Source organism: Frigoribacterium salinisoli (assembly GCF_054781095.1).
This window is the reverse complement of sequence record NZ_BAAGVB010000001.1, coordinates 168,532-224,548: the sequence shown is the minus strand read 5'-3', so window position 1 is coordinate 224,548 and position 56,017 is coordinate 168,532. Positions and strand designations below refer to the sequence as shown.

Genomic DNA, 56,017 nt, shown 5'->3' with positions numbered 1-56,017 from the left:
GGTGCGGCCGTCGTCTCACCGCCCCTCGGTCTCTTCTTCATCGTCTGGGGCATCGGCCGGGGTGCACGCTCCGCCGTGCACCACCTGCGGCACCGTGCCGAGCCGGCGCCCTCGCCCGCCCCGGAACGCGCCTCCTGAGCCCCCCTGACGCCCAGCCCGCCTGTGCCACGCTCGATCCATGGACGACGAGGCACCCCGCGACGGCATCGACCCCGCGAGCATCAGCGCCGAGCGGTTCGACGAGCTCGTCACCGACGAGCTCGACCGTCTGCCCGACGACATGGTCGACGGCCTCGACAACGTCGTCTTCGTCACCGAGGACCGCCCAGAGGACGGCTCCCTCGACCTGCTGGGCCTCTACGACGGCGTCGCGCTCACCGAGCGCGGCCAGTACGGCTTCGGCGAGCTGCCCGACCGGATCATCCTCTACCGCGAGCCGCACCTGGCCGCGGTCGACGACCTCGACGCCCTGCGCGACGAGATCCACGTGACGCTCGTGCACGAGATCGCGCACTTCTACGGCATCGACGACGACCAGCTGCACGAGCTCGGCTGGGCCTGACCACGGCTGCGCCCGAGCACGGCGACAGCGACAGCGACAGCCGCAGCGACAGCCGCGATCGCGATCGCGTCCAGGCCTACGCCCCGCCGACGACCTCGGCGACCACGTCGGCCAGCGCGACCGGGTCCTCGCGGTCCAGGTGCCGCGCCTCCTGCTCGGCCCAGACGTCCCACCAGGGCTCGTAGCCCTCGCCGTCGCGGGCGAGCGCCCGGCGCCGTCGCTCGCCGGCCTCGAGCTCGAGCCACACCGAGACGGTCGCGAGGGGCGCGGCGGAGCGGGTCAGGGCTCCTGCGCCCTCGACGACGAGCGGTGCGGTGGGGTCGAGGGTGCGCCGCTCCCCCGGTCGCGACGCCGCCCAGTCCCAGGTGGTCCAGCCCGGGTCGCGGGCGACGAGCAGCTGCCGTTCGACCGTGCGCGAGGCCGCCTCGAGGCCGTGCCAGCCCGGGTAGACGTCGTCGAGGTGCACGAGCTGCGCTCCCCCGGGCCAGGCCGCGACGAGGGCCCGACCGAACGTGGTCTTGCCCGACCCGGACCTCCCGTCGACGAGCACGACGGGCCGCCGCACCCCGGGGGCGGTCGCCCGGCGCACGACGAGCGCGACGAGGGCGTCGAGCCGCGCGCGGGTCACGGGGCGCACCTCAGGCAAGGACGAACTCCCAGGTGCCGGCGAGCACCGCGACCGTGATCGAGACGGCGGCCACGGCGGCGCCGATGAGGACCAGCACGGTGTCGCGTGCGGCCCAGACCGACGGCCGCGCCCAGGTGCGGGGCGTGTCGGAGCCGAAGCCCTTGGCCTCCATCGCGGTGGCGAGCTTGCTGCCGCGGCGCACCGAGAGCACGAGCAGGGCGAACCCCTGCCCGCCGAACCGTCTCACGGCCCCCCAGGGGCCACCGGCGTCGGCGACGCCACGGGCTCGACGGGCGAGCGCGAGCTGCCTCCAGTCGTCGATGAAGAGGCCGACGAGCCGGAGGCCCGCGAGGCCGCCGAGGACGAACCGGGCCGGCAGGTGCAGCACCTGGGCGAGCCCGTCGGCGAGGTCGGTCGGGTCGGTCGTCGCGAAGAGGACGATGCCCGGGATCCCCACCGCGAGGATGCGCAGTCCGATCGCCCCGGCGAGCGACATCGACCCCTCGGTCACCGTGACGAACCAGAACTGCGCGAGCAGCGCCCCGTCGTCGCGACCGTAGAGGGCCGTGGCGACGACGGCGGACGGCGCCGCGATCCACAGCGGCAGCGTCCGCAGCGCGAGCTGCCGCAACGACAGACCTGCGAAGGGCAGCAGCACGAGCTCGAGCGCGAGGGCGACCCCCGCCGAGACCCAGTCGATGGAGAGCAGCAGGGCGATCGAGAGCACGATGGCGGCGCCGAGCTTCGCGACGGGGTTCACCCGCCCGATGACCCCCGGTGCGTGCACCGGGGCGAGCACGGCGCTCACGCCGTCGCTCCGCGTCGTTCGGCCACGCTCGTCGCGTGCGCCGACAGGTCGAGCACGTCGTCGGCGATCGCGGCGACGAAGTCGGGGTCGTGGCTGACGGCGACGACGCTGGCGCCCTCGTCGAGCAGCTCGCCCAGCAGGGCGACGAGCTCGCGCCAGGTGCGGGCGTCCTGCCCGAAGGTCGGTTCATCGAGCACGAGCACGCGCGGTCGGGTCGCGAGCACCGTGGCGACGCTGAGGCGTCGCTGCTCGCCGCCCGAGAGCGTGAACGGGTTCGCCTCGGCGAGGTGCGCCAGCCGGAGGCGCGCCAAGAGCGCGTCGACCCGGGTCGCGACCTCCTCGGCGGGCAGGCCCAGCGCCTCGGGCCCCACGGCGAGCTCACGCCGCACGGTCGGGGCGAGGAACTGGTGCTCGGGCTCCTGGAAGACCGTGCCGATGCGGGTGAGCAGCTGCCTCGAGCGCCACCGTGCCGGGGCCGGCCCCGCGCCGGACGCGAGCGCGTCGTCGGCGGTGAGCGCCCCTCCTGCCGGGGCGAGCAGGCCTGCGAGCGTCAGCGCGAGCGTCGACTTGCCCGCGCCGTTGTCGCCCGTGACCACGAGCGCCCTGCCCGAGCGCACGGTCACGTCGACGCCGGTCGCGACCGCGGGCCCCTTCGGTCCCCGCCGGCCGACGTCGAGCCCCTCGGCCCGCAACAGGCCGGCAGGAGGCGCGACCCGCTCCCGACGCGCGGGCAGCGCGGGCGCCGCCCCGGGCACCCACACGCCCGCCTCGACGAGCAGGTCGCGCTGGTCGCGGAGCACCTCGTCGGGCGGTCCGTCGGCGAGGACGCCGCCGCCCGCCGCGAGCACGACCACGCGGTCGACGACGGGCAGCCAGGTGGAGACGCGGTGCTCCACGACGACGAGGGTCGTGCCCGTCGCCGCGGTCGTGCGGGCGACCGCGTCGCGCACCTCGACGACGCCGGCCGGGTCGAGGTTGGCGGTGGGCTCGTCGAGCAGCAGCAGTCCGGGGCGCAGGGCGAGCGCGCCGGCGAGCGCGAGCCGCTGCTTCTGACCGCCGCTGAGCTGCGTGGTCGGGTGGTCGCGGGGCAGGTCGAGGCCGACGGCGTCGAGGGACTCGTCCACCCGCCGCCAGGTCTCCTCGCGGGGCACGCCGAGGTTCTCGCAGCCGAACGCGACGTCGTCGCCGACGCGGGCGAGCACGACCTGCGAGTCGGGGTCCTGCAGGACGAGGCCGACGCGGCCCCGCTGGCGCGCGGGCTCGGTGCCGTCGACGAGCAGCTCGCCCTCGGCGTCGCCCTCCTCGTCGCCGCCGAGCACGCCGGCCAGCCCCGCGAGGAGGGTCGACTTGCCGGCCCCCGAGGCGCCCAGCAGGAGCACGCGCTCCCCCGGCTCGAGCACGAGGTCGAGCCCGGAGACCGCGTGCGCCCGTCGGGCGGCGTGCCGCCAGCCCCAGCCGCGCGCGGTGACGCGGGCGCCCAGGGCGGTCGGCACGACGGGACGACCCGGCTCAGACGCGAGCCGTGCCGCGCCCGGCCGCGAAGCGGTCGAGGGCACCGGCACGGGCCAGGCCGCGCATCGCGAGCCAGGGCAGGAGGCCTGCGAGCACGACGCCCGACACGACCGCCGACACGATGTAGACGAGCTTGTACTCGAGCGCGAAGGCGGCGATGCTCGAGAACGAGGTGTCCATCAGGCCGACCGCGATGCCAGCACCGGCACCGGCGAGCAGCGCCACGCCGAGGCGCCACGACTTGTAGAGGAAGAGCGCGAAGACGATCTCGGCCCCGAGCCCCTCGACGATGCCCCAGAGCAGCGTGGAGAAGCCCCACTGCGTGCCGATGAGCATCGAGACGACGGCTGCGACGACCTCGGTGTAGACGGCGGCGCCGGGCTTGCGCACGACGAGGCCGCCGAGGACGGCGGCGAACAGCCACCCGCCGCTGAGCAGCCCCTCGAGGCCGGGCGTGAAGCCGAGCAGGCCCGAGAGCGGGGTCCAGGCGAGGCCCCAGGCCCAGAAGACGACGCCGGAGGCGACGCCGATGACGCTCGCGACGACGATGTCGACGACCCGCCAGCGGCGGCTCGGACGACCCGTGGCGGGCACCCCCTTCGTGGTGGACGCAGACGTGTGGACGGCCATGTTCTCTCCTCCCTGCGCCGGCATGATCCGGATCAGGTTCGACGGTCGAAGCGTGGATCGCTTCCTCTCAGCCCGGCTCACCGGACTCCCGTGTGTGATGCCGCGAGCATAGCGCAGCGGCGGGGCCTACCCGACGACGAGCGTGCCCTCGGCGCGGAGGGCGTCGAGGCCCTCGACGACGGCGTCGAGCGTCGACCAGCGGGGCGCGTAGCCGAGCAGCCGGCGGGCCTTCTCGATGCTCATCGAGTGGCTGCGCGAGGCGTGCTGCCACGAGGCGTCGGCGTGCTCCTCGCTCGTCGAGGCGCGGAACTCGTCCCACGGCACGAAGCGCAGCTCGGCCTCGAGGCCGTGCCGGCGGGCCACGCCCTCGGCGAGGCCGCGGAGCGTCACGGCCCGCTCGGAGACGACGAAGAACGACTCCCCGACGACCTGGTCCTGCCGCTCGACGGCGAGCTGGAACGCCTGGGCGACGTCGTCGGCGTGCACGTGGTGCAGGGTCTCGAGGCCCAGTCCCGGCAGCGTCACGGGCCGCCCCGCGAGCAGGTCGCGCCAGACGGCGAGGTCGAGGTTGCCCTGCGGCCCGATCATGGGCCAGCCGGGGCCGGTGATGTGGCCCGGGTGCAGCACCACGGTGCGCAGCCCGCCGGGCCGGCGCGACTCCTCCTGCAGCAGCCGCTCGATCGCGGCCTTCTGCGTGCCGTACTCGCCGAACGGGCGACGAGGGTCGGCCTCGGTCAGCGGCACGACCTCGCTGGGACCGTGCACCCACACGGTGCCGCAGTGCACGAGCAGCGTGCCCGTGCCGCGCAGGCCGTCGACGAGCCCCTGGGCGGACTCGACGGTGAAGCAGATGAGGTCGACGACGACGTCGGGCAGGAGGCCCGCGACGGTGGACGCGAAGGTCCCGTCCGCCTCGGCCGCCTCCCGGTCCAGGACGACCCGCTCGACGGAGCCCCACGCGGGGTGCTCGCGGTAGGGGGCGCTCTGCCCGCGCGAGACGGCGACCACCTCGTGACCGGCCTCGACGAGGCGGGGGACGAGGTAGCCACCGATGTGGCCGGTGGCACCCAGGACGACGATCTTCGACATGACCGGACCCTACGCGCCCCGGGCTCCGCCGGGCGGTCGGCCAGGCGGTCGGACGGCCTTCCCGACGGCCGCGACCCGGTGGGGTACGACGATCGTGGGCCGAAGTGACCACTGGGCGGACGCCCGCCGTTCACCTAGCGTCCACCGTGAGCCCGGGCACCCGACCCGGCCCGTGGAGGAGCACCCATGACCGACCGGAGGGCCCCTCGCGGCCTCGCCACCTGCCTCGCCGCCGCCGTCGCCCTCGGCGGCCTCGTCGCGGCCCCGTCGACGGCGTTCGCCGCCCCGCCCGCGCCAGCGCCCGCGGCGGCGGCCGACGGCGTCCTCATGAACTACGCCGTCAACGTGACCAAGGCCAACCTCGGCCAGACCAAGAAGGTCGAGCGGGCGATCACCGCGGCCTCCGGCCGCGTGCTGGCCTCGTACCCCGAGATCGGCGTCGTCGTCGCCCAGTCGGCCTCGTCGTCGTTCGCGGCGACGCTGCGCCGCGAGAAGGCCGTCGAGTCGGTCGGCGCGACGCGCACCGCCCCCGTCGCCGCGACCGACCCCACCTACGGCACCCCGTCCTCGCGCGCGCTGCCCCCGGGCCGGGCGAAGGAGCAGGCCGCGCAGCAGCGCCGTGACGCCCAGGGCACCGCCAAGGACCAGGGCGTCGAGTCGACGACGGTCGCGGCCGCCGACCCGCTCGAGGCGCGCCAGTGGGACAACGTCGCGATCGGCGCCGACCGGGCCCACCAGGTGACCGACGGCTCGCGCGACGTGCTCGTCGCCGTGATCGACTCGGGCATCGAGGGCGACCACCCCGACCTCGCGGCCAACGTCGACCGGGCGGCCAGCGCCTCCTGCCTCAGCGGCACCCCCGACCGGCGCTACGAGGCGTGGCAGCCCACCACGAGCGACCACGGCACCCACGTCGCCGGCACCATCGCGGCGGCCCGCAACGGCGTCGGCATCGTCGGCGTCGCCCCCGGCGTGCGCCTCTCGGCCGTCAAGGTCGTCAACGACGACGGGTTCATCTACCCCGAGGCGGCGATCTGCGGCTTCATGTTCGCCGCGTCGACCGGCGCCGACGTCACGAACAACAGCTACTACATCGACCCCTGGGAGTTCTGGTGCGGGACCGACCCCGACCAGGCCGCCGTCAAGGAGGCCGTCGACCGCGCGGTGCAGTCGACCCAGCGCCGGGGCGTCGTGAACGTCGCCGCGGCCGGCAACTCGGGCAAGGACCTCGCGAACAAGACGACGGACACCGGCAGCCCCAACGACACGACCCCGGTGACCCGCCAGCTCGACGCCAGCTGCCAGGACATCCCCGCCGAGCTCGACGGCGTCGTGACGGTCTCGTCGACCACCTCCACCGGCACGAAGTCGGGCTTCTCGAACTACGGCCAGGGCGTCATCGACGTCGCGGCCCCCGGCTCGGCGATCCTCTCGACCGTCACCGGCGGCGGCTACGGCACCAAGTCGGGCACCTCGATGGCCTCGCCGCACGCGGCGGGCGTCCTGGCGCTGCTCGCCAGCACCTACCCCGAGCGCTCCGGCAGCCAGCTGACCGACCTGCTGTACGCGCAGGCCACGGACGTCCCCTGCCCCGCGACGGCGACGACCTGCGTCGGCGCCCCCGAGCGCAACGGCTGGTTCGGCGAGGGCCTCGTCGACGCCGCGGCCGCCGTGCAGCGGTAGCGACCGGCACCAGCGCGGAGGGCGCACCACCGGACGGTGGTGCGCCCTCCGCGCACGTCGGGGGCGTAGCGGACGCGGACCCGGATCTTCCCTAGTCTGGATCGAGTCCAATCGGAGGTCCACTTGCACACCTGGCCCGGCAACCCCTACCCCCTCGGCGCGACCTACGACGGCAGCGGCACCAACTTCGCGATCTTCAGCGAAGCCGCCGCCCGCATCGAGCTCTGCCTCTTCGACGAGGCGGGCACCGAGACGCGCGTCGACCTGAAGGAGGTCGACGCCCACGTCTGGCACGCGTACCTGCCGAGCGTCCAGCCCGGGCAGCGCTACGGGTACCGCGTGCACGGCGAGTACGACCCCGCGACGGGCCAGCGCGCGAACCCCGCGAAGCTGCTGCTCGACCCCTACGCGAAGGCCACCTGCGGCACCATCGACTGGGACGAGTCCCTGTTCGCGTACCACTTCGGCGACCCCGACTCGCGGAACGACGACGACAGCGGCCCGCACATGATGCTCGGCGTCGTCATCAACCCGTTCTTCGACTGGCAGGGCGACCGGCCGCCAGGGGTCGGCTACGACGAGACCGTCATCTACGAGGCGCACGTCAAGGGCCTCACCCAGACGCACCCCGAGGTGCCCGAGGAGGAGCGCGGCACCTACGCGGGCGTCGCCCACCCGGCGATCATCGCCCACCTGCAGAAGCTCGGCATCACGACCCTCGAGCTCATGCCCGTGCACCAGTTCGTGCAGGACAACACCCTGCTCGAGAAGGGGCTCAGCAACTACTGGGGCTACAACACCATCGGCTTCTTCGCGCCGCACTCCGCCTACTCGGCCACCGGCGACATCGGCCAGCAGGTGCAGGAGTTCAAGACCATGGTGCGGGTGCTGCACCAGGCCGGCATCGAGGTCATCATCGACGTCGTCTACAACCACACGGCCGAGGGCAACCACCTCGGGCCGACGCTGTCGTTCAAGGGCATCGACAACGCGGCCTACTACCGCCTCGTCGAGGACGACGAGCAGTACTACATGGACTACACCGGCACGGGCAACAGCCTCAACGTGCGCCACCCGCACTCGCTGCAGCTCATCATGGACAGCCTGCGCTACTGGGTCACCGAGATGCACGTCGACGGCTTCCGCTTCGACCTGGCCTCCTCGCTCGCCCGCGAGTTCTACGAGGTGGACCGCCTCTCGACCTTCTTCGAGCTCGTGCAGCAGGACCCGATCGTCTCGCAGGTGAAGCTCATCGCCGAGCCCTGGGACGTCGGCCCCGGCGGCTACCAGGTGGGCAACTTCCCGCCGCAGTGGACCGAGTGGAACGGCCAGTACCGCGACACCGTGCGCGACTTCTGGCGCGGGGAGCCCTCGACGCTCGGCGAGTTCGCCAGTCGCATCACGGGATCGGCGGACCTCTACGAGCGCGACGGTCGACGCCCGGTCGCGAGCATCAACTTCGTCACGGCGCACGACGGCTTCACCATGCGCGACCTGGTCTCGTACGACGAGAAGCACAACGACGCCAACGGCGAGGGCGGGGCCGACGGCGAGAGCCACAACCGGTCCTGGAACTCGGGCGTCGAGGGCGAGACCGACGACATCACGATCATCGCGCTGCGCGAGCAGCGGCAGCGCAGCTTCCTCGCGACGCTGCTGCTCAGCCAGGGCGTGCCGATGCTGCTGCACGGCGACGAGCTCGGCCGCACGCAGCAGGGCAACAACAACGTCTACGCGCAGGACGGCCCCCTCAGCTGGATCGACTGGGAGCACGCCGACCGCGAGCTCGTCGAGTTCGTGGCCGAGGTCATCAAGCTGCGGCACGACCACCCGACGTTCCGCCGCCAGCGCCACTTCAACGGGCGTCCCGTGACGCGCGGGGAGGGCGAGCCGCTGCCCGACATCGTGTGGCTCACGCCCGAGGGCGACCCCATGCACGAGGAGGAGTGGAACACCTCTTACGCGCGCGCCGTGGGCATGTTCCTCAACGGCCAGGGCATCCGCGGCCGCGACCACCGTGGCGGCCGCATCGTCGACGTCAACTTCGTGCTCTACTTCAACGCCAGCAGCGAGACCGTGCCCTTCGTGCTGCCGCCCGACGAGTACGCCGAGGGCTGGGAGGTCGTCGTCGACACGACCGTCACGCCCCCGGCACCGCACCCCACCGCTCCGCCGCGCTCGGTCGCCGCGACCCGCGCCGCCACCACCCCCCAACCCCCCTCGGCCCCCGAGACGCCGGTCGCCCTCCGCGCCGGCGACAGCCTGCCGGTGCCGGCACGCTCGCTCGTGGTGCTGAGGGCCACCGCAGAGGACCCGTCGTGACCCGTCAGAAGCACCCCCGCTCCACCTACCGCCTGCAGGTCCGTGAGTCGTTCGACCTGCACGACGCCGCGCGGCTGGTGCCGTACCTGCGCGACCTCGGCGCCGACTGGGTCTACCTGTCGCCGCTGCTCGAGGCCGAGCCCGGCAGCGACCACGGCTACGACGTCGTCGACCACTCGCGCGTCGACCCCGCCCGGGGCGGCGCCGAGGGCCTGGACGAGCTCAGCCGCGCAGCGCACGACGCCGACCTCGGCGTGCTCGTCGACATCGTCCCCAACCACGTCGGCGTCGCCACGCCCAAGGAGACCCCGTGGTGGTGGGACCTCCTCACGCACGGCCAGGACTCGCGCTACGCCGAGGCCTTCGACGTCGACTGGGCGGCGGGCGGCGGCAAGCTGCTCGTCCCCGTGCTCGGCGAGGCGCCCGCGGCGGACGGCACGATCGAGGGCCTCGAGATCGTCGGCGACGAGCTGCACTACTACGACAACGCCTACCCGATCGCCCCGGGCACGGCCTCGGCCGGCGACGCCCCCGCCGACGTGCACGCGCGCCAGGCGTACGAGCTCGTGCACTGGAAGCGCGCCGACACCGACCTCAACTACCGCCGCTTCTTCGCGGTGAACACCCTGGCCGGCGTCCGCGTCGAGGTGCCGTGGGTCTTCGCGGAGTCCCACGCCGAGATCGGCCGCTGGTTCCGGGACGGGCTCGTCGACGGCCTCCGGGTCGACCACCCCGACGGCCTCGCCCAGCCGGGGCGCTACCTCGACGACCTCGCCGAGCTGACCGGCGGCGCGCACGTCCTCGTCGAGAAGATCCTGGAGGGGCCCGAGACCCTGCCCGAGGACTGGGCCACCGACGGCACCACGGGCTACGACGCCCTGGCCGACCTCGACCGCGTCTTCGTCGACCCGGCCGGTGCGGCACCGCTGCAGGCGCTGCACGCCGAGCTCGCGGGGGCAGGGACGGGCACGGCCGAGGACTGGCACGCGATGATCCTCGGCACCAAGCGCGGCATCGCGGACGGCATCCTGGGCAGCGAGATCGCCCGCCTCGCACGGCTGCTCGCGCCGGCCGGCGGCGAGGCCGACCCGGTCGTCCACGACGCGCTGGCCGAGCTGGCCGCCGCGTTCCCCGTGTACCGCAGCTACCTGCCCCAGGGCGAGGAGGACCTCCGGACCGCCCTCCGCGTCGCGACCGAGCACCGGCCCGACCTGGCCGAGACCCTCGCGACGGTCGCCGAGACGCTCGCCGACCCGGCCCACCCGGCCGCCGTGCGGTTCCAGCAGACGAGCGGCATGGTGATGGCCAAGGGCGTGGAGGACACCGCCTTCTACCGCTGGTCGACCCTCGCGACGCTCACCGAGGTGGGCGCCGACCCGGCGGAGTCCGCCCTCGAGCCCGCCGAGTTCCACGCGCGTCAGCAGCGACGCCTCGCCGAGCGCCCCTTCGGCATGACGACGCTGTCCACCCACGACACGAAGCGCAGCGCCGACGTGCGCGCCCGCATCTCGGTGCTCAGCGAGCTGCCCGGCGAGTGGCGCGCAGCGTTGGCGCGCCTGCGCGAGCTGGCGCCGCTCGGCGACGCACCGTTCGAGTCGATCCTCTGGCAGTCGATCGTCGGTGCCTGGCCGGCGTCGCGCGAGCGCCTGCACGCGTACGCCGAGAAGGCCGCGCGCGAGGCCAGCACCTCGACGACGTGGACCGAGCCCGACGAGGCCTTCGAGGAGCGCATGCACGCGCTCGTCGACGCCTGCTTCGACGACCAGGCCGTGTCCGCCGAGCTCGAGCGCGTCGTCGACCTGGTCCGCGAGGCGGGCTACGTGAACGCCCTGGGCGTCGCGATGCTGCAGCTCACCGGCCCGGGTGCGCCCGACGTCTACCAGGGCGGCGAGTTCTGGGACCGCTCGCTGGTCGACCCCGACAACCGTCGTGAGGTCGACTTCGACGAGCGCCGTCGCGTGCTCGACGAGGTGCGGGCAGGAGCCACGCCCCCCGTCGACGAGACCGGTCACGCCAAGCTCGTGGTCACCCACCACGCGCTGACCCTGCGCCGCGACCGCCCTGAGCTCTTCACCCGGTACGCGCCCCTGCCGGTCTTCGGACCCGGTGCGGAGTCGGTGCTGGCGACGGACCGCGGCGGGGCCGTGGTGGTCGCGACGCGCCTGCCGCTCGGCCTCGAGCGCGCCGGCGGGTGGGGCGACACGGTCGTCCTACTGCACGGCGGTACCTGGCGCGACGCGCTCACGGGGCTCGAGCTGCAGGGCGGCGAGGTGCGCCTCGCCGAGCTGCTGGCGACCTACCCGGTGGCGCTGCTCGTGCCCGTCTCCCCCACCCCCGCCCGCTAGACCCGACCGCACGACAGGAGCACGACCATGGGCACGTACGACGTCTGGGCCCCGAGCGCCAGCACCGTCCGCCTCTCCCTCGACGGGGAGGTCCACCCGATGACGGCCGACGACGGCGGGTGGTTCCGCGCGCCGTCCGGCCTCGACGAGGGTCCGGGCCACCGCTACGGGTTCCTCCTCGACGACGCCGACCAGCCGCTGCCGGACCCCCGCTCGCGCCGTCAGCCCGACGGCGTGCACGGGCTCAGCGAGACCGTCGACCTCGACGCCTTCGCCTGGACCGACGAGGGCTGGACGGGCCGCCAGCTCGCCGGCTCGGTCGTCTACGAGCTGCACATCGGCACCTTCACGCCGGCGGGCACGCTCGACAGCGCGATCGAGCGCCTGCCGCACCTCGTCGACCTCGGCGTCGACCTCGTCGAGGTGCTGCCGGTCAACGCCGTCAACGGCACCTGGAACTGGGGCTACGACGGCGTCGACTGGTACGCGGTGACCGAGGCCTACGGCGGGCCCGAGGCGTACCAGCGCTTCGTCGACGCCTGCCACGCGGCGGGGCTCGGCGTCGTGCAGGACGTCGTCTACAACCACCTCGGGCCGTCGGGCAACTACCTGCCGACCTACGGCCCGTACCTGTCGAGCAAGCACGCCAACACGTGGGGCGACAACGTCAACCTCGACGACGACGGCGCGCACGAGGTGCGCGAGTTCATCCTGCGCAACGCGCTGATGTGGCTCGACGACTTCCACGTCGACGCCCTGCGCCTCGACGCCGTGCACGCCCTCAAGGACGACTCCGAGGTGCACCTGCTGCAGGAGATGGCGACCCGCGTCTCGGCGCTCAGCGCGCACCTCCGGCGCCCCCTCACGCTCATCGCCGAGAGCGACATGAACGACCCGCGCCTCATCACGCCGCGTGACGGCGGCGGCTACGGTCCCGAGCACCGTCAGGGCTACGGCCTCGACGCGCAGTGGAGCGACGACTTCCACCACGCCGTGCACGTCGCCCTCACCGGTGAGACGACCGGCTGGTACGAGGACTTCGCCTCGCTCGACGCGCTCGCGAAGGTGCTCACGAAGGGCTTCTTCCACGACGGCACCTGGTCGTCGTTCCGCGAGCGCGACCACGGCCACCCGGTCGACACCGAGCACACGCCGGCCTGGCGCCTCGTCGTGGCGAACCAGAACCACGACCAGATCGGCAACCGCGCGATCGGCGACCGCCTCGCCGAGACGCTCGACGACGGCCAGCTCGTCATCGCCGCGGCGCTGACGCTCACCTCGCCCTTCACGCCCATGCTGTTCATGGGCGAGGAGTGGGCGGCCTCGACCCCGTGGCAGTTCTTCACGTCGCACCCCGAGCCCGAGCTCGGCGAGGCGACGGCGAAGGGTCGCATCGAGGAGTTCGCCAAGCTCGGCTGGGACGAGTCCACCGTGCCCGACCCGCAGGACCCGCAGACGTTCGAGCGGTCCAAGCTCGACTGGTCCGAGCTCGAGGGCGGCCGGCACGCCGTCGTGCTCGACGCCTACCGTCGCCTCGCGGCCCTGCGCCGCTCCGAGCCCGACCTCACCGACCCGCGCTTCGACCGCACCTCGGTCGAGCACGACGCCGAGGCCCGCTGGCTGGTCCTGCACCGTGGCGACCTCCGCGTCGTCGTGAACTTCGCCGAGCAGCCGGCGACCCTCGAGGTCGCGGCCGACGAGGTGCTCTTCACGAGCGACGCGTCCGTCACGGCCGGCAGCTCGCTGACGCTCCCGGCGCACTCGGTCGCCGTCGTCCGCTAGACGCCACGAGCAGGCAGGAGGCCCGGAGCGCACGTCGCGCTCCGGGCCTCCTGTCGTCCGCGGTCAGCCCTCGGGCCGGTCGAAGCCCGCCCCCGCCGGCTGCGAGGGCAGGGTCGCCAGGACGAGCAGCACGAGGCTGCCCAGGCACGGCACGAAGGTCAGCAGCCACGCCCCGGCTGCGACTCCCCCGAGGCGTTCGTGGGGGAGCCTCGCGCGCGGGCCAGGAAGGCGAGAAGGCCGGCGGCGACGTAGGCGAGCACCAGGGCGAGCTGGACCCACCGATACTCCCTGCGGCTCGCCTTGCCTGACAGGTCGAAGTACCTGACAACGAAGGGCTTCACGGCCAGGGTCGTCACCCCGTGCAGCCCACAGGGGCGTTGTGGCGTCGAGCAGACGCGGTGCGGCCCGCGCGGCCCGCTTGCCGGACGGCAGCTCGTCGGACGGTGTCCGGCCCTGTGGCTGCAGGCCGTGCCACGGCAGGCCCTGCTGCTCGTCGTGCGGATCGGGCGCGGCGCCCGACCTCACAGGCCCCAAGACCGGCGGCACCTTGAATTCGTCATATCTCATCCTGGACAATACTCTCGCGTGCATCATGAACGTGCCCGCCCTGCCTCTCCTGCTCCTCCCATGAAAGGCCCTCGTGAAGTACATCCACTTGACGCTCGGAGTCGTCGTCACCGGCGCGCTCGTCCTCACTGGCGTGAACCCTGCTTCAGCCGCCGAAACAGTGGCGCGAGCAGACGCGATCCAGTCAGCGACGAAGGCACAAGAGCCTGTTCCAGATCAATCGCGCACCGAGACCCTGACTCTTGAACTGGAGCTGTCCGGTGGAACGGTCAGCGCCCCTAGCGGTGTAGGCACTGATGTGCAGATCGCCATGCCGGGCGACGCCCTACAGAGCTACCAGAAGGACGACCTCTCCCTCGATGTCTCAGGAGAGGAGGGCTACACCACGGCCCTACAGGACACGGGCAACGGCACCTTCCGAGCGCTGATCCACATCGAGTCCAGTTCAGCACCCACGGAGTACACCTTCGACATGGGTGAGGAAGTCGCGCTCGTGCCACTGGAGGATGGCGGTATCACGGTCTGGGATTCCGAAGGCACGATGCTCGGCTTCTTCGAGCCAGCGTGGGCCATCGATGCGGCTGGCCACGCAGTACCCACCTCCTACGAAGTTCGCGGCACGTCCATCGTGCAGCACGTGCACTTCGCTTCCACCACGGCGTTCCCCGTGGTTGCTGATCCCTTCTGGATTCCGGCACTCTTGGTCATGGCACGACTTTCGACGCACGTGGCCACCCGCGCTGCGCAGCGGGGAGTCAGCCAGGCCCTCATCAGGCAGGTCGTCCAGAACGGCAAGAAGACCAAGGGGAACGGCAACACATCCGTTTTCACCCAAGGGTCGGGAAAGAACAAAATCCGTGTAGTCGTGAACAATGCGAACGGCACGATCATCACCGTCACCAAGGGCTAGGCAGATGAAGATCACGTACGACACCGATGCGAACGCCGCCTACATCCAGATCGTGGGATCCGTCGGCGCCGGAGAGGCGACCCAGCAGATTCACTCGATCGAAACACCCGGTGGCAAAGGAGAGATCATTCTCGACTTCGACATGGACGGTCGCCTTCTCGGACTAGAACTCCTCAACGCGCGGGAGATCCTGCCGGAACGCGTGATCCAGGACTCTCTCGAGCCCGGTGGTCGAACGTCACCCTGACGCCTGGCGGTTCAGACTTCTCGATCATCCGAGCAAGAACCGACCACTGGCGTGGCCTCGTATCGAGCGAGAAGCCGTGCTCGGACCGCACTTGCACGAACACCACGTTCACGCCTTCGACTACTGGATGCTGCCCTGAGGTGCCCTCCGCGTCGTCGTGAACTTCGCCGAGCAGCCGGCGACCCTCGAGGTCGCGGCCGACGAGGTGCTCTTCACGAGCGACGCGTCCGTCACGGCCGGCAGCTCGCTGACGCTCCCGGCGCACTCGGTCGCCGTCGTCCGCTAGACGCCACGAGCAGGCAGGAGGCCCGGAGCGCACGTCGCGCTCCGGGCCTCCTGCCTTCTCGGGGCGCACGGTCGACCGCCGCCCGCGCCTCAGCCCTCGAGCACGCTCCTCAGCGCGTCGTACGCCGGCGTCGGCTCTCCGTCGTCGAAGAGCAGGTCGTGGCCGTCCTGGAGGCTGCCGTCGTCGTCGATCCACCGATCGAACCGATCGTCCACGCCCCACGTCGTGTACGAGACGCAGGCCTCGGAACGGAAGCACGTCGCGAGGACCGTGGCGTACTGCTCCGCTTGGGCCTCCCGGCCCTCACCGTCCGTCACGTCGTTCTCGGAGATCCGGACGGCCAGTCCTGCCTCCTCGAAGCTGTCGAACGTCGTCGCGAGGTCCCCGGCCGAGAGGGCGTCCGTGTCGAGGTCGTAGACGTGGGCCTGGAGGCCCACGCCGTGGAGGTGCCCACCGCGCGCGTTCGTGTCGAGGACGAGCTGGCGCAGGGCGTCCTGACGCGGCCCCGGGACGTCCGCACCGTTCTCGTTGACGTACTGCTCGACGTCAGGGTCGGCCGCGTGCACCGCCCGCGAGACGACCACCGGGTAGTCCTCGCCGAAGACGCGCAGCCAGACGTTGTCCCGCAGGTCGGTGCCCTGGTCGACGTCGAACGGCTCGTTGACGACGTCGAGCGAGTGCCACCGGCCGCGGAAGTGCGTCACGACGGTGCTCACGTAGTCGAGCAGGACCTCGGCGCTGGCCCGGCGGTCCTGGTCGGTCCCCGTGGGGAGCTCCTGCATCCAGCGGGGCATCGCCTCGCTGAAGGCGATGGTGTGACCGTGGACGACGATGCCCTTGCTCTCGGCCAGGTCGAGGAGGGCGTCCGCCTCCTCGAAGGCGTACTCGCCCTGCCGCGGGGAGAGCGCCTGCGGCTTCAGCGCGTTCTCCGGCGTGAGGGCCCCGAACTCGCCCACGAACCGGTCCGCGTAGTCCGCGTCCGAGACGAGCGGACCGAGCGCCACGGCCGCGCCGACGAGGAAGTCCGGGCGAGAGCGGGCGGCCAGGGCCTGCAGGCCGTCCGGGGACGGTCGGGAAGCGTCGACGACGGGACCCGCGGCGGCCAGGGAGCTCCCACCCGGAGCCTCGGCGGTGAGGGAGCGCACCGTGAAGGACCCCTCGTCGCTCGACAGCCCCAGCCAGAGCTCGCCCGAGCGGAAGACGTCGCCGAGCGCCAGGGTGGTCACCGTGCTGCCGTCGCTCGCGATCTCGAGCTGATCGCCGCGACGGTGCACGGAGAGCTCGCCCTCGGGGTCGGCGATCGTCACGTGCTCGTCCTGGACGGGTCGGGGGTCGGTGACGTCGCGCGGGCGCGAGCCGTCGAAGACGGTGACCTGCAGGTCGTCGCCTCGGAGGGTGAGGTGCAGTCCCGCGGGCTCGAGACGGAACTCGTCCGCGATGACGGGCGGGCTGTCGTAGAGCGAGAGGCGGGCCTCGGCGCTCAGGTCCGTGAAGGAGGCACGGAACGTGAAGTCCCCCACGCCGACCAGGTGCGTCCCGGCCAGGGCGACCGGAGGGTCCTCCTGCCCTCCCCCGCCGTCCTGCTCGACGATGCTCCTGCCGGTCGCGGCGACCCGCAGCTCGTCGCCGTCCACGACGACGCCGGGGACGTGCTGCCAGTCCTGCTGCAGCACGTCGAGGACGCTGGTGCGCTCGGGTGGCGGGGTCGTCGGGGCGCACCCCGCCAGGACGAGGCCGAGGGACGCTGCCGTCACGCCCGCGACGAGCCGGCGCCGGTCGGTGCGGATCGCCATCAGCGGACGCCTGCCGTGATCGCCCGGGCGGTCGCACCGTGGGGCTCGTCCCTCTGCATGTCCGAAGTCTCCACCACCACGCGCGCTCCGCGAGCGTGCCACGGCGCGCGAGGGTCCGTGATCGGCGAGGCCGCCGACCCGACACGCAGATCACCGGTCACGGACCGGGCGCCGGGGGCACTTCACTACTGAGAGCGGGAGCGAGGACGGGCGATGGAGCGACGAACGAGGACGGGGCACACCGAGCACGAGCTGGTGGCACGGGCACGAGGAGGTGACCTGGAGGCGTTCGAGGACCTGACCCGGCTGCACGTCCGGAGCATCCTGCGCTACGCGGCCTCGGTGGTGGCGGACCGGGCCAGCGTGGAGGACGTCGCTCAAGAGGTGCTCCTCGTGGCCTGGCGCCGACGGGCGGACCTCGACCCGGCACGGTCCCTGCTGCCGTGGTTGCTCGTGACGACCCGGAACGTCGCCCTGGCCACCAACCGTCGCCAGCTCCGTCACGCGACGAGCGACCTCGAGGGCGTGGACCACCTCCGAGAGTGGGAACGGGGCCGCGACCGGCGAGAGGCAGCAGGAGAGCTCGCGGCCCTGCGGGACGCCCTCGACGGCCTCACGCAGGCGGACCGCGAGCTGGTCCGGCTCTGCTTCGTCGAGGAGTGCAGCTACGACGAAGCCTCCCGGGCCCTCGGCCTGACGACCCCGGCGACGCGGAAGCGCGTCCAACGCATCCGTGCACGTCTGCGCACGTTCCGCGCCGCCACCGCAGAGACCCGCTACGAGAACTGAAGGCAGGACGACGATGACGAACACCCACTGGTCCGAGAGCGACCTGGACGCCGCCGCGGCTCGCGTCGAGCGCTCCGTCTCCCACCGCCTGCACGCCCGACGGCGCCTGCGCCGTGGGGGCGTCGCCGCCGGCGTCGTCGTGCTCGGCGTCACCGGCATCGCCGCCGCGACGACGTTGCTGCCCCCGCAGGCCAGGGGCGAGATCGGAGCAGGGGCGCCCTACCTGGGTCCGGTCGCCTCGTGCCTCCGGGACGCTGGCTGGAACGTCTGGGTGGCCTCCTCCGACGGCTTCGAGATCGGGCAGGCCGTCCACTTCTCCGTGGACGGCGACCGCCAGCCCCGGTTCGCCGAGGACGTCGACCGCTGCCGCGACGACGTGGCACGCGCGACGGGCGCCACGTGGACGGACGTCGTCGGGCTCGGGTGAGCGGAGCGCGCACGGCGACGGCCAGCCCCGTCCCGTGCGCCACGACGCGCACCGCGGCCGGAGCGTCAGGCGCGGTCGTGCAGGGTGACGTGGTACCCGTCGGGGTCGGCGAACGTGAACGTGCGACCGAAGGGGCCGTCGATCGGCGCCGACACGATCGGACGGCCGTCTGCCACCAGGGCGTCGTGGATCGACTGGACGTCGGTGGCGTGCAGCCACACGGCGATGCCGAGGCCGGGCTGCACGTCGCCGTCGAGGTCGATGCCGGGCAGGAGGTCCCGCAGCGCGAACGCGATCGGCGTCGTGGTGAAGACGACGGCGTGCGGCGGGCCGGCGGGGGAACGCTCCAACCCGAGGTAGCGCTCGTAGAACGACCGGGAGGCGTCGAGGTCGCGGACCTGGAGGGAGAGGAAATCGGGGCCGGTGACGGGCATGGGTACTCCTTCGTCTGTCGTGTCAGGTTCCTGACACGGGGCAGCCTATGTCAAACTACTGACATGAGTCCACACGACGCGGCCGTCGACCTCGAGACGTCGCTGGGGTACCTCCTCAAAGAGGCCTCGAGCGCCCTCCGGGGAGCGATGGAGGACGCCCTGCGACCGCTCGGCATGACCGTCACGCACTACTCGTGCCTGGAGCTGCTGGCCCAGCGGCCCGGCTCGTCGAACTCGGACCTGGCACGAGGTGCCTTCGTGACGAGGCAGTCGATGAACGTGCTGCTGCAGGCCCTCGAGCGCGACGGCACCGTCACCAGGCCGTCCGAGGCGCCGACGGGGCGCGCGCTGCCCGCCCGCCTGACGCCGAAGGGGCGACAGGACCTCGAGAAGGCGTCGACGGCCGTCCGGGAGGTCGAGGTCAGGATGCTCCGCGGCCTGACCGGCGCACAGCAGGCGCACGCGCTGCACGCCCTCAGATCGATGGTCCGGGCCCTGCGCGACGAACACGGATCCTGAATGCTCACTCCTCACAGGTCACACAGGACCGGCCGTGCACGACTACCGACGAGCAGGGCGCTCAGAGACAAGACCAGCGAGAACCTCGTCCGCCACGGCCCACCGGCAGACGATCCGCTACCGGGCGCCTCGAAGCTCACGCGGTGGCCGGCGGAAGTCGGAGCTGACCCCAACCGAAGCCACTCTCCGCGATGAAGTCCTGCACGTCGCCGAGCACAGCACGCTGAAGTGCCGCGACGCCCGCCCGCGGGTCCAGCTCGCCCGACCATCCCTGTTCCCCGAGGATCGACCATCGGACGGCAACGCCCTCTCCGTCGATGGGTCCACTGCTGAGGAGGGCAGTGCCGTCCGGCTCGTGCAGCCACACGACCTCCAAGCCCAAGGACATCAGTTCCGCATCGCTGAGCAATCGGACGAACACAGGACGCACCAGCGCGACGAGGTCTTCGGCGGTCATCTCTTGAAGCTACGCACGGGCTACCACGCGCGCACCCCCGATCAGCGATCCCCTCTCGGGCACCGACTGTCGCACGGAACCGTCGACCCCCTACCCCAGCCGTGCCACGCTCGGGGGAACCGACGGAGGCCGCGATGTTCCAGGAGCAAGGCTGGTCGGCGACGATGTACGCGTCCTCGACGCCCTCGTGTCGGTGATCGTGGGGCACCGTCTCGGCATCGGCTGGGAGGTCGACCTGGTAGAGCCCGAAGGCCCCGACCCCGAGCGGGCCGTTGAGCCGTCGGTCCCACCGACTCGAGGCCGGGTGTTCCGCAGCCGACGTCGGGACGTGGGCGATCGGCACGACTGAGTAGGTCATGCCCCGCTTCTACCAGCAGGGATCGCGATGTGCCTGCCGCGCCGACGATGCATCTCGGCAGAGGGTCCCCTCTCGGACATTGTGCCTACCTGCTCGTCACGTCGTCCGTGGCTGCACGGGAGAGGGGATAGGCGCGGTCGAGGCGCGGGCTGAGGACGACGAGGAACAGGAACATCGACAACAGCCACCCGGCGACCCAGTACGCAGGGATCGAGAAGATCGCGACGGTCGGCACGACGTCGGTGGCGACTCTAACGATGACGGCGATCGTGACGAGCACGCCGACCCCGTAGTACAGGGCTCGAACCCGCCTGGGTCCGGAGATCGACGATCCGTGTCTCGTTCATGAACCTCACACCAAGAACGACCAGCCCCGAGGTCCACGAGAGCGACCCGACACGCACCTGACACCTGCACGACAGAGCACGTCGAGGCGCCCGTCCCGATCACCACCGCGGCCGCAGCCAGCGGTCTCAGAGTGGGTCCGATCAGCGATCGACTCCTGGGCACCGGACCGTGGATCTACTTGCGCCGGCGAGCCCGCTCCTCTCCGCGCAGAACAAGGCAAAGCCCCCCGAACGATGCCCCGAGCACGAGAGGTGCGACGTAGTAGATCACCGCCTCAGTGTGCTCCTGCCCCGCGCCTTGGCCAAGTGTCTCGGTTCCCGATCCCCTACCGGGCAGTCACGAACGATCGTCATCAGGCGCGCGAAACCTGTGGCCTTCGACGCGAGGGGTGGATCGCCGAGCCGTGGACCAGGGACGCCGGATGCGTTAGGAACGGACCGTGATCGATCGTCCCGCCCTCGCCGACTTCCTCCGCCGCCGCCGCACCGCCCTGCAGCCGGAGGACGTGGGCCTGCCCCGCGGTCAGCGCCGCCGCACCGAGGGCCTGCGACGCGAGGAGGTCGCCGTCCTGTGCAGCATGTCGACCGACTACTACGCCCGACTCGAGCGGGCGACCGGCCCGCTCCCATCGGAACAGATGATGGCGGCCATCGCCCAGGGCCTGCACCTCTCGGTGAGGGAACGCGACCACGTGTTCCGGCTCGCGGGCCACCAGCCGCCCGTGCGGGGCAGCGGCGGCGAACACGTCGAGCCCGGCCTCTCGCGCGTCCTCGACCGGCTGGTCGACACCCCCGCCGAGGTCGTCAACGAGCTCGGCGAGACGCTCCGGCAGACGCCGCTCGGGCGGGCCCTGACGGGTGACGCCTCCCAGCGCACGGGCAGCAGGCGCAGTCTCGGCTTCCGGTGGTTCACGGACGCCGGAGCACAGGAGGCCTACCCACCGGAGGAGCGCGCCGTCCTGTCGCGGGTCTACGCCTCCGGCCTCCGTGAACTCGTCGCGCTGCGCGGCCCGGGATCGCGGGCCGCCGAGCTCGTCGACGAGCTACGGGTCCACGTCGAGTTCCGCGCGGCGTGGGACCGGCACGAGGTCGGCGTGGCGCTGCCCGACGTCAAGCGGTTCCTGCACCCCGAGGTGGGTGCGCTCGAGCTGGCCTGCCAGACGCTGGTCGACCCCGACCAGTCGCACCGACTGCTCGTCTACACGGCGGAGCCCGGCAGCGTCAGCGCCGAGCGCCTCCAGCTGCTCGCGGTCGTCGGCTCGCTCAGCAGCTGATCGGCGGGTCCTGGATGCATCGGCGGCCGCGCACCAGCCTGAGGTGACGCGCACGACCCACGCCCCCGGAGGAGAACCCCATGCCCACCACGCCCCACCTCGACGTCCTCGATCAGACCGGCAGGCTCGCGGTCGTCACCGGCGCCAGCGACGGCATCGGCACCGTCGTCGCACGACGTCTCGCGGCGGCCGGCGCCGAGCTCGTCCTCCCGGTCCGGTCCGCTGCGAAGGGCGACCGGGTCGCGGCCCACATCCGCTCGGTCGTGCCGGGCGCCTCGGTGAGGGTCGTCCCCCTCGACCTCTCCCGGCTCGCGTCGGTCGCCGACCTCACAGGGAGGCTCCGCGACGAAGGCCGGCCCGTCCACCTCCTCGTCAACAACGCCGGGGTGATGCGGCCGCCGTCGCGGCAGGAGACGGCTGACGGCTTCGAGTTGCAGGTCGGCACGAACCACCTCGGCCACGTCGCCCTCACCCTCGGACTGCTCCCCCTCCTGCAGGCCGGACGCGCTCGCGTCACGCACCAGACGAGCGTCGCCGCCCGCAGCGGGACGCTGGATCTCGACGACTTCGCCCGGCAGCGACAGGGCTACGACGTCATGCGTGCTTACAGGGCCTCCAAGATCGCCGTCGGCCTGTTCGCCCGCGAGCTCGACGCGCGCAGCCGCGCCGAAGGCTGGGGCATCACGAGCAACCTCGCCCACCCGGGCGTCTCCCCGACGAACCTGCTCGCCGCCCAGCCCGGTATGGGGCGGGAGAGGGCCGGAGGTGAACGTCGCGTCATCGAGGCTCTGTCCCGCCTCGGGGTGCTCGGTACTGTCGAGAGCGCCGCCCTCCCCGCGCTCATGGCAGCGACCGCCCCCACAGCGGCCGGGGACGAGTTCTTCGGACCGCGTCGTACCGTCGGCGGTTCGCCCACGCGCCTCCCGCACTGGAAGCCGATGACCGACCTGGCGACTGCTCAGGCACTATGGGACGTCTCGGCGGAACTCACCCTGCCGCGGGCCTGACACCGCGCCTCGAGCGGTGCGCGCCTTGTCCGACGGCAGTCCCGCCACCGAGGATCCGGCAGCCGTCCTCGAGGCGCTGGTTGACTGACTCCGCCGCTGAGACTGTTCAGGGAGAGCCTGACTCAGCCGCAGTCCATGAATCTTCGCGGTACGACTCAACGGCCGAGGCGTTCTGAGCAGGAGCCAGCTCGACGAACACCGAGTTCTTCGTCAGGTCTCACTGGACCATCGGCTATCGCGACGCCAGTCCTAGCCGGGATGCTGCTCGGGCGATGACTGGCCCGCGTCGGCGCCGAGCGTCGGCAACGGCGCGTTGGACCTGCGCGGGATCGGCCTCCGGACGCGTAGGTGATCCAGCGTCGAACGGGGGGGTGAGGGTCATACTCCATCGTCAGCTGTACGGCACGGGCCGTGTCGTCGTCGTACACCTCAGCCGCGACGTTAGGGGCGAAGTCGATGCCACTGGTCACCCCGCCTCCCGTGATGATTCGACCGTCACGAACCACCCGCGCATTCTCGGGCTCAGCTCCGATGGTTCTGAGCAGCGAGTGGGATGCCCAGTGCGTCGTCGCCCGCTTGCCGACCAGCAGCCCTGCGGCCCCGAGCACGAACGCTCCAGTACACACGCTGGTGACGTAGCGTGCGTGCCAGCCTGCCGCTTGACGAAGTCGATGGCCCGCTCGTCGTCGAGCAGGTCGAAGGCGCCCTGCCCTCCCGGGATCAAGAGAACGTCGGCTTGTGGGGCTTCGTCGAACGTTTTCGTCGGCACCATCGCGAGTCCTGCATCGGTGTCGACCGGTTCGCGGTCGTGCCAGGCCAGGTCTCTGGTCGCACAGGGCAGCCGTGAGAAGAGCTGCACCGGGCCGGTCAAGTCGAGCTGCGTCACATTCGGGAACAGCAGCGCGACGAACTCGACGTGGGTGTTCGTGTGTCCATCCTCGCCCGACCGCGGAGATCCCGGGCGCCGATCCCCTAGCAGGCGGCGAGATCGATGACCACGACATCGGTTGTCCGGTCCGCAACAGAGAAAGGCTCTACCACCGGCGCAACGCCGGCGAGCTCGGACGGAGGTGTAGACACCAGCGGCTGCAAGCAGTGTCCCGACGGAGAGCCAGACCCACCGATCGGCAACATCTACGCGTTAAAGGCCCAGTCCCTAGAACACGCCAGCCCCCGCGTAGAAGCACATCGGGGCGACGGCGGCACGCCGCGCGGGCCTCATGCGCTCATCGTCGGTCATAGCCTCGAAATACGGTCTCTCGACGTCGGGCGGTGATGGATCCCCTCCCGGTCGCCTCCATCAGGGTGACACCGCTCGCGCGGACCGCCGCTGTCGATGCCGACATGACGGACGGGAGAATGGCCAACATGGCCCACCCGATCCAGGCGACGCTGACGGAGCGCTTGACCCTTTCCCGCCCGACGGAGCGAGATCTCTCGGAACTCCATGTCCTCCACGCCGACCCGGACGTCTGGAAGCACTTGCCGTCCGCACGTCACACCAGGTTCGCAGATACCCGCGAACTGGTCGATAGGTACCTGGCAGGGTGGGAGGCGAACGGCGTCGACGTCTGGGTCGCACGGCACACGGTGACAGGCGCGCTGGTCGGCATGGGCGGCCCCAGCCTTCGCGGGGGCCTTGCGTGGAACATCTACTACCGCCTGGCACCATCAACGTGGGGACGCGGCTACGCGCAGGAGATCGTCTCGGCGTCCCGCGAGGCAACGACCGCGACAGGACGCGACCTGCCACTAGTGGCGTCCCTCCTCGAGCACAACGAGGGATCACGTCGGGCCGCCCAGCGCGCAGGCCTCGAGCTCGTCTGGCGCGGCCCGGACGCGGGCAACCCCGACCCGGACGCGATACGACTCCTCTTCGCCGACCGCTCGCTCAGCAAGGACGCACTCCGCCTGTTCGCCTCCTAGACCAGGGCCGACGGACTGCCACCACGGATCAGCCGTCAGGCAGGAACACCGACGTCGCGCGCCTCCCAGTTACGGATCGGCTATCGGACGCTGGTGAGCGGTGAAGGCCGGGCGACCCGTCACAGGAGTCGTCCCTCGGCTCGGTGAGTGGAGTTGCAGTAACGTCATTTCATGCGTTTGCCTCACGACCTCGGCGATGGATACGGCCTTGCTCTGCGTGATGGTTCGACGGTCGAAGTGATGCATGATCTGACCCTCAACGAGCTGTCGCGCCTACGAGCCTGGGAACCTTGGGCTGCTCCGGAACAGACTCTCGAATCTGCTGAGGCATACGCCTCGTTCGCGATAGCGCTTTACGAGCAGGGCACGAGTCTCCCCTTGATGATCACCTATGGCGACGAGCCCGTCGGGAGCGCATCGCTACGCCTCGACCGGTATGCCGGCATCGGAGAGTTGGGATTCTGGATCGCTGCAGCGCATGAGGGACAGGGAGTGGTGACCCGGGCATGCGAAGCACTGATCGATGAGGCGCGCGCGGAAGGCTTAGCGCGAATCGAGATTCGAACGGCGGTTTTGAACACCCGTAGTCGAGCAGTAGCGGAGCGCCTGGGCTTCATGCACGAGGGCACTCTTCGCTCCGCTCTTGCACTGAGCCCGGAGCGAGCCGATGTGGCCTTGTACGGGATGGTGCTTACTGCCGGTCACGGCGCAGAGCAGGACGCGCCCGCCGCGTGACGGCCGTGCTGACGCAGAGCAGGACGACTGCCATCCCAGCGGCTTGCGTCCAGGACAGCGTCCTTCCCGAGCACCTCGCCACGGAATGAGCGCTGCTGGTGAACCTCAGTGCACAAGAGCGAGAAAGCCTGGTACAGCTCCTGAAACGCCTCGCGCCGATGTCTCAATAGCCGATCGGTCACCGATCCACGGCGGAGGTTAGCTACTCCCCCGCAGCTATGGGCGCTGGCTGTCTCGTTAGGTCAGTCCGAAACGGATCTCGATGAACGATCGGCCACCGGACGACCGCGCCGGCGGGTCGATCCCCCGCAGCTACGGGACTCGGCCCGTCTCGATAGGTCAGTCCGGAATCGTTCTTGGTGAGGGATCTTCCAGTGGGACGCCCCTGGGATAGCAAGCGCAGCAATCGGTTCTTTCAGGCCATGAGCCGCGCGACATGGCGAGCGATACGTCCGGCGCGCACCTTCTCGGTGCGCGCGGTGGTCACGTCGAGCAGGATCAGATAGCGCGCGGTGCTGCTGAGTGCGCGGAACGCGTCCTCCGCAGAGGGTGCCGCTCGGAGCGCGGCCAGGAGGTCCTGGGGCACGTCCATCGAAGCGGCCCCGGCATAGGCCCGCTCCCAACGCCCGTCTGCTCGCGCGCGCTCCACCTCAGAGACGCCGCGAGGGCGCATCCGGTCGGAGGCGGTGAGTGCCACGACGAGTTCGACGTTGCGTCGGGACCACAGGGACCGGGCGCGGCGCGGAGTGAAGTGCTGACGGTAGGTGGCAGCGTCGATGGCGGTCTTGCGTCCGTCGATCCAGCCGCTGCAGAGTGCCTCGTCCAGTGCCTGGGAGTACGTCAACGAGGTCGGCGTGCGCGTGCCCTTCTTGGCGAGCGTCACCCAGACCCCGTCGCACGTGGCCTCGTTCTCCTCCAGCCACTCCCGCCATGCGGCAGCGTCGGGCAGGATCAACTGGTCGTGCGCCCTCATCGGTCTCCTCCTGCTCCTGTCCTGCGGTGCGGGCCTGATCGACCCGCACCGCGACGATGAGACGCCTAGACGGTGACGGTGACGGTCACGCTCCAGGTGACGCCGAAGCGGTCGGTGAGCATGCCGAAGCCTGCGCTCCACGCCGACGCGGCCAGCGGCTCGACGATCACGGCGTCGACCGCCAGCGCGTCCCAGTAGCCCTGGAGCTCGTCGAGGGTACCGGCACTGATCGAGACGAACAACGCCTGATCGGTGATCGTGGTGCTGTTCTCGCGGCGGGTCGATCCGCCGCCGGCGAGGGAGCCCTCGAGCTGCCCGGGGACGTCGTAACCCATCACCCGGAAGCCGTTCTCCGCGGCGACAAGGCCGAAGACGACCTTGTCAGCGCCGGGCACCTCGGCCGGCACGCCGAAGTCCGCATAGGTGTTGATCACGACATGCCCGCCGAAGACCGACTGGTAGAACTCGAGCGCCTGACGCGCATCGCCACGGAAGTTGAGGTGGGTGGTCGTCTGGATGGTCATCTTCTGCTCCTCGATCAAGTCGGCCCCGGCTGGGCGATGACCTCACCCTCCCAGGCGTCCAGGTCAGCTCCTGTCCTAGACCGGATCTAGGGTGAGGCCATGACGACGACATCGCGGCTGCTCACCCTGTTATCGCTCCTCCAAACTCGTCGTGACTGGCCGGGAACGCTCCTCGCCTCAAGGCTCGAGATCAGCGACCGCACGGTGCGCCGGGACATCGAACGTCTCCGAGAGCTGGGTTACAGCATCCGGGCCACCATGGGCCCGGATGGCGGCTACCGGCTCGACGCTGGCAGCGAGCTGCCGCCGTTGCTCTTCGATGACGACCAGGCCGTCGCGGTGGCCGTCGCCCTCCAGGCAGCCCCCGGCCTCGGAGCGGGGATCGAGGAAGCCGCCGTCCGTGCCCTCGGCACCATCCGGCAGGTCATGCCGTCGCGACTCCGGCACCGCCTCGACGCCCTCGACGTGACCACGATCGGACGTGCCGGCGATGCGGCACCCCGCCACATGTCCCTCGACGTGCTCGTGACGCTCGCGAACACCATCCGCGAACGGGAGACCCTCCGCTTCGACTACCTCACCCGGGACGCCTCTGAGCAGCTCCCTCATCCGCCCCGGCGCGTGGAGCCACACCACCTGGTCACGTCCCACGGCCGGTGGTACCTCGTCGGGTGGGACCTCGACCGCGGCGACTGGCGCCTCTACAGCGTCGACCGCGTTGCGCCGCGAGTACCCGCTGGCCCCCGTTTCACTCCTCGCAGCGTGCCCGGCGGCGACGTCGACGAGTTCGTCTCCGCCCGGTTCAAGGGATCCGACGTGAACGCGTGGCCCTGCCGAGGAACCGTCCTGCTCCACCTCCCCGCACGCGACGTCCTGCCTTTCGCCGGCGACGGGACGGTCGCCGCCCTCGACGAACACACCTGCACGCTCGAGACGGGTTCCTGGTCATGGGGAGCGCTGGCCGCCTCGTACGGGAGATTCGAAGTACGCATGGAAGTCATCGAACCTCCCGAGCTCGCGTCCGCCTTCGCCACACTGGCCGAACGATTCGCCAGCACGAGCACTGCAGGGCCGGTCCACGACACGTGACGCATGATGAAAGAGGCCGCAGCGCTCCCGCTGAGCGATCCTCTGCCGGACAGCACAACCCCTGCTCAGCCGACTTGACCCTGACGCAGCGTCAGTCTCTAGCGTCTGGGTCATGGTGATGACAGTCCTCGATACAGCTGACGGCATGTCCAACGTCCTCGCGGTCGCCGAGCCCTCGCGCCGGGCGGCCCTCAGCCGGCTACTGACCCCGATGCGTGACATGTATCGGTACTTCCCCGGTGAGCCCGACCTGGTCGCGTTGCACGAGATGAGCTTCGGGTTCCCGCTGGACCGGCCGACTGACGTGCTTCGGGACGCGCTCGGCAGCTTGGTCCAGGCCGACGCGTGGGGCCGTATCGAGCGAGCCCTGACGGCCGCTGTGGAGGTTCAAGCTGCGGCCGTTCCCGACCTCGTGGTCCCCGACATCAGCACGTTGCTCATCCTGGGAAACCCAGACGATGAGTACTTCATGGGGCCCGCCCGCGGCTTCAGTGGAAACGGCAGCATGACCGGCTTCATCACGTTGACGTTATGGCCGACTGAGGAGAACCTCGAGCGGCTCGAAGCTGCGGCCGTCCACGAGCTGCACCACAACCTGCGCTACGCGCCGGGCGGCGTGGTGTGGGATCCCGCGACCGTTCAGGTCGGGGAGCAGGTCATCTCGGAAGGGCTCGCCGATGCCTTCGCTCGGCAACTCCACGGCGCCCTCGGGTACACGCCCATCGGGCTGCCGCACCTCGAGGACGATGACGTGCTCACTCGGATGCTCGCAGGCCTCGACGTCGCCGGAATGGACAACTTCGCCGCGTGGGTCCACGGCGACGACGCAGCGCGGCGCTTCGGCGCCGAGCCCGTCGGGGTCCCCACCGGCGCCGGCTACGCAGTCGGTAACCGGATGGTCGACGCGTACCTCTCATCCACCGGCACGGCCGCCGTCGACGCGCTGCACATGCCGAGCAGGGACATCATCGACATCGCACGGCGAGCGTTCGCCTGAAGGGCATTATTCCCACACAACCGATTCGAGGTCGATGCCGCGCCCCCTAGCCGCGGCTTCAACGACTTCCTTCGCCCACGACGCCAGCCCTGGCTCCAGCCGTTCGTAGTGCTCCGTGAAACCCGGCTCCGTGGTGAAGCGACGGGCGATGAGAACGTGCATGGACGGGGTGCAGTGGAAGTACCCGCACATCGCCTGGCGATGGCGCTCGGCGAGGGCGTCGGCCTCGGGGTTCCCTGGCTGGAGGCCGGCGCGCATTCCTTGGGCGAGAGCGTGCGTCGCTTGGTCCACCGTCGCGTTCACCGCGCTCCAGTCGTCGGCGTTGCGCTGGCTGGAACGTTCGGCGTGCTCCGCCCACTGATGGGTGTCTCCCCACTGCTCCCGGGCTGCAGAGCTCCATGCCGGATCCCATCCCTCTCCAAGCACGTCCGCCTGCTCCTCAGTGCTGAGTAGGACACCGGACTCTTCAGCAGCCACAAGCCGGTCAACGGCATCCATCGACTCTTGCAAGCGAGTGATCTCCGCTTCGAGCGCAGCACGACGTCGCGCCAGCTCCGCGCGACGGCTCGCGGCATCCCCCGACAGCAACGCGGGGATGCCTTGGAGCGGGACGCCGATCTCCCGCATCAACCGGACGCGTCGCGCGCGTGCAATGTCCCCGGGCAGGTAGGTCCGGTATCCGCCGTCCGTTCGTCCGGAGGCAACGACGACCCCCTCCGCATCCCAGTGGTGCAACGTCCGCACACTGACACCGAGCGATCGCGCCACTGCGCCAATGAGCTCAGTACTCTCGCCCCGCAGATCGCTCATGTACTCACCCTGCCCGATGCCCACCCGGGGCAGAGCTGGGCCCCAGGGCGAGATGCGCCGACCGCGCATTGGTAGCTGTGGCTCCTGTGCGGTCAACTTCCCCTCGAAAGCATGTCCGGCAGGGGATCGGCTATCGGACATCCGAGAAACCAAGCCATGCACCTCGAAGCGTTCCGCAATGTCTTCGGTCCAAGGCGCTGCCGATCGCCGCCAACGTCGTGGCCGATCGGGTGGTCTTGTGTGACGGGCTCGGGCTCTGCCTTGCTGCCTACGAGTCTTTCAACCAGTTGAGGTGCGGAAAGGCGTGCCGGAGCGCATCGAGACTCGCCGATGAGTTGGTGGCCGCGGGAAACGGGTCGTACTTCGCAAAGCCAGCGTCGACCATGTCGTGTTGAGACAGACGCACGGCTGTCTCGTCGAAAGCCCCGGCTCGGAAGACGATTTCCTCCGAGCCGATCCGGCGGAAGAGATTGACGACTTGCTCGAAGGACATGGAATACAGGCGCTTGTGCCTGTCACGGTCGGAGACAACCCAGATCATCGCTGGGCCATCGTCAGACGTCGGGTAGAAGTCCAGCACGAACGAATGGATGAAAAGCGAGACCAACTCCCTAACCGTGAGCTGTGTTTGCTGCTTCGACTCCACGTCGTAGTGCTCCCAAAAAGCCCAGCGGTCGTAAATCTGCGGCACCCGTCCGGCGAGCCCGTGCACCCCACAGGACACCCTCTCGCGCGGAATGTTCGACGATGTCTTCGCAGACTCCATGAGGCGACGGATGGCAAACATCCCGTTCATGAGATCTCGCTCGACTAGATACGACGTGCGTTCCGTCCAGCGTCGCGACGCAGCACGCTTTTCAAGATAGGTCGAGGAGGCCCAGAGTTGCTGGCGCCATGGAACGGAGTCCGCGATCATGCTTGGGCGGCCCGTTGGATGGCCCGATAGACCGTGGAGCGGGCGACACCGAAGAGCTCGGCGATCTCGCTGGTGGTGTGGGCGCCGGTGCGGTGCAGCTGCACGAGGTGCTTCTCCTGCGAGGGGGTGAGCTTGGGTTTGCGGCCGCGGAGCTTGCCTGCGGCCTTGGCGATCGCCATGCCCTCCCGGGTCCGAGCACGGATCAGGTCGGCTTCGAACTCGGCGACCATGCCGAGGACGTTGAACAGGAGCCGGCCGACGGGGTCGGTGGGGTCATAGACCGCTCCCCCGAGGTTCAGGGCGACGCCCTTCGTTGTGAGCTCGTCCGCGATGTCGGTCGCGTCGCGAAGTGAACGCGCGAGGCGGTCGAGCTTCGTGACGACCAGGACGTCGGCGGCACGGCACGCTGCCAGCGCCTCCCGGAGGCCCGGCCGTGCTCGAGTCGTCCCCGAAAGGCCGTGGTCAACATGGACGTGTTGATCGTCAACACCAAGTGCTGCGAGATCGTCACGTTGTGCTGCAAGATCCTGTCCCGAGGTCGAGACGCGGGCCTATCCGATGAGCATCCGATGACTGTAGCGTTCAAACCCCCGTCACCGGGCACTTTTGCGGGACAGGCATACGCGAATCCGCAGGCCAGGCGCCACTTGGCCTCAGCCAGCCGAGACAGCCTCGAGCAGGTGTCCCGATGAACGACGGCTCCACGGGACGATCGTCGTCTCGCGGTCGGGGCTTCATGGGCTCCTCACGACTCTCCCGTGCACGATCCAGGGCCGATGCCGTTCGCTCTTCGCGTCCGGAGTGCGACATCACACCCCACGGCACGGCAGGAGCAAGAAAGCGCCGCGTCCGAGGCTGCCCTTCCCCCTCCACGTCCCGGCGTCAGGCCGGGTTCGACTTCAGCAGCCGGGTCACGGCGATCATCGCGCCGCCCACCACCGCGGGGATGCCGCCGCCGGGGTGCACCGACGCGCCCACCCGCCACAGCCAGGGCCGCCAGGGGTCGTTGTAGGAGGGGCGGTGGAAGGGCCCGCTCAGCCACGGCGGGCGCGCCGCGCCGTAGAGCGCGCCGTGCGGCTCGCCGCCCTCGCCGTAGTACTGCGGATCGAGCACCGTCTGCTCGTCGAGCAGGTCGGTGAGGGGCCCGTCGAGCCCCATCGCCGCCGAGACGCGGTCGACCTCACGCCGCACGAAGGGGTGCTCGGCCGTGTAGCGACCGCCGTCGGCGGGCGCGGTGAGCAGGATCCCGACGGTGCTGTGCGGGTTCGGGTACACCTCGCCCGCGCGGTACTGGTTGACGAACACCATGGTGTCCGCCGGCTCCTCGCCCGCCTCGAGGCTGCGGTGCAGCGCGGCGGGCTTCGTCGGCAGCACCACGCTGTGCGTCGCGATCTCGGCCGGCAGGTCCTCCCGGAGCACGCCGTACAGCGCGACGGCCGAGCAGGAGAGCGCCCGCGGGCGCAGGCGGGGCACCGTCGGGATCCGCGACGGGCCCATCAGCGTGGCCAGCCGGTCGGCGTCCAGGGCGCTGACGACGAGGTCCGCGGAGTAGCGTTCGACGGCGGTGGTGACCGACCCGCGCTCGACGCGACTGACGGCCTCGCCGGTGCGCACCTCGACCCCGGCTGCTTCGGCCAGCCGTTCCAGCGCGAGGACGGTCTCGTAGACGCCGCCGCGCGGTACCCACGCGCCGGTCTCCGCCATGATCGCCGGCATGCTCGCGTAGAGGGCCGGGGTGCGCGAGGGCGAGACGCCCGCGTTGAGGGTGTGGATCGCGATGATCTCCCGCAGCCCGTCGGGCAGCCACGCAAGGCCGTCGAGGTAGGCGCGCGTGGTGAGGCGCGAGCCGTAGACGTCCAGCAGCCGGCGCAGTGCCGGCAGGGCGGCCCGGTCGAGGGGGTCGGCGAGCAGCAGCTCGGTCACGTCGTCGGCGAGGGGAGCGTGCAGGTCGGAGAACCGTCGCCACGCCGGGTACCAGGGGTGCCCGGGCGCCACCGGCAGGGAGGTCTCCTCGCCGTCGTAGTAGTAGCGGCCCACCTCGGGCATCCGCACGAGGTCGAGCCCGCCGTCCTCGCGGGTGCGTCCGGTGGCGCGCCCGTCGTCGCCGAGGCGCCGCAGCAGTTCGTCCCACACCGCCGGGAACGTCACCAGCGACGGCCCGGTGTCGATGCGGTCCTCCCCCAGCTGGAGGCGCCGGCTCTTGCCGCCGAGCTCGGTGGAGGCCTCCAGCAGGGTGACCCGATGGCCCGCGTGCGCGAGCAGCGCGGCGGCGGTGAGCCCGCCGATCCCGCCGCCGACCACGACGATGCGGCTCACGGGTAGCCCACCAGCACGATCGAGACGATGAGCAGCACCCCGGCGAACGACCCGGCGATGTACGGGAAGGCGACCGACAACCGGTAGAGGCGGTGACCGGTCCCTGGCGTCGGGTCGCGCAGCAGGGACACCACGAGGATCCCGGCGATCAGGAGGTTGACGGCGGCCACGGGGACGCTCACCACGGCGAACAGGGCCGTGGACACGATCCACCAGGCCCCGCTCCACAGGGCCGTCCCGCCCGCACCGAGCCGCACGGCGGTGGTCGTGATGCCCGCGTCGCGGTCCTCCACGATGTCCTGCACCGCGTCGAAGGCGTGCTTGGCCACGCTCCAGGCCATCAGGCCGAGGGCGGCGGGCCACACCGGTGTCACCGCGAGGGTCGCGGGCACGATGACCAGGGGCAGGGCGTAGCCCGCGTTGCTCAGCGAGTCGAGGAAGGGCCGCGCCTTGAACCGCAGCGGGGGCGCGGAGTAGAAGACGAACACGCCCGCGTAGAGCAGGATCGCGAGGTTCGCGAGCGGCGGCAGCGCGACGAGGAACCAGACGAGGAACGGGACGTTGACGGCGGCGACGGCCCAGGCGATGAGCCGCACCTCGGACTGCCGGATCCTGGCACCCTCGAGGGAGCCCTTGCGGGGGTTGGCCGCGTCCGTCTCCTGGTCGTAGATGTCGTTGACGCCGTAGATGAGCAGGTTGAACGGCAGGGTGAGCCACAGGACGACGGGCAAGGCCCGCAGGTCGAACAGTGCGCCCGTGAGCCACACGGCGACGAGACCAGAGCCGATGGTGTTGATCCACAGCACCGGGCGCGAGACGAGCACGAGGCGGCGCACGGCCTCGCCGATCTCGGACGACGCGGTGCGCGACATCCGCTCGCTGCCGTCGGTCACGGGCCCGAGCGTACGCGTCCGAGGCGCCGGCCGGCCCCGTGGCTCCTGGGCCCACACTGGGGGGATGCGCATGATGCTGCTCACCACCGGCACCCGGGGCGACGTGGAGCCCTTCGTGGCCCTGGCGCGACACGCCGCATCGCGTGGTCACGAAGTGCGGCTGGCCCTGCCGGACGACGCGGTCGCCCCCTCGGGGGTGGACTCCGTGCGCCTCGGTCTCGACGCTCAGCGCCTGCTCTCCCCCGCCGGCCGCACCCCGTGGGCCCTCGCCCGACACCTGCGCGCGGAGGTGCGGCCCGCGATGCGCCGCATGCTCGCCGCCGCGGTGCGGGAGACGATCGCCTTCGACCCCGACGTGGTGGTGCACCACCCGCTGGTCCTCAGCGCGCCGATGGTGTCGGACTCGCTCGGCGTGCCCCGCGTGCTGGTGGAGTTCGCGCCGGTGGCCACCCCCAGCGCGCGGTTCCCCGCCGCGGGAGGCCCCACGGCCACCCGCGACCTCGGGGCGCACAACCGGGCCACCTACGCCGTGCCGCGCGCCGCAGCGCGCCTCTTCGACGCCGACGTGGCGCGCGCCGCTGCCGAGCTGCCGGGCGGTCGTCGTCCCGCCGGGCGCTCGCCGTCGCGCGCGACGCTCATGGCCGTGAGCCCCGCGCTGCTGCCCCGGCCCGACGACTGGCCGGAGCGGGTGCACCAGACGGGGGCCTGGTACGAGGAGGCCTCGGCCGCATCCCTCGACTCCGTCCTCGGCGACTTCGTGGGCGGCGGCCCCTTCGTCGTCGCCTCGTTCGGCTCCATGGCGACGGGGGACGCGTCGGCCCGGGGCCGCGCGGTCGTCACGGCCGCCCGCTCCCAGGGCCTGCGGGTGCTGCTCGTCACCGGGTGGGGTGGGCTCGCGCTGTCGACGGGGTGCCACGGCCCCGACGTGCTGGCGGTGCGGTCGGCACCGTTCGACGCGGTGCTGCCGCGCGCGACGCTCGCCGTGCACCACGGAGGGGCGGGCACCTCCCACGCCGTCGCCCGGGCCGGCGTGCCCGCCGTCGTCGTGCCCGTCACCGCCGACCAGCCCTTCTGGGCTGCCCAGCTGCACCGCCAGGGGGTGGCCGCAGCCCCGGTCCCCTTGCGCCGGTCGTCGGCCGGCACCCTGGGGCCGGCGATGACCGACGCCCTGTCGCATCGAGGGCGGGCAGCCGAGGTCGGGCGCGTCATGCGGCGGGAGCACGGGGTGCAGCGGGCGATGGACGTGCTCGAATCGCTCTGAGCCGTGGGCCCCGTGGGACCACGCCGTGCCGGGTCAGGCGGAGCCCACGCGGTGCGACGTCGCACGGACGCTGGGCAGCCGCCGACGGCGGAGGGCGAGCTCGCGGACCGCGGCCGCGCGCCTCCTGAGCCCCCACACGGTGACCTTGAGCAGGCTCTCGCGCACGATCGAGCCGCTCATCTTCGAGGTGCCGTGCACGCGCTCGGTGAACGTGATCGGCGTCTCGACCACGCGCAGGCCGCGCTGCAACGCCCGCCAGAGCAGGTCGACCTGGAAGCAGTAGCCGTGCGACTCGACCGCGTCGAGGTCGAGGGAGCGCAGCGCCGACGCCCGGAACGCGCGGAACCCGCCGGTCGTGTCGGCGACGCGGATGCCCAGGGCCCCCCGCGTGTACCAGCTGCCGCCGCGACTGAGCAGCTCCCGCCGCAGCGGCCAGTTCTCGACGCGTCCACCCGGCACCCAGCGCGAGCCGAGCACGAGGTCGTCGTCCGTGAGCAGTCCGATCAGCCGGGGCAGGTCCTCCGGGTGGTGCGAGCCGTCGGCGTCCATCTCGACGATCGCCGGGTACCCGCGGTCCAGGCCCCACGTGAAGCCCGCGAGGTAGGCGGCGCCGAGGCCGGCCTTCTCGGTGCGGTGCAGCACGTGCACGCGCCCGTCGGCGGCGGCCCGCGCGTCGGCGAGCTCACCGGTGCCGTCCGGCGAGCCGTCGTCGACGACGAGCACGTGCACGTCGGCACCGCTCGCGAGCACGCGGTCGAGGATCGGGTCGAGGTTCTCGCGTTCGTCGTAGGTCGGGATGATGACGAGGGCGTCGGTCACGGTGTTCTCCTGTTCGGGCAGGTGTCGGTCGGGTCGGGTCGGGTGGGTCGGGTGGCGCAAGAGGCGACAGTTCGGGCCTCGCGTCGGGGCCAGGAGCCCTCCCAGGCGGCGTGTCGCGCCCGGGAGGTCGCCTTTTCGGAAGAAGGAGAAGGGTCAGGGGGCGACGAGGTCGGCGTAGACGATGAGGTTGTCCTCGTAGTGGCCGGTGGAGCGGTCGAAGGTGCCGTCGCAGGTGATGAGCCGCAGCGACGGCGTGGGGCTGGGGCCGTAGACGTCCGAGGTGGGGAACGCCGCCTTGGCGCTGCGCTGCTCCCCCGAGACGCGGAAGGTGCTCACGTCGCCGGTCGAGAGCGTGACGAGCACCTCGTCGCCGACCGCCAGCTCGTCGAGCCGGGCGAAGACGGCCGGTCCGGTGGTGCTGTCGACATGGCCGGCGATGATCGCGGGGCCGACGCCGCCGGGCACGGGCCCGTCGGTGAACCACCCCGCGCTGTCCCAGTCGACCGGCGCGGCGAGCTCGCCCTGCGGGCCGATGCCGAGGCCCTCGAGCCCGCTGTCGACCCCGAGCGAGGGGATCTGCACGCGCGTCGGCACGGCCCCTGCAGGAGGCGCGGACACCAGCGGCGCCGCCGGGTCCTGGAACCCCGTGGTCGCGTCCGGCGTCGCCGCAGGGGCCGCGGTCGTCGACGAGCCCGTCGGGGCGGTGTCGTCGCGGCCGGCCAGCGCCACCGCGACGCCGCCGGTGGCGAGCACCGCGACGGCGACCGCCGAGGCGATCAAGGCGGCACGGCGGCGGCCGGCACGGTGCTCGACCGCGCGACCGCGGTCCGCGTGCCGCGCGCTCACGGCGACACCGCCAGCGGGCTGCACGCACCGAGGGCGTCGTCGTCGAGCTGCAGCGCAGCCAGTGCGACCCACGCCGAGCCGTAGTAGGTCGGGGTCGCCTGGGCGAGGGCGTCGGCCCGGGCGAGGTCGGCCCGCGCCGCCTCGGTGTCGCCGGCGCTGGCGACCGCCGCGGCGCGCGCGACGTAGGCCAACGGGTGCTGGTCCTCACCGACGGCCTGCCCGCCGAGGTCCAGCTGGACCGGCAGCTCGTCGTAGCGGGACAGCACCCCGGCGAGCCGGGCGGCGAGGGCGACGTCCTCGGGCTCGCAGGACTCGGCGTAGCGCAGCGGCAGCCGGGCCGCGTCGTAGCTGTACGCGACGACGCCGGACGAGCCGTCGGCGCTGGGCAGCGGGACGACGGTGCCGTCGCGCCGCACCTGCGCCCAGTCGCTCGGCAGGGCCGTGCCGTCGAGCACGGCCGTGGTGACGGTGCGCGAGCCGGCCTCGAGCTCGGCCCAGCGGGGGTCGCCGCTGGCCTCGGCCAGCTGCCGGAAGGCCGCCGGTGCCGCGTAGGAGGCATTGTACGACCACGGGCCGGGCCCTTGCGCCCACGGGCCGGGCAGCAGGATGCGCCCCAGGGGCGTCTCGACGGTCATCTCGTCGAGCACGGCCGTGCCGAGCTCGACGCCGTCCCGCGTGAGGTCCGGGCGGTCGAACGCCTCGCCCGCGACCACGAGGGCGCGGGCCGCGTCGACGTCGGCGTCGCTGGCGGGCATGTCGTCGACGACCTCGCCGTCGGTCCAGCGCCAGGCGAGCAGTCCGTCGTCGCGCACGAGCTCGCGCCGGGTCCACCGCCAGACGTCGTCGAACGTGTCCTCGTCGCCGACGGCCGCCGCGACGAGCAGCCCGTAGGCCTGCCCCTCGCTCACGGTGTCGCCGCCCTGGTCGGTGCGCACGACGCGGCCGTCGTCCACATGGTCGGCGAGGAACGCCTCGCCGAGCTGCTGCGGGGTGCGGGCCGCGACGTCGTCGGAGCCGGGCTGCGGGGTCGACGTGGTCGGGCCTCCTGCGCTCGGTGCGGTGCCGCCGGGCCGGACGACGACCACGGCGACGAGCACCACGAGGGCGACGGCGACGAGGGCGGCGACGGCGAGGAGGAGCTTCGTCCTGAGGGGCATGTCGGTCCTTCGGTCGGGTGGAGGGCGGGAGCGGCGCGGGACGCCGGGAGGGCGGGACGGCAGGGCCGTCCCGCCGCCCGGGTCAGCGCAGGCCGAGGAAGGCGAGGACGCGGTCCCAGGTGCCGGCCCCGCGCTCGTGCCGCTCGTCGTCGCCGCGGCTGTCGGCGAGCGCGCCGCCGCCGGTCTGCACGCCGCCGATCGGGGTGGCCGCCGTCGCTGCACTGTCGGTCACGGGGACGGCCGTGATGCCGCCCGTCGAGTTGTCGACGACGAACACGGTCGAGACCGTTCCCGCCGCGAGGTCGATGTCGGCCGTGCCCTGGGCGTCCTCGCCGGTGATGTCGATGGTCCAGGGGCCCGCGGCGACCTGGGCGTACTGCGTGGCGCTGCCGAAGGCCGCCCCCTCGGCGATGGGGGTGCCGGTGCTCGTGGCCACGTCGACCTCGTCGGCCACGTTCGCCACCTGCACGAGGCGCAGCTTCGCCTGACCGGCGTCGGGCGCGCGCAGGTCGTCCTGGAAGACGCGCGTCTGCAGGTCGCTGCTGCGCCCGTAGGCGGCCACGGTGGCGGGCTGGTCCTGCTCGACCGTGACCTTCGCGCTGAGCACGGGGTCGGCGCCCTCGTCGTCGCTCGCCGTCATGGCGACCGTGTACGTGCCCGAGGGCAGCTCGGCGTAGGGGCTGACCTGGCCGAAGGTGACGTCGTCGAGGTCCATGACGACCTGGCCGCCGGCGACCGCGGTGAGCGTCACGTCGACGGCCTTCGTGTCGGGCGAGAAGTGGCCGACGCGCACCCAGCCGTCGCCCTCGGCGGCGGACGCGGGGGCGGTCGGGGCGGCGAGCGGGGCGACGACGAGCGCCGCGGCGACGGCGGTCGCGGAGGCCACGGCGAGGCGGCGGGGGTGCGCGGTGCGGGTGGTGGCGTTCATGGTGGTGCCTTCCGGTTCGGGTTCGGGTTCGGGTTCGGGCGGGGTCCGGGCGGGGCCCGGGTACGGGTCCCCGGGCTCGAGGGGGTCGTGCGGACGGACGGGCCCCGAGGGGTCAGCCCAGTGGTCCGCCGGTGCCCGGCACGGGCCAGGTCGCCCGGAGGCCGCCGTCGACGTCCTCGAGGCGCTGCGGCCCGTAGGCCGGTCCGAGGTCCTCGAGCAGCTGACGGGTCCCGGCGCGGTCGCGGCCCTCGACATCGGTGAGGACGAGGCTGCGGGCCGGCTGCGACTGCTCGCCCGGGAGGGCGGCGAGCTCGTCGACCGTGACCGGTCCGAGCGAGGCCAGCTGCGCGAGCGAGAGCACGGCGCGCTCGTCGACGCGACCGTCCGCGAGCGCGGTGCGCACCGCCTCCGGCGCCTCGAACGACGGGTTCGCAGCGAGCTGCCGTCCCACCTCGGAGCGGTCGATCGCAGCCTCGTCCGCCTGCTGCTGCGCGGCCTCGGCACCCTGCGCGTCGATGCGGCGGACGTCGACCTGCTGGTCGGCCTGCCCGAAGCTCGCGACGACGGTCGAGTTCTCGAGGGCCTGCGCGATCTGCGGGGCGTCGGGCCCGGAGGTGCGGATCGATTCGGTCGTCACGAGGAAGTCGCTGTCGGCCCAGCCGTTCGGGTTCTGGGCGACGACGGCCCCGTCGGTGTCGAGCTTGTAGAACCAGATCACGTCGTCCCGGTCGAAGCCGGCCTCGACGAGGTCGACCCACATGGCGTCGTCGACGAGCAGCCGGCTGTCGCGCGGCACGTTGTCGACGACCCACTCCTGCGCCTGCCGCATCGGCGCGTCGAGGTCGGCGAGGAAGAACCCGCGCAGCTGGGTCGTCCAGAGCGGCACGGCGACGACGACCGCGACGGCCGTGAGCCCCAGCCAGGCCGTGGCCGCGGTCCGTCGGGCGGCCGTGGCGGCGCGGCCCGGCGTGCGACCGCGCCAGGCGCGCACCGCCGCCTCGCCCACGCCGGCCACGAGGAGGGCGGCGAACGGCAGCAGCACGATGACGTAGGGCACGGGCAGGTAGCCGCCGGGGCGGAACATGAACGCGAGCAGGAACACCACGAGCGCGGCGAAGGGCCGGAGGCGGCGGACCGACAGGCCGACCACGGCCGCGAGCGTGCCCAGCACGATGAGGACGGGGTCGAGGGCCCACCACTGTGCCGCGGCCTCGTTCGCGAGGTCTCCGGCGACGAGCACCGACCCGCTGCCCTCGCGGCTGCCGAGCTGGTAGGTGATGCCCTCCCAGAGGCTCACGCGGCCCTGGCCGGGCACGACCTCGCCCTTGACCAGGGCGAGCGCCACGTAGCTGAGCCCGAGGAGGGTCAGCAGTGCCGCCGAGACGGAGAGCGTGTAACGGCGCGTGGCACGGTCGGCCGTGCGCCACATCACCCAGACCAGGAACGGCAGGGCGAGCAGGTAGGTCTCCTTCGAGAGCACCGCGACGCCGAACGCGGCCGCCGCGCCGACGAAGCCGGCCAGCTGGTACCGGCGACTGAGCGCCAGCAGGAACGCCGCGAGCAGCCAGGGGGTGGCCACGTTGTCGAGGTAGGCGGTGCGGTGGTACTGCAGGGCCAGCGGCGACACCGCGAAGACGACCGTGGCGGCCGTCGCCGTGAGGCGGGAGAGCCCGATGCGCCGGGCGAGGGCCCAGAGCAGCACGGCGGCGACGAGGGTCGCCACGAGCACGGCCTCGCGGGCCGCCACGACGGCGATGTCGTGGCGCCCGAAGGCCCCGGTGACGGTCGTGTACGCCGCGATCTGCAACCAGCCCACCGGAGGGTGGTCGTACCAGTAGGTGTAATGGGCGATCTCGCCGAGGTTCGCCACCGCCCAGGCCTGGGCCGTGTAGGTGCCCTCGTCGTCGATGCGCTGCGGGCTGCCCGCGAGGTTCCAGGCCTGCGCCACCGCGGCGAGCGCGAGCGCGGGCAGCAGCCAGACGAGGTCGCGCCCGCGGCGGCGGATCCAGGAGGGTCGACCCGCCCAGCCGTCGGGGGCCGGCTCGTAGGGGGTGCGGCGCGGCGCAGGGGGCGCGGCGGGCGTGGTGCGGGGGCGTTCGGTCGTGGCGGTCATCGGTCGCCTCCGGGGGTGCCGGCGAGCACGGGCTCGCGCTGGTCGAGGGGCGCGGGGGCGGCGTCGCGGTGGGCGCCGGAGTGCTCGGTCTTCTCCCACGCGTCCATGCCGCGGACGTGCCGGAAGACGGCGCGGACGGCGGCGAGCGCGAGGAACACCTGGTACGGCAGGAGGCCCCAGACGAGGCGCGCGTAGTCGCGGACCCGGACCTTCTCGCCGTAGGTGCGGCCGAACTCGGCGAGCCCGGTCATCTCGACGGCCAGCAGGACGAGCGTCGGCGCCAGCGGCACGAACGACACGAGCGCGACCGCGGTCGGCACCTTCGTCGTGAGGATGAGCACGATCGAGATGGGGATCAGGAGCCCGGTGGCCGCCTGGATGAACGGCATGGTGAGCAGGTACCGGGCCATGAGGCGCTGGCGTACCGTGGGCAGCTTCTTCCACTCCCCCTTGGCGAGCACCTGCATGAAGCCCTGGTTCCAGCGCGTGCGCTGCTTGAGCAGCGAGACGAAGGTGCCCGGCGTCTCCTCCCGGGTGACGACCTCGGGGCTGTAGGCGACGACGACCTTCGCGCCCGCGCTCGAGAGCCGCACGCCGAGCTCGCAGTCCTCGGCGAGGCAGGAGGCGTCCCACCCCTCGGACCAGTCGAGCCACTCCCGCCGGGCGAAGACGGTGTTGCCGCCGAGCGGGATGAACTTCGCCTTGGCGTGGAAGTGCAGGCGCGAACGGAACCAGAAGTAGTACTCGAGCACGTTGCGCAAGCTCCACCAGCTCGAGCGGAAGTTCATGAGCTGCACGCCGCCCTGGACCACGTCGGCCTGCGTCTCGGTGAACTTGGAGTCGACGAGCGTGAGCAGTCGGGGGTGGACCTCGTCCTCGGCGTCGAACACGCCCACGACCTCGCCACGGGCCGTCTGCAGCGCCAGGTTGAGCGCCTTCGGCTTGTTCTTGGGCACGCTCGAGTCGACGACCACGCGGATGAGCTCCGGGTGGCGCTCGGCCGCCTCGCGGGCGACCCGCTCGGTGCCCGGATCGTCGTGGCCGACGATCGCGATGATCTCGAAGTCGGGGTGGTCCTGCTGCGCGAGGCGGTCGAGCGTCGCGCCCATGACCTCCTCCTCGTGCCGGCCCGGCACCAGGAGCGTGAACGAGTGCGCCGAGGGCAACGGCGAGTCGCTGAAGCGGCCGCCGTCGAGCGTGTCGCGCGAGCGCCAGGCGTGCAGCATCCACCACAGCGTCGACACGGCGACGGCCGTGAGCGCGAGGCTCACGAGCACGAGCGACGAGTAGCCGATCCACTGGAGGGGCGACCAGTCGGGCAGGGTGAGGCCGAACGCCTCGGCCGTCCCCGCACCTCCTGTGCCTCGGTTCGGCACGAAGGTGCCGGGTGCGGCAGGGGCGTCCGGGGTCAGCAGGGGCTGGGGTTCGGCGGCAGCGGTCAGGGTGGGCGACGTCGTCACGGGCGGGTCTCCGGTCGGGTCAGGGCGGATCGGGCCGGAGCACGGCGCCCTCGGGGGCGCGCACTCCGGGTGGTGGAGCGTTCGGGTGGTGGAGCGTTCGGGTGGTGATCAGGTGCAGGAGCGCTCGGTCGCCTTCGGGAGCGACGCGATCACACCGCGTGCGGCAGGAGCCCCCGCTCGGGGGTCCTGCCCGTGATCACGACCCTGGTTCGGGGGCCACGGCACGGTCGGTTTGGTCGGGGTACGTCGTTCCGGACGCTCTGCCAGGCAGGCGTCACCTGCCGTTCACATCCGGCGAGGGAGGACGAGCTGTCCTCCGCCGTCGCCCGCGCGTAGTGTCGGGCCATGGAGTTCAGGTACCTGGGAGACAGCGGTCTCAAGATCTCGGAGATCACGTACGGCAACTGGCTGACCCACGGGTCGCAGGTCGAGAACGACGTGGCGACGCAGTGCGTCCACGCCGCCCTCGACGCCGGCATCACGACGTTCGACACGGCGGACGCCTACGCGAACACGGCCGCCGAGCAGGTGCTCGGCGACGCCCTCAAGGGTCAGCGGCGCGAGTCGCTCGAGGTGTTCACGAAGGTCTACTGGCCGACCGGACCGGCCGGGCACAACGACGTCGGCCTCAGCCGCAAGCACATCATGGAGTCCATCGACGGCTCGCTGCGCCGCCTCGGCACGGACTACGTCGACCTCTACCAGGCGCACCGGTACGACGCCGAGACGCCCCTGCACGAGACGATGCAGGCCTTCGCCGACGTCGTGCGCCAGGGCAAGGCCCTCTACATCGGCGTGAGCGAGTGGGACGCCGAGCAGATCCGTGCCGGCCAGGAGCTCGCCTCCCAGCTGGGCGTGCAGCTCATCTCGAACCAGCCGCAGTACTCGATGCTGTGGCGCGTCATCGAGGAGGAGGTCGTGCCGACGAGCGTGCAGCACGGCCTCGGCCAGATCGTCTGGTCGCCGATCGCGCAGGGCGTCCTCACCGGCAAGTACAAGCCGGGCGCCGAGCTGCCCGCGGGCAGCCGCGCGACGGACGAGAAGGGCGGCGCGGACATGATCAAGCGCTTCCTCAAGGACGACGTGCTCACGGGCGTCGCCCAGCTCGAGCCGATCGCGTCCGACCTGGGCCTGTCGATGGCGCAGCTCGCCGTCGCCTGGGTGCTGCAGAACGAGAACGTGTCCTCCGCCATCATCGGCGCCTCGCGCCCCGAGCAGGTGCACGACAACGCGGGCGCCGCGGGCGTCACGCTCTCGGCCGACGTGATGAGCGCGATCGACGACGCCGTGGGCCACCTCGCCGAGCGCGACCCCCGCAAGACGGTCTCGCCGGCCCAGCGCCCGGCCTGACGCGCCCGCGGGCGCGGCGCCCACGCGTGCAGCACGGCGCCGCGCCCCGGGAATGCTTGCGCTGTGCATGCGCTTGCATATACTCGTAGCAACCTCGATGACACGTCATCGACCACCTCAGACCACTCAGGAGACACCATGGCCATCACCACCGAGCAGATCCCCGCCGGCACCTGGACCCTCGACCCGACGCACAGCGAGATCTCGTTCAGCGTCCGCCACCTCGCGATCAGCAAGGTCAAGGGCACGTTCGAGCGCTTCGACGCGAGCCTCACGACCGCCGAGGACCACACGGCGAGCGCCGTCACCGCGACCATCGACGTCGCCTCGATCAACACGAACCAGAAGGACCGCGACGGCCACCTGCAGACCGGCGACTTCTTCCTCACCTCCGAGCACCCCACGATGACCTTCACCTCGAAGAGCATCGAGGAGAAGAAGGGCGAGCAGTTCCTCGTCCACGGCGACCTCACCCTGCGTGGCGTGACCAAGCCCGTCACGCTCGACGCCGAGTTCGGCGGCCTCGTCGTCGACGGCTACGGCCAGACGAAGCTCGGCTTCTCGGCCACGACGAAGATCGACCGCACCGCCTTCGGCGTCAACTGGAACGCGGCCCTCGAGGCCGGCGGCTTCACGCTGGGCAACGACGTCACGGTCTCGCTCGAGATCCAGTTCACGCTCGCGCCGTAGTCCGGGCGCTCGCGCGGCGATCCGCGCAGCACCCCGGAGGGCCCGCACCTGCACGCGCAGGGGCGGGCCCTCCGTCGTGCCCGGCTCAGGCGGTGGCGCGCCGCCCGAGCAGTCGGCGCAGCACCGCCCGCTCCCCCAGCGTCCACGTCGCGCTCGTCACGACGTAGAGCCCGGCCGCGAGCGGCACGACGGCCGCCACGACGACCGTGACGAAGGGCAGGAGGCGCAGGACCGGCGCGAGTCCCGGCACGTCCTGCCCGGGCACGCCCCCGGCAGCGCCCGTCGCCCGGACCGACGCCCGGCGGCTCAGCTCCGTGACCGCGGCCAGCAGCCCGAGCAGGCCGAGCACGGTCGCGGCGGCGGCCGGCCCGGCGGCGAGCGCCGCGACGAGGCCGCCGTCGAGCGGGGCGCCGGCCAACGTGCCGTCGAGGACGGACGCGGCCGCGCCTCCTGCCGTCGGGTGCGCGAAGAGGGCGTAGACGCACGCGAGCACCGGGGCCTGGGCGAGCGTCGGCAGGCAGCCGGCGAAGGGCGAGACGCCCTCGGCGGCGTAGAGCTCCTGCAGGGCGCGGCCGCGGGCCTGCGGGTCGCGGTGCCGGCGACCGAGCTCGGCCACCTGCGGGGCGAGCCGTCGGCGGGCGAGCTCGGCGCGCACCTGCGAGACGGCCACGGGCACGAGCACGAGGCGGACGAGCGCGGTGAGCAGGACCACCGCGAGCGCGGCGGCGGAGGCCCCGGCGAGCGGGGCGACGAGGTCGGCGAGCAGGCCGACGAGGGCGGACAGGCCGTCGAGCACGACGGCGAGGGGCGGGAAGGTGGACGGGTCCATGGGGGTCCTCACGACGGAGCGGGCGGGGTCGCGGACGACCGCCCGGACATCCGTCGGAGGACGGGCTCAGGCGGTCGCGGGGACCGCTCCCGGGGCCCGGCTGCGCACGTGCCCGCGCGCGTCGGGGTCACGACGCCAGACGAGGGTGCGCACCGCCGCCGGCTCGTCGAGCGCAGGAGGCGCGACGTCGCCCGCGAGGCCCACCAGCGTGAGCACGACCCGGGCCACGCCCACGAGCACGACCACGGTCGCGGCGCCCAGCAGCCCCACGAGGAGGGCCGCGGGCACGGGCACCAGGTCGCCCGCCGGGACGGCGCCGTCGACGACCGCGAGGACGCGGGCGAGGAGGGCGAGGCCGAGGAGCACGTGTCGACCGTACCCCCCCTGCCGGTCAGGCGCGAGGCCTACCGTGCAGCGGGTCAGGCACCCCCGAGAGGAAGGACCCACCGTGGCCGCCACCGAGAACGCCCCCGCACCCGTCAGGACCCTCATCAGCCCGAGCCGCTTCGTGCAGGGCAAGGGGGCGATGACCCGCCTGGGCGAGTTCGTCGCCCCGATCGGCAGCCGCCCCCTGCTCGTCGTCGACGACGTCGTCTGGGGCCTCACCGAGCAGACCGTCCGCGACTCGTTCGCCGCGCACGACCTCCGGGTCGAGCGCGTCGGCTTCGGCCGCTTCGCGACCCCCGCCGCCGTCGAGGAGCTCGTCGGGGAGATCCGCCGCACCGAGGCCGACGTCGTGATCGGCGTCGGCGGCGGCAGCGCGATCGACGCCGTCAAGGCCGCCGGCCACGACGCCGGCATCCGCTGGGTCAGCGCCCCGACCGCGGCCTCGACCGACGCGCCCACGTCGGCGCTCGCCGTCATCTACAGCGAGGAGGGCGAGTTCCTCGAGTACCGGTTCTTCCCCCGCAACCCCGACCTCGTGCTCGTCGACACGCAGCTCGTCGCGAACGCCCCCGTGCAGTTCCTCGTGGCGGGCGTCGGTGACGCCCTCGCCACCTCCATCGAGGCCCGCGCCGCGCGCCGCTCGTCGGCGACGACCATGGCAGGGGGCCTGCCGACCGAGACCGGGACGGCCCTCGCGGAGCTGTCCTGGCGCCTCCTGCACGAGAACGCCCTGCCCGCGATCGACGCCGCGCGCGCGGGCGTCGTCACGCCGGCCCTGGAACGGCTCGTCGAGGCGAACACGCTCTTGTCGGGCCTGGGCTTCGAGTCGGGCGGCCTCGCGGCGGCCCACGCGATCCACAACGGCCTCACCGCGGCACCGCAGGCCCACGGCCTCGCGCACGGCCAGAAGGTGAACATCGGCTCGCTCGCGCAGCTCGTGATGGAGGGGGCGGCCGCCGACGAGATCGAGGACTTCATCGTCTTCACCACGAAGGTCGGCCTGCCGAACACCCTCACCGAGATCGGCCTCAGCCCCGACGACGAGGACGAGCTGCGCGCCGTCGCCGAGGCCGCCTGCGTGCCGGACGAGACGATCCACTCGATGCCGTTCCCGGTCACGCCGGACCTCGTCGTCGACGCCCTGAAGGCGATCGAGGGCCTCTCGCGCCGCGTCCGCGCCGCGCACGGCCTGCCCGAGCCGGTCCTCTACCGCGCCGAGCACTGACCCGCCGACGCCCCTGGGAAGGATCGGGGCTCCTCCATCGTTGTCGGCAGCAGCAGCCGCCCCACCGACGGAGGAGCCCCATGACCGACTGGACCGCCCTGCAGCCCCGCGCCGCCGCCGAGTTCGCCCGCCGCCTCGACGCCGTCACCGACTGGGACGCCCCCACCCCCGACGTCGAGTGAAGCGTCCGCGACCTCGTCGCGCACGTGACCCGGGAGCAGCAGTGGGTGCCGCTGCTGCTGGCCGGCGTCGACGCCTCGACGCCCGAGACCGCGCTCGAGCCGCTCGGCGACGACCTCGTCGCGGCCTGGCACCGGCACGCGGGCGCCGCGGCCGACGCCTGGCGCAGCGCCGACCACGACGCCGTCGTGCGGCTCAGCACCGACGAGGTCACGGTGGCCGAGTACCTCGCCGAGCAGGTGGCCGACGTCACGGTGCACTCCTGGGACCTCGCCCGCGCGGTCGGCGCCGACGAACGGCTCGACGACGACCTCGTCGCGGCGGTCTGGACCGTGTTCGAGCCCCAACGCGACGCGCTCGAGGCGTCGGGCCTGTTCGCCTCCCCCGTGCCCGTCGCCGCCGACGCGCCGCTGCAGGTGCAGCTGCTCGCCCTCACGGGACGCGACGCCCGCTGACCCGTCGGGCGGGCGTCCAGCCTCCTGCGTCCCCCGCATGGTTGGGTGAGCCCATGACCCGACCCGCCGACCGGCCGTGGCTGCACAGCTACGCCCCGGACGTCCCCGCCGACATCGAACCCGTCACCGGGACGCTCACCGACCTCATCGACGAGGCCGTCGAGCGCTACGACCGTGCCGTCGGGCTCGAGTTCTTCGGTGCCGAGACCACGTACCGCGACCTCGGCGAGCAGGTCGACCGAGCCGCCGAGGGCCTCAGGAGGCTCGGCGTCGGCGCCGGCGACCGGGTCGCCCTGCTGCTGCCCAACAGCCCGCAGCACGTGGTGGCGTTCTACGCCGTGCTCCGCCTCGGCGCCATCGTCGTCGAGCACAACCCGCTCTACACCGACCGCGAGCTGCGGCACCTCTTCGAGGACCACGGTGCGAAGGTCGCGATCGCCTGGGACAAGCTCGTCGGCCGGCTCGCCGCGCTGCCCGCGGACCTGCGCTTCGCCACCGTCGTCTCGGTCGACGTCACCCGGGCGATGCCCCTGCGCACCCGCCTCGCCCTGCGCCTGCCCGTGCCCGCGGCGAAGGAGTCGCGCGCCGCGCTCACCGACGGCGCGACGGGCGACTCCACCTGGGAGCAGCTGCTCTCGGGTCGCCGCCTGCGCTCGCGCCACCCCCGCCCCGCCCTCGACGACGTGGCGCTGCTGCAGTACACGAGCGGCACGACCGGTGCGCCCAAGGGGGCCGTGCTGACGCACCGCAACCTGCGCAGCAACGCGGCCCAGGGGCGTGCCTGGGTGCCCGGCCTCGTCGACGGCGCCGAGACGGTCTACGGCGTGCTGCCGTTCTTCCACGCCTACGGCCTCACGCTCTGCCTCACCTTCGCCATGAGCATCGGCGCCCGGCTGGTGCTGTTCCCGAAGTTCGACGTCGACCTCGTGCTCAAGGCGGCCAAGGCGCACCCGCCGACCTTCTTGCCGGCCGTGCCGCCGATCTACGCGCGCCTGGCCGAGGCGGCGCGCGAGCGCGGCGTCGACCTCAGCGCCGCCCGCTTCGCCATCTCGGGTGCCATGAACCTGCCGACCCCGGTCGTCACCGCGTGGGAGGGCGTCACCGGCGGCCTCCTGGTCGAGGGCTTCGGCCTCACCGAGACCAGCCCCGTGTCGCTCGGCAACCCGGTCGGCCCGACCCGTCGCCCGGGCACGGTCGGCGTGCCGTTCCCGTCGACCGAGGCGCGCGTCGTCGACCGCGACGACCCGACCACCGAGGTGCCCTCGGGCGCCGCCGGTGAGCTGCTGCTGCGCGGGCCCCAGGTGTTCCAGGGCTACTGGAACAAGCCCGACGAGACCGCCGCCGCGTTCGTCGACGGCGACTGGTTCCGCACCGGCGACATCGTCACCATGAGCGACGACGGCTTCGTCACGATCGTCGACCGCATCAAGGAGCTCATCGTGACGGGCGGCTTCAACGTCGCGCCCTCCGAGGTCGAGGAGGCCCTGCGCGGCCACGCCGACGTCGACGAGGCGGCCGTCGTCGGCCTGCCCCGGGCCGGGGGCGGCGAGGACGTGGTCGCCGCGGTCGTGCTCCGCACCGGTGCGACCTTCGACGCCGAGTCGGTCCGCGAGCACGCCCGCGTGCACCTGGCCGCCTACAAGGTGCCCCGCCGGGTCGTGCAGGTCGACGAGCTGCCCAAGAGCCTCATCGGCAAGGTGCTGCGCCGCGAGGTGCGCGACCAGCTCGTCGCCGCGGGCTGACCCGCCGGGGTCGGGTGGGCCTCCTGCCGTCGCTGCGGCGCAGCGGTCAGGAGGCCCGACCCGCGCTCACGGCGCCGGTCGCGCCCCGAGGCGCTCGAGCCGGGCGAGGGCGTGCTCCTCGGCGACCGGACGCGGGCCGAGGACGCCGCCCACGCCCTTGAGCATGAGCGCCGCGGGACCGCGCGTGGGCACGCGCACCGGTCCGACGCGCGGGGCGCGCAGGTCGAGCAGCTCGCGGAAGCGCGGCTGCAGCGTGCCCACGGCCCCCTGGAAGAGGACCGGGTAGCCGGCCCGCAGCACGGGGAAGAGCGGCGGCCGTCGGATGAAGCCCACGACCGCGTCGGTGCGGTCGGTGCGCTCGAGCACGCCTCGACGGTCGAACGCCATCAGCTGGTCCTGCATCTCGGCGACGCTGCGAGGAGGGTCCTGCACGCCCATGAGCTCGCCCGCCGTGGCCCACTCGCGCACGTAGGCGTCGGGGCCGCCGGGGATCGGCGCGTCGTTCCACTCGAGGTACGCGGCGAGGAACGAGTCGGCGAAGGCCATGTGCACCCAGCTCAGCAGCTCGGGGTCGTTGGCCGCGTAGGCGTGCTCGACGCCGTGCCGGTCGCGGTAGGTGCCGACCACCTTCTCGTGCAGGCGGCTGACCCAGCGGGACGCCGAGGTGGCCGCGTCGCGGCTGCCGTACGAGACCGTGTAGATCCAGCGGATGGTGCCGGCGAGGCGGCCGAGCGGGTCCTCGCGGAACCGCGAGTGGTCGTGCACGCCCGCGAGCGCCCCCGGGTGCAGCGCCTGCACGAGCAGGGCGCGCACGCCGGCGGGGATCGACGTCATCGCCCCGTGCACGGCCCAGACCGCGGACCCGGGGGCGAAGAAGCCCTCGTCGTCGCCCTCGGCGAGCGCCGAGACCCACTCCGGCGTGCCCGTGTACTGGCCGTTGAAGGTGTACTGCAGGCGAGCGCGGAGCGGTTCGGTGAGGGCGGGCACGGCTCGATCATGCGCCGCGGGACCTGACCGGTCGCCGTGGATCGGCGACCGGTCAGGTCGTGGGACGGCGGCTACGCCCCGTGCGCCTCGACCGAGACGGACTGCCACGCGTTCCAGGTGGCCAGGCGTCCCTCGTAGTCCTTCGTGGCGATGCCGAGCGGCGCCTTGCCGAAGAAGATGCGCAGGGGCGGCTCCGCGGCGTCGACGACGGTGAGGATCGCCGCGCGGGTCGCGCGCGGGTCCCCCGGGTCGGCCGCCGAGGGACGCTTCGACGCGGCCTCCCTGACCTCGGCGTAGGCCTCGATCTCGTCGCTGCGGGACGCGCTCGGCCCCGACCAGTCCGTCGAGAAGCCGCCGGGCTCGACGAGCGTGACGTGCACGCCGAAGCCCGCGACCTCCTGCGCGAGGGACTGGCTCAGGCCCTCCAGCGCCCACTTGGAGGCGTGGTAGATGCCCACGGTCGGGAACGCGCTGATGCCGCCGATGCTCGACACCTGCACGATGTGGCCGCTGCCCTGCGCGCGCAGGATCGGCAGGGCCGCCTGCGTGACCCAGAGCGCCCCGAACAGGTTCGTCTCGAGCTGGGCCCGGGCCTCCTGCTCGCTGAGCTCCTCGACCATGCCGAAGTGGCCGTAGCCGGCGTTGTTGACGACGACGTCGAGGCGGCCGAAGTGCTCGGCGGCCCGCTGCACCGCCGCGACGTCCGCGTCGTGGTCGGTGACGTCGAGCTCGAGCGGCAGGAACGTCTCGGGGTACTGCTCGGCGAGGGCGTCGACGGTCTCGAGCCGCCGGGCGGTGCCGGCGACGCTGTCGCCGCGCTCGAGGGCCGCCTCGGCCCACTCGCGGCCGAAGCCCTTCGACGCGCCGGTGATGAACCAGACCTTGCTCATGGATGTCGTCCTTCCTCGGGGGGGGGTGCGTGGTCATCGTGCTCCCGCGCCTCGGGCCGCCGCCCGGCGGGCGTCCAGGCTGCCCGACAGGTGACGCGCGTCCGCGAGCGGCCCGCCACCGCACGGCACCGTCCGTCGCCCCCTAGGGTGAACGGGTGACCATCGACACGCCCCGTCCCTGGCTGGCCTCCTACGCTCGCGACGTGCCCGACGACATCGAGCCCGTCGAGGGATCGCTGCTCGACCTGGTCGAGGGGTCGGCGCGCGAGTTCCCCCGCCGCGTCGCGCTCGAGTTCTTCGGCGCCACCACGACGTACGCCGAGCTGCAGGAGCAGGTCGAGCGCGCCGCCGAGGGCCTCAGGAGGCTCGGGGTCGGCGCCGGCGACGTCGTCGCGCTGGTCCTGCCCAACTGCCCGCAGCACGTGGTCGCGTTCTACGCCGCCCTCCGCCTCGGCGCGGTCGTCGTCGAGCACAACCCGCTCTACACGCCGCGCGAGCTGCGCCACCAGTTCGAGGACCACGGCGCCAAGGTCGTCGTCGCCTGGACCAAGGTCGTCGCGACGATCCAGGACTTCCCCTCCGACGTCGCCGTCGACCACGTGGTCTCGGTCGACGTCACGCGCGCCATGCCCCTCGGCACCCGCACGGCCCTGCGCCTGCCGGTCGCGAAGGCCCGCGAGTCGCGCGAGCGCCTCGTCGCGCCCGTGCGCGGCACCACCCCGTGGGAGACCGTGGTCGGCGCCCGGCGCCTCGCGAAGAAGCACCCGCGGCCCGGCACCGACGACCTCGCCGTGATCCAGTACACGAGCGGCACGACGGGCACGCCCAAGGGCGCCGAGCTGACGCACGCCAACCTCCTGGCCAACGCCGCCCAGGCGCGGGCCTGGGTGCCGACGATCCCCCGCGGCACGGCCGTCGTCTACGCGGTGCTCCCGCTGTTCCACGCCTACGGCCTCACGCTCTGCCTCACCTTCGCGATGAGCATGGGCTCGCGCCTCGTGCTCTTCCCGGCGTTCGACCCGCAGCTCGTGCTCAAGGTCCTGCGCAAGCGCCCGCCGACCTTCCTCCCCGCGGTGCCCCCGATCTACTCCCGGTTGCAGAAGGCCGCCGACGACGCCGGCGTCTCGCTGCAGGGCATCGACATCGCGATCTCGGGCGCCATGCCCCTGCTCGCCGAGGTCGTCGAGCCCTGGGAGGCCGAGAGCGGCGGCTGGCTCGTCGAGGGCTACGGCCTCTCGGAGTGCTCACCGGTGCTCATGGCCAATCCCGTCGCGGCGCACCGCAAGCCCGGCACCGTGGGCCTGCCCCTGCCCTCCACCGAGGTGCGGGTCGTCGACCCCGAGTCGCCCACCGACGACGTCGCGCCCGGCGAGAGCGGCGAGCTCATCGTGCGCGGGCCGCAGGTGTTCCGGGGCTACCACCGCAAGCCGCAGGAGACCGCCGACGTCTTCGTCGGCGACGGGTGGTTCCGCACCGGCGACATCGGCGTCGTCGACGACGAGGGATTCGTCCGCATCGTCGACCGCATCAAGGAGCTCATCATCTCGGGCGGCTTCAACGTGTCGCCGAGTGAGGTGGAGGAGGCGCTGCTGCGCTTCGACGGCGTCGCCGAGGCCGCCGTCGTCGGACTGCAGTCGCCCGGTGGCGAGCAGGTCGCGGCCGCGATCGTCGTGCGGCCCGGGGCCGAGGTCGACGTCGCGGAGCTCCGCGCCTTCGCCCGCCAGCAGCTCACGCCCTACAAGGTGCCCCGCCGCATCGTCGTCGTCGACGAGCTGCCGCGCTCCCTCATCGGCAAGGTGCTGCGCCGCCAGGTGCGCGACCAGCTCTCCCGCTGAGGCCGACCGCCACGGTCGGCCGGGCCTCCTGCGCTCAGGTCGGCGGGCGCACCGTGCGCTGGCGGCCCTCGGCCAGCCAGGCCAGGCGCTGCAGGGCCTCGTGGTTGCGGAGGCGCAGCGCCAGGTCGGCCACGGGTCGCGGCACGAGGGCGCCCGGCCCCGACACGGCGTCCTCGCGCAGCCGGACGAGGCAGCCCCCGGCGCGGTCCTGGACGTCGATCGTGACGCGCGCCTCGCCGAGCGGCCAGCCCCGCGCCAGCAGCACGGCACGGCGGGGCGGGTCCCACTCCTCGAGGCTCGTGCTGTCGTCGACCACGGCCGGCCAGATGCCGAAGGAGTGGTGGATCTTCGCGCCGACGCCCGGCCAGTCCAGCTCGACGTCACGGATGCGCGACGCCCCCACCACCCAGCTCGGGAAGATCCAGCCGTCGGAGAGGATGTCGAAGACGTCGTGGGGCGACGCCTCGACGAACCGCGTGTTCGTGCTCATGCCCCCATCGTGGCGTGCGGGAGGGCTCCGCGCGAACCCGCGTCACCTGCTCGACGGTCGCGCGGCCCCGGGTGACAGGTCGGGCAGGCGGTCGATGCCGAACTCGTGCCGGAGGGCGCTGCGGGCCGCGTAGGCCCCGCCGAGGCCGTGGACGCTCGGCCCGGGCGGCACCGACGACGACGCGAGGTACACGCCGTCCACGGGCGTGCGCCACGGGTCCGTCGACAGCACCGGACGCGCGATCAGCTGCTTCATCGACGGGGCGCCCGACGCGATGTCGCCGCCGATGTAGTTCGGGCTGTACGTCTCGAGGTCGTCGGCCGACCGGCTGCTCGAGGCGAGGACGAGGTCGCGGAACCCCGGGGCGAAGCGCTCGAGCTGCTGCGTGATCGCCTCGGTCATGTCGACCGTGCTGCCGTTCGGCACGTGCGCGTAGGTCCAGAGCACGTGCTGCCCGGCCGGTGCCCGCGAGTCGTCGACGACGCCGGGCTGCACGGCCAGCACGAACGGCGACTCGGGCTGCACGCCCCGGGCCACGGCGTGCTCGGCCCGCGCGATGTCCTCGCGCGTGCCGCCCAGGTGCACGGTGGGCGTGCGCCGCAGCTCCTCGACGGTCCACGGCACCGGGCCGCTCAGGGCGAAGTCGACCTTCGCCGCTCCCCCGCCGTACCGGAACCGCTCGAGGCGACGACGGTAGCCGTCGGGCATGCGGTCGCCCGCGATCGCCACGAGCTGCCGGGGCGTGACGTCGAGCAGCGTCACGCGCGCGTCGAGCTCGTCGAGGGACGTGACCTCGTGGTCGGTCTCGATGGTGCCGCCGTGCGCGCGCAGGTCGTCCGCCAGGGCGTCGACGATGGACTGGCTGCCCCCGCGGGGCACCGCCCAGCCGTAGCCGTGCCCGTGCACCGCCAGCGCGAGGCCCGCGGCCGACGCGGACAGGCTCGGCATCGGTCGGATCGCGTGCGCCATGACCCCGGCCAGGAGGGCCCTCGCCTCCGGCGTGCGCAGGCCGGCGTCCCACCACGGCCCGCCCTGGTGCAGGATCCTCAGGCCGAACTCGACGATCGCCCGCGGGTGGCGGGGCACCTGCAGGATCGGCGACAGCGTGAACTGCGACAGCTCGTGCTCGAGGTCGACGAGGCGCGAGAACAGTCGGCGCCAGGTCGGCCCGTCGACGCCGAGGCCGTCCACCGTGCGCTCGAGGTCGCGGTGCGCGATGCCCGCCGTCCCGCCGTCGATCGGGTGGCCGTACGAGATCTCGGGCACGAGCATCTCGACGCGCTCCTCGAGTCCCCAGCGGCGGAAGAAGCCGGAGGCCAACGCCATGGGGTGCACGGCCGAGCAGACGTCGTGCCGGAACCCGGGCACCGTGAGCTCCTGCGTCCGGGCACCGCCGCCGATCGTCGGCGCACGCTCCAGGAGGCGCACCGACAGCCCGGCACGGGCGATCACGACCGCCGCGGCGAGGCCGTTCGGACCGGCCCCGACGACCGCGGCGTCGACGCGGCTCACGCCCGGCGTCCCCGACCCAGCAGGGTGGCGACGGTCGCGACGGAGGCCGCGACGCCTCCTGCCGCTGCGGCGTAGCTCAGACGGCGGTGCCGGGTGTACCAGATCTGCGGCGAGGTCGTGCGGGCCTGGTCGTCGAAGATGCCGTGCGCGCCGTGGTCGCCCGCCACGGGCTCGTAGAGGTTGTCGGGCAGCATGGGCTCGCTCTTCTCGGGCGCCTGCTGCCCCGAGTACGCGGCCTTGGCGAGGTAGCTGTCGAGGAACCCCGCGACGAAGCGGTTGCCGAGCACCGTCTTGACCGTGGGCTCCCCGATCCAGTTGCGGCGGCGAGGGCGGTCCGCGACGTCCGCGATGGCGCGCGCGCCCACCTCGGGCTGGTAGATCGGCGGCACCGGCTTGGGGTGGTGCGGCAACCGGGAGCGCACCCAGTTGAACTGGATGGTGTTGAGGGCGGGCATGTCGACGGTGCTGATCCTGACGTTGCTCCCGTTGTGGATCAGCTCGCTGGTCACCGACTCCGTGAAGCCCTGCACGGCGTGCTTCGCGCCGCAGTACGAGGCCTGGAGCGGGATCCCCCGGTGCGCGAGGGCCGAGCCGACCTGGATCACGTGCCCGCGGTCGCGGGGCACCATGCGGCTGAGGGCCGCCCGCGTGCCGTTCACGAAGCCGAAGTAGTTGACGTGCGTGGCCCGCTCGAAGTCCTCGGGGCGGGTCTCGAGGAACTCCCCGAAGACGCCGACCATGGCGTCGTTGACCCACAGGTCGATGGGGCCCCACTCGCGCTCGACGCGATCGGCCGCTGCCTCGACCTGCTCCCGGTCGGCGACGTCCGTCGGGATCGGGAGCGCACGACGCCCCCGGTCGGTGACGTCGAGGGTCGCGCCGGCCAGGCCGTCCTCGCCCCGGGCG

Annotated in this window: 51 protein-coding genes, 4 pseudogenes and 1 riboswitch (2 of these 56 running past the window's edge); of the genes and pseudogenes, 25 read left to right on the top strand and 30 right to left on the bottom strand. The window is 72.5% G+C overall.

Annotated features, from left to right (window positions below):
* Nucleotides 1-138, top strand: partial view of a hypothetical protein gene (locus ACYVHQ_RS01085; protein ID WP_460510105.1) — the final stretch only. The gene continues 144 nt to the left of window position 1, outside the view; the window shows 138 of its 282 coding nt (coding positions 145-282); its start codon lies off the left edge, out of view; the stop codon is at nt 136-138.
* Nucleotides 139-178: 40 nt separating this feature from the next.
* A complete protein-coding gene (locus ACYVHQ_RS01080; protein WP_460510103.1) occupies nt 179-562 on the top strand; it encodes a metallopeptidase family protein in 384 nt (127 codons plus the stop codon).
* Nucleotides 563-638: 76 nt separating this feature from the next.
* On the opposite strand, the gene ACYVHQ_RS01075 is transcribed toward ACYVHQ_RS01080, so the two are convergent.
* From ACYVHQ_RS01075 to ACYVHQ_RS01055, 5 genes are all read right to left on the bottom strand, one after another.
* Nucleotides 639-1,190, bottom strand: a complete 552-nt coding sequence (locus tag ACYVHQ_RS01075; RefSeq protein WP_460510101.1) for a nucleoside/nucleotide kinase family protein — start codon at nt 1,188-1,190, stop codon at nt 639-641.
* A gap of 10 nt (nt 1,191-1,200) precedes the next feature.
* The gene (locus tag ACYVHQ_RS01070) at nt 1,201-1,998 is read right to left on the bottom strand and encodes an energy-coupling factor transporter transmembrane component T family protein (RefSeq protein WP_460510099.1); all 798 of its coding nucleotides are present in this window, start codon (nt 1,996-1,998) and stop codon (nt 1,201-1,203) included.
* The gene (locus tag ACYVHQ_RS01065; protein ID WP_460510097.1) at nt 1,995-3,491 is read right to left on the bottom strand and encodes an ABC transporter ATP-binding protein; all 1,497 of its coding nucleotides are present in this window, start codon (nt 3,489-3,491) and stop codon (nt 1,995-1,997) included. The genes ACYVHQ_RS01070 and ACYVHQ_RS01065 overlap by 4 nt, the downstream gene beginning before the upstream one ends.
* Nucleotides 3,492-3,507: 16 nt before the next feature.
* Complete coding sequence (locus tag ACYVHQ_RS01060; RefSeq protein ID WP_460510095.1) at nt 3,508-4,140, bottom strand: ECF transporter S component; 633 nt, start codon at nt 4,138-4,140, stop codon at nt 3,508-3,510.
* Nucleotides 4,132-4,242, bottom strand: a riboswitch (TPP riboswitch). Its footprint overlaps the gene before it by 9 nt.
* Nucleotides 4,243-4,266: 24 nt before the next feature.
* Complete coding sequence (locus ACYVHQ_RS01055; RefSeq protein ID WP_460510093.1) at nt 4,267-5,229, bottom strand: NAD-dependent epimerase/dehydratase family protein; 963 nt, start codon at nt 5,227-5,229, stop codon at nt 4,267-4,269.
* Nucleotides 5,230-5,415: 186 nt separating this feature from the next.
* On the opposite strand from ACYVHQ_RS01055, the gene ACYVHQ_RS01050 reads away from it, so the two are divergent.
* From ACYVHQ_RS01050 to ACYVHQ_RS01020, 7 genes and pseudogenes are all read left to right on the top strand, one after another.
* Nucleotides 5,416-6,912, top strand: a complete 1,497-nt coding sequence (locus ACYVHQ_RS01050; protein WP_460510091.1) for a S8 family serine peptidase — start codon at nt 5,416-5,418, stop codon at nt 6,910-6,912.
* Nucleotides 6,913-7,035: 123 nt separating this feature from the next.
* The gene (gene glgX / locus ACYVHQ_RS01045) at nt 7,036-9,234 is read left to right on the top strand and encodes a glycogen debranching protein GlgX (protein ID WP_460510089.1); all 2,199 of its coding nucleotides are present in this window, start codon (nt 7,036-7,038) and stop codon (nt 9,232-9,234) included.
* A complete protein-coding gene (gene treY / locus ACYVHQ_RS01040) occupies nt 9,231-11,579 on the top strand; it encodes a malto-oligosyltrehalose synthase (RefSeq protein WP_460510087.1) in 2,349 nt (782 codons plus the stop codon). The genes glgX and treY overlap by 4 nt, the downstream gene beginning before the upstream one ends.
* Before the next feature lie 27 nt (nt 11,580-11,606).
* Nucleotides 11,607-13,361, top strand: a complete 1,755-nt coding sequence (gene treZ, locus ACYVHQ_RS01035; protein ID WP_460510085.1) for a malto-oligosyltrehalose trehalohydrolase — start codon at nt 11,607-11,609, stop codon at nt 13,359-13,361.
* Between the two features lie 640 nt (nt 13,362-14,001).
* Entirely contained in the window at nt 14,002-14,838 is an 837-nt protein-coding gene (locus ACYVHQ_RS01030) for a DUF4258 domain-containing protein (protein ID WP_460510083.1), read from the top strand.
* 4 nt (nt 14,839-14,842) lie between these two features.
* Nucleotides 14,843-15,085, top strand: a complete 243-nt coding sequence (locus ACYVHQ_RS01025) for a DUF2283 domain-containing protein (RefSeq protein WP_460510081.1) — start codon at nt 14,843-14,845, stop codon at nt 15,083-15,085.
* Between the two features lie 151 nt (nt 15,086-15,236).
* Nucleotides 15,237-15,371: pseudogene (locus ACYVHQ_RS01020) on the top strand (DUF3459 domain-containing protein); the annotation flags it as partial.
* A gap of 89 nt (nt 15,372-15,460) precedes the next feature.
* Here ACYVHQ_RS01020 and ACYVHQ_RS01015 read toward each other — a convergent pair.
* A complete protein-coding gene (locus ACYVHQ_RS01015) occupies nt 15,461-17,164 on the bottom strand; it encodes an endo-1,4-beta-xylanase (RefSeq protein WP_460510079.1) in 1,704 nt (567 codons plus the stop codon).
* A 213-nt stretch (nt 17,165-17,377) separates the two neighbouring features.
* Here ACYVHQ_RS01015 and ACYVHQ_RS01010 point away from each other — a divergent pair, with 213 nt between their 5' ends.
* Nucleotides 17,378-17,953: an RNA polymerase sigma factor gene (locus ACYVHQ_RS01010; RefSeq protein ID WP_460510077.1), complete on the top strand. Its 576-nt coding sequence runs from the start codon at nt 17,378-17,380 to the stop codon at nt 17,951-17,953.
* 13 nt (nt 17,954-17,966) lie between these two features.
* Nucleotides 17,967-18,380, top strand: coding sequence for a hypothetical protein (locus ACYVHQ_RS01005; protein ID WP_460510075.1), 414 nt, complete (start codon nt 17,967-17,969; stop codon nt 18,378-18,380).
* Nucleotides 18,381-18,445: 65 nt separating this feature from the next.
* Here the strand turns inward: ACYVHQ_RS01005 and ACYVHQ_RS01000 are convergent, their stop codons facing one another.
* Nucleotides 18,446-18,814 carry a VOC family protein gene (locus tag ACYVHQ_RS01000; RefSeq protein ID WP_460510073.1) on the bottom strand — a complete coding sequence of 123 codons (369 nt, stop codon included), beginning with the start codon at nt 18,812-18,814 and terminating at the stop codon, nt 18,446-18,448.
* A 63-nt stretch (nt 18,815-18,877) separates the two neighbouring features.
* Here ACYVHQ_RS01000 and ACYVHQ_RS00995 point away from each other — a divergent pair, with 63 nt between their 5' ends.
* Nucleotides 18,878-19,333: a MarR family winged helix-turn-helix transcriptional regulator gene (locus ACYVHQ_RS00995; protein WP_460510071.1), complete on the top strand. Its 456-nt coding sequence runs from the start codon at nt 18,878-18,880 to the stop codon at nt 19,331-19,333.
* A gap of 136 nt (nt 19,334-19,469) precedes the next feature.
* Here ACYVHQ_RS00995 and ACYVHQ_RS00990 read toward each other — a convergent pair whose 3' ends face one another.
* Together ACYVHQ_RS00990 and ACYVHQ_RS00985 are read right to left on the bottom strand one after the other, a co-directional pair.
* Complete coding sequence (locus tag ACYVHQ_RS00990) at nt 19,470-19,790, bottom strand: hypothetical protein (RefSeq protein ID WP_460510069.1); 321 nt, start codon at nt 19,788-19,790, stop codon at nt 19,470-19,472.
* 443 nt (nt 19,791-20,233) lie between these two features.
* Nucleotides 20,234-20,428, bottom strand: coding sequence for a hypothetical protein (locus ACYVHQ_RS00985; RefSeq protein WP_460510067.1), 195 nt, complete (start codon nt 20,426-20,428; stop codon nt 20,234-20,236).
* A 507-nt stretch (nt 20,429-20,935) separates the two neighbouring features.
* Between ACYVHQ_RS00985 and ACYVHQ_RS00980 the strand changes: the two genes are divergently transcribed.
* On the top strand, nt 20,936-21,769 hold the full coding sequence (locus tag ACYVHQ_RS00980) for a helix-turn-helix transcriptional regulator (protein ID WP_460510065.1): 834 nt from the start codon (nt 20,936-20,938) through the stop codon (nt 21,767-21,769).
* Nucleotides 21,770-21,849: 80 nt separating this feature from the next.
* Complete coding sequence (locus ACYVHQ_RS00975; protein ID WP_460510063.1) at nt 21,850-22,776, top strand: SDR family oxidoreductase; 927 nt, start codon at nt 21,850-21,852, stop codon at nt 22,774-22,776.
* Nucleotides 22,777-22,931: 155 nt separating this feature from the next.
* On the opposite strand, the pseudogene ACYVHQ_RS00970 reads toward ACYVHQ_RS00975, so the two are convergent.
* Nucleotides 22,932-23,635 (bottom strand): annotated as a pseudogene (locus ACYVHQ_RS00970) (DJ-1/PfpI family protein).
* 416 nt (nt 23,636-24,051) lie between these two features.
* On the opposite strand from ACYVHQ_RS00970, the gene ACYVHQ_RS00965 reads away from it, so the two are divergent.
* Both ACYVHQ_RS00965 and ACYVHQ_RS00960 read left to right on the top strand, forming a co-directional pair.
* Complete coding sequence (locus ACYVHQ_RS00965; protein WP_460511204.1) at nt 24,052-24,702, top strand: GNAT family N-acetyltransferase; 651 nt, start codon at nt 24,052-24,054, stop codon at nt 24,700-24,702.
* 171 nt (nt 24,703-24,873) lie between these two features.
* Nucleotides 24,874-25,437, top strand: coding sequence for a GNAT family N-acetyltransferase (locus ACYVHQ_RS00960; RefSeq protein ID WP_460510061.1), 564 nt, complete (start codon nt 24,874-24,876; stop codon nt 25,435-25,437).
* A 415-nt stretch (nt 25,438-25,852) separates the two neighbouring features.
* Here ACYVHQ_RS00960 and ACYVHQ_RS00955 read toward each other — a convergent pair whose 3' ends face one another.
* A complete protein-coding gene (locus tag ACYVHQ_RS00955; protein ID WP_460510058.1) occupies nt 25,853-26,410 on the bottom strand; it encodes a YdeI/OmpD-associated family protein in 558 nt (185 codons plus the stop codon).
* A gap of 65 nt (nt 26,411-26,475) precedes the next feature.
* Nucleotides 26,476-26,934 carry a VOC family protein gene (locus tag ACYVHQ_RS00950; protein WP_460510056.1) on the bottom strand — a complete coding sequence of 153 codons (459 nt, stop codon included), beginning with the start codon at nt 26,932-26,934 and terminating at the stop codon, nt 26,476-26,478.
* Between the two features lie 99 nt (nt 26,935-27,033).
* On the opposite strand from ACYVHQ_RS00950, the gene ACYVHQ_RS00945 reads away from it, so the two are divergent.
* The gene (locus tag ACYVHQ_RS00945) at nt 27,034-28,023 is read left to right on the top strand and encodes a helix-turn-helix transcriptional regulator (protein WP_460510054.1); all 990 of its coding nucleotides are present in this window, start codon (nt 27,034-27,036) and stop codon (nt 28,021-28,023) included.
* Nucleotides 28,024-28,135: 112 nt separating this feature from the next.
* On the top strand, nt 28,136-29,020 hold the full coding sequence (locus ACYVHQ_RS00940; protein WP_460510052.1) for a DUF2268 domain-containing putative Zn-dependent protease: 885 nt from the start codon (nt 28,136-28,138) through the stop codon (nt 29,018-29,020).
* A gap of 6 nt (nt 29,021-29,026) precedes the next feature.
* On the opposite strand, the gene ACYVHQ_RS00935 is transcribed toward ACYVHQ_RS00940, so the two are convergent.
* From ACYVHQ_RS00935 to ACYVHQ_RS00915, 5 genes and pseudogenes are all read right to left on the bottom strand, one after another.
* Nucleotides 29,027-29,830, bottom strand: coding sequence for a TipAS antibiotic-recognition domain-containing protein (locus ACYVHQ_RS00935; RefSeq protein ID WP_460510050.1), 804 nt, complete (start codon nt 29,828-29,830; stop codon nt 29,027-29,029).
* A gap of 268 nt (nt 29,831-30,098) precedes the next feature.
* Nucleotides 30,099-30,746, bottom strand: a complete 648-nt coding sequence (locus ACYVHQ_RS00930) for a hypothetical protein (protein ID WP_460510048.1) — start codon at nt 30,744-30,746, stop codon at nt 30,099-30,101.
* Nucleotides 30,743-31,297, bottom strand: a pseudogene (locus ACYVHQ_RS00925) (recombinase family protein); the annotation flags it as partial. The gene ACYVHQ_RS00930 and the pseudogene ACYVHQ_RS00925, both read right to left, overlap by 4 nt.
* A gap of 331 nt (nt 31,298-31,628) precedes the next feature.
* Nucleotides 31,629-33,062, bottom strand: a complete 1,434-nt coding sequence (locus ACYVHQ_RS00920) for a phytoene desaturase family protein (protein ID WP_460510046.1) — start codon at nt 33,060-33,062, stop codon at nt 31,629-31,631.
* On the bottom strand, nt 33,059-33,955 hold the full coding sequence (locus ACYVHQ_RS00915) for a UbiA family prenyltransferase (protein ID WP_460510044.1): 897 nt from the start codon (nt 33,953-33,955) through the stop codon (nt 33,059-33,061). Before ACYVHQ_RS00915 ends, ACYVHQ_RS00920 begins: the two co-directional genes overlap by 4 nt.
* Before the next feature lie 64 nt (nt 33,956-34,019).
* Here ACYVHQ_RS00915 and ACYVHQ_RS00910 point away from each other — a divergent pair, with 64 nt between their 5' ends.
* Nucleotides 34,020-35,216, top strand: coding sequence for a glycosyltransferase (locus ACYVHQ_RS00910; protein WP_460510042.1), 1,197 nt, complete (start codon nt 34,020-34,022; stop codon nt 35,214-35,216).
* A 33-nt stretch (nt 35,217-35,249) separates the two neighbouring features.
* Here the strand turns inward: ACYVHQ_RS00910 and ACYVHQ_RS00905 are convergent, their stop codons facing one another.
* The 6 genes from ACYVHQ_RS00905 to ACYVHQ_RS00880 form a co-directional block, all read right to left on the bottom strand.
* A complete protein-coding gene (locus ACYVHQ_RS00905) occupies nt 35,250-36,035 on the bottom strand; it encodes a polyprenol monophosphomannose synthase (RefSeq protein WP_460510040.1) in 786 nt (261 codons plus the stop codon).
* 153 nt (nt 36,036-36,188) lie between these two features.
* Nucleotides 36,189-36,881 (bottom strand): class F sortase, encoded by a 693-nt coding sequence (locus ACYVHQ_RS00900; protein WP_460510038.1) that lies wholly within the window; start codon nt 36,879-36,881, stop codon nt 36,189-36,191.
* Entirely contained in the window at nt 36,878-38,038 is a 1,161-nt protein-coding gene (locus ACYVHQ_RS00895; protein ID WP_460510036.1) for a glycosyl hydrolase family 8, read from the bottom strand. The genes ACYVHQ_RS00900 and ACYVHQ_RS00895 overlap by 4 nt, the downstream gene beginning before the upstream one ends.
* Before the next feature lie 82 nt (nt 38,039-38,120).
* Nucleotides 38,121-38,966 (bottom strand): DUF4397 domain-containing protein, encoded by an 846-nt coding sequence (locus ACYVHQ_RS00890; RefSeq protein ID WP_460510034.1) that lies wholly within the window; start codon nt 38,964-38,966, stop codon nt 38,121-38,123.
* Nucleotides 38,967-39,078: 112 nt separating this feature from the next.
* On the bottom strand, nt 39,079-41,079 hold the full coding sequence (locus ACYVHQ_RS00885; RefSeq protein ID WP_460510032.1) for an ArnT family glycosyltransferase: 2,001 nt from the start codon (nt 41,077-41,079) through the stop codon (nt 39,079-39,081).
* Nucleotides 41,076-42,539 carry a glycosyltransferase gene (locus ACYVHQ_RS00880; RefSeq protein ID WP_460510030.1) on the bottom strand — a complete coding sequence of 488 codons (1,464 nt, stop codon included), beginning with the start codon at nt 42,537-42,539 and terminating at the stop codon, nt 41,076-41,078. Before ACYVHQ_RS00880 ends, ACYVHQ_RS00885 begins: the two co-directional genes overlap by 4 nt.
* Before the next feature lie 345 nt (nt 42,540-42,884).
* Between ACYVHQ_RS00880 and ACYVHQ_RS00875 the strand changes: the two genes are divergently transcribed.
* Both ACYVHQ_RS00875 and ACYVHQ_RS00870 read left to right on the top strand, forming a co-directional pair.
* Nucleotides 42,885-43,889, top strand: a complete 1,005-nt coding sequence (locus ACYVHQ_RS00875) for an aldo/keto reductase family protein (RefSeq protein WP_460510028.1) — start codon at nt 42,885-42,887, stop codon at nt 43,887-43,889.
* 138 nt (nt 43,890-44,027) lie between these two features.
* The gene (locus ACYVHQ_RS00870) at nt 44,028-44,579 is read left to right on the top strand and encodes a YceI family protein (protein WP_460510027.1); all 552 of its coding nucleotides are present in this window, start codon (nt 44,028-44,030) and stop codon (nt 44,577-44,579) included.
* Between the two features lie 85 nt (nt 44,580-44,664).
* Here ACYVHQ_RS00870 and yidC read toward each other — a convergent pair whose 3' ends face one another.
* Complete coding sequence (yidC, locus tag ACYVHQ_RS00865) at nt 44,665-45,408, bottom strand: membrane protein insertase YidC (RefSeq protein ID WP_460510025.1); 744 nt, start codon at nt 45,406-45,408, stop codon at nt 44,665-44,667.
* Between the two features lie 66 nt (nt 45,409-45,474).
* On the bottom strand, nt 45,475-45,774 hold the full coding sequence (locus ACYVHQ_RS00860; RefSeq protein ID WP_460510023.1) for a DUF6412 domain-containing protein: 300 nt from the start codon (nt 45,772-45,774) through the stop codon (nt 45,475-45,477).
* A gap of 160 nt (nt 45,775-45,934) precedes the next feature.
* On the opposite strand from ACYVHQ_RS00860, the gene ACYVHQ_RS00855 reads away from it, so the two are divergent.
* The 3 genes and pseudogenes from ACYVHQ_RS00855 to ACYVHQ_RS00845 all read left to right on the top strand — a co-directional run bounded on the left by ACYVHQ_RS00855 (nt 45,935) and on the right by ACYVHQ_RS00845 (nt 49,397).
* Complete coding sequence (locus ACYVHQ_RS00855) at nt 45,935-47,020, top strand: glycerol dehydrogenase (RefSeq protein ID WP_460511203.1); 1,086 nt, start codon at nt 45,935-45,937, stop codon at nt 47,018-47,020.
* A gap of 194 nt (nt 47,021-47,214) precedes the next feature.
* A pseudogene (locus ACYVHQ_RS00850) lies at nt 47,215-47,655 on the top strand (TIGR03086 family metal-binding protein); the annotation flags it as partial.
* A 53-nt stretch (nt 47,656-47,708) separates the two neighbouring features.
* A complete protein-coding gene (locus tag ACYVHQ_RS00845) occupies nt 47,709-49,397 on the top strand; it encodes a long-chain-fatty-acid--CoA ligase (protein ID WP_460510021.1) in 1,689 nt (562 codons plus the stop codon).
* Between the two features lie 66 nt (nt 49,398-49,463).
* Here the strand turns inward: ACYVHQ_RS00845 and ACYVHQ_RS00840 are convergent, their stop codons facing one another.
* Together ACYVHQ_RS00840 and ACYVHQ_RS00835 are read right to left on the bottom strand one after the other, a co-directional pair.
* Nucleotides 49,464-50,384, bottom strand: coding sequence for an oxygenase MpaB family protein (locus ACYVHQ_RS00840; protein ID WP_460510019.1), 921 nt, complete (start codon nt 50,382-50,384; stop codon nt 49,464-49,466).
* A gap of 71 nt (nt 50,385-50,455) precedes the next feature.
* The gene (locus tag ACYVHQ_RS00835; RefSeq protein WP_460510017.1) at nt 50,456-51,274 is read right to left on the bottom strand and encodes an SDR family oxidoreductase; all 819 of its coding nucleotides are present in this window, start codon (nt 51,272-51,274) and stop codon (nt 50,456-50,458) included.
* Nucleotides 51,275-51,429: 155 nt separating this feature from the next.
* Between ACYVHQ_RS00835 and ACYVHQ_RS00830 the strand changes: the two genes are divergently transcribed.
* On the top strand, nt 51,430-53,109 hold the full coding sequence (locus ACYVHQ_RS00830) for a long-chain-fatty-acid--CoA ligase (RefSeq protein ID WP_460510015.1): 1,680 nt from the start codon (nt 51,430-51,432) through the stop codon (nt 53,107-53,109).
* Nucleotides 53,110-53,143: 34 nt separating this feature from the next.
* Here ACYVHQ_RS00830 and ACYVHQ_RS00825 read toward each other — a convergent pair whose 3' ends face one another.
* The 3 genes in view from ACYVHQ_RS00825 to ACYVHQ_RS00815 are tightly spaced (at most 42 nt apart) and all read right to left on the bottom strand, a layout consistent with a single transcriptional unit that may run on beyond the window.
* Nucleotides 53,144-53,599 (bottom strand): SRPBCC family protein, encoded by a 456-nt coding sequence (locus ACYVHQ_RS00825; RefSeq protein ID WP_460510013.1) that lies wholly within the window; start codon nt 53,597-53,599, stop codon nt 53,144-53,146.
* Nucleotides 53,600-53,641: 42 nt separating this feature from the next.
* Nucleotides 53,642-55,111: a phytoene desaturase family protein gene (locus tag ACYVHQ_RS00820; RefSeq protein ID WP_460510011.1), complete on the bottom strand. Its 1,470-nt coding sequence runs from the start codon at nt 55,109-55,111 to the stop codon at nt 53,642-53,644.
* Nucleotides 55,108-56,017 carry the 3' portion of an SDR family oxidoreductase gene (locus tag ACYVHQ_RS00815; protein ID WP_460510009.1) on the bottom strand. It continues 101 nt past the right edge of the window, so 910 of the gene's 1,011 nt are visible here — the last part of the coding sequence; the start codon falls outside the window, past its right edge; the stop codon is at nt 55,108-55,110. The genes ACYVHQ_RS00820 and ACYVHQ_RS00815 overlap by 4 nt, the downstream gene beginning before the upstream one ends.

Bases quoted from the DNA above. Each gene is read 5' to 3' on its own strand.
- ACYVHQ_RS01080 (WP_460510103.1), top strand. From the start codon at position 179: ATGGACGACGAGGCACCCCGCGACGGCATCGACCCCGCGAGCATCAGC.
- ACYVHQ_RS01060 (WP_460510095.1), bottom strand. From the start codon at position 4,140: ATGGCCGTCCACACGTCTGCGTCCACCACGAAGGGGGTGCCCGCCACG.
- ACYVHQ_RS01055 (WP_460510093.1), bottom strand. From the start codon at position 5,229: ATGTCGAAGATCGTCGTCCTGGGTGCCACCGGCCACATCGGTGGCTAC.
- ACYVHQ_RS01050 (WP_460510091.1), top strand. From the start codon at position 5,416: ATGACCGACCGGAGGGCCCCTCGCGGCCTCGCCACCTGCCTCGCCGCC.
- treZ (WP_460510085.1), top strand. From the start codon at position 11,607: ATGGGCACGTACGACGTCTGGGCCCCGAGCGCCAGCACCGTCCGCCTC.
- ACYVHQ_RS01025 (WP_460510081.1), top strand. From the start codon at position 14,843: ATGAAGATCACGTACGACACCGATGCGAACGCCGCCTACATCCAGATC.
- ACYVHQ_RS01015 (WP_460510079.1), bottom strand. From the start codon at position 17,164: ATGGCGATCCGCACCGACCGGCGCCGGCTCGTCGCGGGCGTGACGGCA.
- ACYVHQ_RS01010 (WP_460510077.1), top strand. From the start codon at position 17,378: ATGGAGCGACGAACGAGGACGGGGCACACCGAGCACGAGCTGGTGGCA.
- ACYVHQ_RS01005 (WP_460510075.1), top strand. From the start codon at position 17,967: ATGACGAACACCCACTGGTCCGAGAGCGACCTGGACGCCGCCGCGGCT.
- ACYVHQ_RS01000 (WP_460510073.1), bottom strand. From the start codon at position 18,814: ATGCCCGTCACCGGCCCCGATTTCCTCTCCCTCCAGGTCCGCGACCTC.
- ACYVHQ_RS00995 (WP_460510071.1), top strand. From the start codon at position 18,878: ATGAGTCCACACGACGCGGCCGTCGACCTCGAGACGTCGCTGGGGTAC.
- ACYVHQ_RS00990 (WP_460510069.1), bottom strand. From the start codon at position 19,790: ATGACCGCCGAAGACCTCGTCGCGCTGGTGCGTCCTGTGTTCGTCCGA.
- ACYVHQ_RS00975 (WP_460510063.1), top strand. From the start codon at position 21,850: ATGCCCACCACGCCCCACCTCGACGTCCTCGATCAGACCGGCAGGCTC.
- ACYVHQ_RS00965 (WP_460511204.1), top strand. From the start codon at position 24,052: ATGGATCCCCTCCCGGTCGCCTCCATCAGGGTGACACCGCTCGCGCGG.
- ACYVHQ_RS00960 (WP_460510061.1), top strand. From the start codon at position 24,874: ATGCGTTTGCCTCACGACCTCGGCGATGGATACGGCCTTGCTCTGCGT.
- ACYVHQ_RS00955 (WP_460510058.1), bottom strand. From the start codon at position 26,410: ATGAGGGCGCACGACCAGTTGATCCTGCCCGACGCTGCCGCATGGCGG.
- ACYVHQ_RS00950 (WP_460510056.1), bottom strand. From the start codon at position 26,934: ATGACCATCCAGACGACCACCCACCTCAACTTCCGTGGCGATGCGCGT.
- ACYVHQ_RS00945 (WP_460510054.1), top strand. From the start codon at position 27,034: ATGACGACGACATCGCGGCTGCTCACCCTGTTATCGCTCCTCCAAACT.
- ACYVHQ_RS00940 (WP_460510052.1), top strand. From the start codon at position 28,136: ATGGTGATGACAGTCCTCGATACAGCTGACGGCATGTCCAACGTCCTC.
- ACYVHQ_RS00935 (WP_460510050.1), bottom strand. From the start codon at position 29,830: ATGAGCGATCTGCGGGGCGAGAGTACTGAGCTCATTGGCGCAGTGGCG.
- ACYVHQ_RS00930 (WP_460510048.1), bottom strand. From the start codon at position 30,746: ATGATCGCGGACTCCGTTCCATGGCGCCAGCAACTCTGGGCCTCCTCG.
- ACYVHQ_RS00910 (WP_460510042.1), top strand. From the start codon at position 34,020: ATGCGCATGATGCTGCTCACCACCGGCACCCGGGGCGACGTGGAGCCC.
- ACYVHQ_RS00895 (WP_460510036.1), bottom strand. From the start codon at position 38,038: ATGCCCCTCAGGACGAAGCTCCTCCTCGCCGTCGCCGCCCTCGTCGCC.
- ACYVHQ_RS00890 (WP_460510034.1), bottom strand. From the start codon at position 38,966: ATGAACGCCACCACCCGCACCGCGCACCCCCGCCGCCTCGCCGTGGCC.
- ACYVHQ_RS00885 (WP_460510032.1), bottom strand. From the start codon at position 41,079: ATGACCGCCACGACCGAACGCCCCCGCACCACGCCCGCCGCGCCCCCT.
- ACYVHQ_RS00875 (WP_460510028.1), top strand. From the start codon at position 42,885: ATGGAGTTCAGGTACCTGGGAGACAGCGGTCTCAAGATCTCGGAGATC.
- ACYVHQ_RS00870 (WP_460510027.1), top strand. From the start codon at position 44,028: ATGGCCATCACCACCGAGCAGATCCCCGCCGGCACCTGGACCCTCGAC.
- yidC (WP_460510025.1), bottom strand. From the start codon at position 45,408: ATGGACCCGTCCACCTTCCCGCCCCTCGCCGTCGTGCTCGACGGCCTG.
- ACYVHQ_RS00855 (WP_460511203.1), top strand. From the start codon at position 45,935: ATGACCCGCCTGGGCGAGTTCGTCGCCCCGATCGGCAGCCGCCCCCTG.
- ACYVHQ_RS00845 (WP_460510021.1), top strand. From the start codon at position 47,709: ATGACCCGACCCGCCGACCGGCCGTGGCTGCACAGCTACGCCCCGGAC.
- ACYVHQ_RS00835 (WP_460510017.1), bottom strand. From the start codon at position 51,274: ATGAGCAAGGTCTGGTTCATCACCGGCGCGTCGAAGGGCTTCGGCCGC.
- ACYVHQ_RS00825 (WP_460510013.1), bottom strand. From the start codon at position 53,599: ATGAGCACGAACACGCGGTTCGTCGAGGCGTCGCCCCACGACGTCTTC.